Raw genomic sequence first — 57,671 nt, forward strand, 5'->3', positions numbered from 1 at the left:
TACGGTGCGGGGGGTTCCATCGGCGGCGCCGTGGCCCGGGCATTCGCGGCCGAGGGCGCCTATGTGCACCTCGCCGGACGCACTGCGTCGCGGCTGGAGAAGGTGGCCCGGGACATCCTGGAGGAGGGCGGCCGGGCGGAAACCGCCGTCGTCGACGCCCTGGACGAGGAACACGTCGACGCGTTTGTGGACCGGGTGGCCAAGAAGAACAAGCGGATCGACATCTCTTTCAACGCCATCTCCTTCGGCGACATCCAACAGCCACTCATGGACATTGACGTCAACGACTTCACCCAGCCCATCACTCTGGCCACCCGTACCCATTTCCTCACCACCCGGGCCGCGGCGACGCACATGATCAAGCAGCGCTCGGGGGTCGTGCTGATGTTCGGCGGCTCCGGACCTCAGACGCTGCCCGGGCTCGGCGGCTTCAAAGTGGCACTGGATGCGATGGAAGGACTGCGCCGGCAATGGGCCCTGGAACTGGGCAAACACGGAATCCGGGTGGTGACGATGGTGTCCGGCGGCATCATCGAGACGATCCCGTGGCAGACGGAAGGGCGCGAGGAGATCATCGTGGAGATCGCCAAGTCCGCCCACCTCAACCGCACCGCAACCCTGGCCGACGTCGGAAACGTCGCCTGCTTTGTGGCCTCGGACAAGGCCGGGGCCATCACCGACGCAACAGTCAACATCTCCGCCGGTGCGATCGTGGACTATTAGGGGCTACGCGACCAGATTCGCCGCGGCGCCGTCCATGTGTTCGAGGATGGTCTGCCGCGCGAGCGAGGCGTCGCCGGACTCGATCGCCGTAACGATGTCGTAGTGACGGTCCACACTCATGTTGCTGACGGCCCGCTCCACGCCGGCGTACATGATCGACATGCGGATGGAACCCTCGAGGGACTCCCAGGAGTGAAGCAGGGTCTCGTTGCCGGTAAGGCGGCACATTGTCCGGTGGAACTCGAGGTCGGATTCGATCCGCTCTTCCAGGCTGGCCTTGGCCGCGGCCGCCATGGCCTCGATCGCGGTGCGCAGCGAGGCGGTCACCTGCACCCGGTCCGGCAACTCGCAGAGGGTCCGGGCAGCGAGCGATTCGAGTGCGGCACGCACCGCGAAGATGTCGCGGATTTCCTTGGCGTCCAGGTGGCGCACCGACAGCCTGCCACGCGGCCCGGCAGAGAGCAGACCCTCCTGCTCGAGCTGGCGCAACGCCTCACGCAGGGTCCCACGGCTGATCTGCAGCATGTCCGACAACTCGGTCTCCACGAGGTGCCGCCCGGGCTCCAGTTCGCCGCTGGTAATGGCGATGCGCAGTGCGGACAATGCCTGTTCGCGGAGACTCTTCTTCTCGAGTCCCAGCAGCGGTGCTGTAGCTCCGGCCATTGCGTGTGTCCTCAATATCGCGGAAGACGGTTGACAAACTACTGTCAACCGTTGGTGTGTTAACTGTTGATCCTACGGCAGAAGCGCGGAACAGGTCAGTGCCTGCGCCGCGCTTCTCCGTTGCCGCAAGCTATCCCAGCTCTGAGAGGACTTTTGCGACGATTTTCTGGACGGTGAGTCCGTATCGGTCGTGGAGGGTGGGCAGGGCCCCGGCGTCGAGGAACTCGTCGGGGAGGGCGACGGGGACGACGCGTTTGCCGAGGCCTGCGGTGACGACGGCGGAGGCGACGGTTTCGAAGAGTCCGCCGATGACGCTGTGGTTTTCCAGGGTGAGGGCGAGTCGGTCGGTGTTGAGTTCCGCGAGGACGGTCGCGGTGTCGAAGGGTTTGATGGTGGGGGTGTGGACGACGGCGACGTCGACGTGGTGCGCGGTGAGAGCGTCTGCGGCCTGGAGGGCGCGCATGGTCATGAGCCCGCTGGAGATGAAGACGACGTCGGTGCCGCCGCGCAGGACTTTGGCTTTGCCGAGTTCGAAGGTGTAGTCGTATTCGTCCAGGACGGTGGGCACGTTGCCGCGCAGAAGCCGCAGGTACGTGGGTCCTTCGCTGGCTGCGAGCTGGGGGACGGCTTGTTCGATGTCGAGGGCGTCGCAGGGGTCCACGATGGTCAGGTTGGGCATGCCGCGGAAAATGGCCATGTCTTCGGTGGCCTGGTGGCTGGGGCCGTAGCCTGTGGTCAGGCCGGGGAGGCCCCCGACGATGTTGACGTTGAGGTTGGGTTCAGCGGCGTCGAGGCAGAGGAAGTCGTAGGCGCGCCGGGCGGCGAAGACGGAGTACGTGGAGGCGAAGGGGATCAGCCCGGTTTCGGCCAGGCCGGCGGCGGCGCCGAAGAGCAGCTGTTCGGCCATGCCCATCTGGAAGAACCGTTCCGGGTAGGCCTGGGCGAAGATGTGCATGTCGGTGTATTTGCCCAGGTCCGCGGTCAGGCCGACGATTTTGTCGTTCTCCTGTGCGGCGTTGACCAGGGCGTGCCCGAACGGGGCGGACCTGGTTTTCTGGCCGGGGTCCGCGAAGGACGCGATCATGGCTGAGGTTTTCAGCTTCGGTGCGGTGGTGGTGCTCATCGGGTGGCCTTTTCTTCGTGTCCGGCGGTCAGCTGCTCGCGGCAGGTCTGCCATTCGTGTTCCTCGATGCGCATGAAGTGCGCCTTTTCCCGGTCTTCCAGCAGCGGCACGCCGCGGCCGACTTTGGTGTCGCACAGGATCACGGAGGGCCTGCCCTCCGCCGCGGCCTGGGCGGCGGCGTTGTCGAACGCCGCGAGCAGCGCGGCGGTGTTGTTGCCGTCCACGCGCTGGGTGTACCAGCCGAAGGCTTCCCATTTTTCGGTGACGGGTTCGGTGCGGAGCACGGTGTCGGTTTTGCCGTCGGCCTGCAGGGCGTTGATGTCGACCATGGCGGTGAGGTTTCCGAGCTGGTGGTGGTGGGCGCCCATTGCGGCCTCCCAGGTGGAGCCTTCGTCGAGTTCGCCGTCGGAGAGGAAGTTGTAGACCCTCGCCGCCGAGCCCTGGTAGCGCAGGCCCAGAGCGATGCCGACCGCGATGGAGAGCCCGTGTCCCAGGGAACCGCCGGAGATTTCCATGCCCGGGGTGTAGGTGGACATCCCGGACATCGGGAGCCGGGAATCATCCGAGCCGTAGGTGTCGAGTTCCTCGACCGGGAGGATCCCGGCTTCGGCCAGCGCAGCGTAGTGCCCGATCGCGTAGTGGCCGGTGGAGAGCAGGAACCGGTCCCGGCCCTCCCATCCAGGGTCGCCGGCGCGGAACCGAAGCTGGTCCGCGTAGACGGCGGCGAGCATGTCCGCCGCGCCCAGGGCCTGGCCCACGTAGCCCTGGCCCTGGACCTCGCCCATGTTCAGGGCATGGTGCCGGATCCGGTACGCGGCGCCGCGGACGCGCTCCGTGCGCTCGGTTGCGGTCTGGCCGGGAATGCGCGCGTCCGTGTGCAGCGTCTGAGTCGCTGCCATCAGACGTTCACCGACTCGGGGGCGCTTTTGCTGGCCTCGTCCGCGAGCTGGCGCTCACGCTTGCCCCAGGTTTCCCGGGTGACGACGGCGGCCCAGAGGCCAATGGCGGCGTAGAGGCTGAAGAGCAGTGCCGGGCCCATCCAGCCGAAGCTGACGAACAGCAGGGTGGTGATGAACGGGGTGAAGCCGGAGACCATGGCCGAGATCTGGTAGGCCAGCGAGGCGCCGGAGGCGCGGGTCTTGGCCTGGAAGAGCTCCGGGAACCAGGCGCCCTGGGCGCCGGCGAGGGAGTTCTGGCACACGGCGTAGGAGATCACGAGGGTCGCGATGATCAGGATGAACAGGCCGGTGTTGACCAGCAGGAACATGGGGATGCCGAACAGCAGGGCGAAGGCGCAGGACCAGATGTAGAGGGGGCGGCGGCCGATCCTGTCCGTGAGGCGGGCCCAGGCCTGGGTGGCGAAGATGCCGATGGCCGAGGCGATGCAGAGGGTCACGAGGGTCTGGGTCTTGTCGGCCAGGTGCTGGCTGTTGAGGTAGGAAATCATGTAGGTGATGGAGACGGCGTAGCCGGCGGTCTCGGCGATGCGGAGGCCGATGCCCTTGACGATGTTGCGCCAGTCGGTCTTGAGGACCTCGACAATTGGAGATTTCACGATGTCGCCGCTGTCCTTGACTTCGTCAAAGACGGGGGACTCGGGGACCTTGGAACGGATGATCAGGCCGACGGCGACAAGCACGATGCTGGCCAGGAACGGGATGCGCCAGGCCAGTTCGCCGCCGAGCTGGACGCTGAAGAGGAACACCAGGTTGGCCAGCAGGAGTCCCACCGGGAAGCCGGCCTGGACGATGCCGGTGTACTTGCCCTTGGACTTCCACGGGGCGTGTTCGTAGCTCATCAGGATCGCGCCGCCCCACTCGGCACCGAAGGCCAGGCCCTGGACGATGCGGACGAAGACAAGCAGCGCGGGTGCCAGCAGGCCGACCTGGCTGTAGGTGGGGAGCAGGCCGATCATGAAGGTTGCGATGCCCATCAGGATCAGGGATGCCACGAGAACGGGCTTGCGGCCGAGTTTGTCACCGAGGTGGCCGCCGATGATGCCGCCGATGGGACGGGCGGCGAACCCGACGCCCAGAGTGGCGAAGGCGGCGAGGGTTCCCGTCACCGGGTCGCCGGTGGGGAAGAAGGCTGTGCCGAAATACAGGGCGGCTGCCGTGCCGAAACCGATGAAGTCATAGGTCTCGATCACCGCGCCGACACCGGAGCCGATGGCGACCCGCCTTGCGTCCTTGGTGCCGTGGATCGGGCCCCTCATGGTCAGAGCTTCTTTGCTCATTGTGAATCCCTTTCGAAGAGCGACTGACGCCTCCGCGCCATCACTGTCGACTGTTAACAAATGATACGCCAGTGTGACCCGCGCCATAGGCCACTGTCAACAGTCAACTTCTAGGGTTGACTGTTGACAGTCAACTTCCGTAGTGTGGTCTGCATCACCACCGCCCCCGGGCGCAACCAGAGGATCAACGACGATGTTCAACACCCGACTCGGCTGCTCGTCCATCAGCTTCCGGCACCAGGACCTGCGCACGGCGCTGCGCACCATGACGGACCTTGGCTTCGAGGAAATCGACCTCGGCGCGCTCCCCGGGGTCTGTGATCATGTCCCCTACGGCCTCGACGCCGGTGCTGTCGCCTCGGTGACGGCCGACGTCGTCGCCTCGGGGCTGCTGGTCCGCTCGGTCAACGGGGACGTCGGGGACCTGAACGCCGTGCTCGACGCCGGCGGGCAGGCGGCCCGCGAACGGCACCTGGACGCGTTGCTCACCCTCACGGCCGGCACCGGCGCCAAGGCACTGGTCCTTCCCTGCGGAGCCCTGAGCCACGAACCGGTACGGAGCCTCGAGAAGGACTTGGACACCATCGCCGCCGGGCTGATCCGGGCCGGGCAGCGCGCAGCCGATTTCGGCGTCGAGCTCTGGACCGAATCCCTGCACTTCCTCCGGTTCTGCCGGAACCTCGAGCGCGCCGAACTGCTGGCCCAGCGCCTGGCGGGATCCGGCGTCGGAGTTGTTATGGACTTCAGCCACATTGTGGCCGCGGGCGAGGATCCCCTCGAGTACCTCCGGCGCCATGAGGGCCGGATTTCCCACGTCCACCTGCGGGACGCAGTCCCCGGAAACATCAATCTCAGCATCGGCAACGGCCACGCGGACTTTGCGGCAGGGCTCCGGGCCCTCGCCGCGCAGGGTTACACCGGCCATTTCTCGCTCGAACTCGAAACCCGGGACGTCACCCACGAGGAACGCCCGGCCGCGGCTGCCAAGGCCGCCAGCTTCATCACCGACCTCATCTGATCACCGATTGCTCCGTAACTGCCGCTATGAGTCCTCAAAACGGCAGTTACGGAGCAATCGATCCCAGCAACACAACACACACCACGCAAGGAGCATCATGAGCAACACCATCCAGCGCACCGCCGTCCTGACCGGAGCCACCTCGGACCGGGGCATCGGCATCACCACCGCACGCCGCTACGCCAACGACGGCTGGGCCGTCGTGATCCTGGACCTCGACGGCGAGAAGTCCGCCAAGGTGGCCGCCGACATCGGCAACGAATTCAACGTTCCCGCGTTCGGCCACGAGATCGACGTCGCCAGCGAGGATTCCGTCAACGCCGCCTACCGGGCCGTGGCGGCCGAAGTCTGTTCCGGCCACCTTCCCCCGGTTGGAGCCCTGGCCAACATCGCCGGCATCACCTCGCCGGTGCCGTTCCTGGAGACCACGCTGGAGCTGTGGAACAAGGTCATGGCGGTGAACTCCACGGGCACGTACCTCGTCACCAAGGCTTTCCTGCCGGACATGATCGCCAGCGGCTGGGGCCGGATCGTCAACATGTCCTCCGTCTCGGCCCAGCGCGGCGGCGGCGTCTTCGGCAAGGTCCCGTACTCCGCGGCGAAGGCCGCCATCCTCGGCTTCACCAAGGCGCTTGCCCGTGAAATCGGCAGCACCGGCGTGACCGTCAACGCCATCACACCCGGCGCGGTGGACACCAACATCCGGGTGGGAAGCACGGATGAGCAGGAAGCCGCCATCAACGCTGGAATTCCCGTGGGCCGGAACGCCAGCACCGAGGAAATAGCGGCCGTCATCACCTTCCTGTCCTCCGAGGAATCCGCGTACCTCACCGGAACCACCATCGACATCAACGGCGGAAGCCACATCCACTAGCAGTCTTCGCAACCGCAGCCCAGAGAGCCCCACAATGACCAGAATATTCAACGACCCTTCCGACTTTGCCGAGGAAGCCCTCGCCGGCTTCTGCGACCTCCACTCGGATCTGGTCCGGCAAGTGCCGGGCGGTGCCGTCCGCCGCCGCCGCTCCGTCAACCCCAAAGTTGCTGTGCTGGCCGGCGGCGGCTCAGGCCACTATCCGGCCTTCGCCGGACTCATTGGCGCCGGGCTGGCCGACGGCGCCGTGGTGGGAAACATCTTCACCTCGCCTTCGGCGCAGCAGGCGTATTCCGTGGCGAAGACCGCGGAGAACGGCGCCGGCGTCGTCTTCGCCTACGGAAACTATGCCGGCGACGTGATGAATTTCGGGATGGCCAGCGAACGGCTGGCCGCTGAAGGGATCGCGGTGGAGAACGTTCTGGTGACGGATGACATCGCCAGCGCCCCGCCATCGGAGTCCGGCAAGCGCCGCGGCATCGCCGGGGACTTCACCGTCTTCAAGGTCATGGGGGCTGCTGCCGAGGCGGGGGCGGGCCTGGCCGACGTTGTCCGGATTGGCCGCAAGGCAAACGACCTCACCCGGAGCATCGGGAGCGCCTTCCACGGCTGCACTTTCCCGGGAGCAGAGGCGCCCCTGTTCACGCTTGCGGACAGGAAAATGGGCCTGGGCCTGGGAATCCACGGCGAGCCGGGACTCTTCGACACGGCGCTGCCACCCGCGAGGGAGCTCGGCCAGGAACTTGTTTCCCGGGTGCTCGCGGAAACGCCCCATGGCTCCGGCCGGCGGATCGCCGTGATCCTCAACGGGCTCGGAGCCACCAAGCACGAAGAGCTGTTTGTGCTGTGGCTGACCGTCGCCCCGCTGCTGCGGGCCGCAGGGTACACACTCGTGATGCCGGAGGTCGGCGAGCTGGTGACCAGCCTGGACATGGCCGGCGTCTCGCTGACCGTCACGTGGCTGGATGAGGAGCTCGAACCGCTGTGGACGGCCCCGGCGGAAACACCCGCCTACAGGCGCGGCGCGGTGCTCCTCCCGACGGGGGCCGCGTCCGACGACGAGACCGTCGACGATGCCGCCGGCGCTGACTCGTTCGAGGCCGGGGACGGTTCGCGTGCGTACGCCGGCAACTGCGTCGCTGCCCTCGGCGCCGCCCGGGAAGCGCTGCATGACGCCGAACTGCGGTTGGGTGACCTCGATGCTGTTGCCGGGGACGGAGACCACGGGCGGGGAATGGTCCGCGGAATCGACGCGGCAGCCGCCGCCGCTGCGGGGGCCCTGGTCCGGGGTGCGGGTGCCGGTGCTGTGCTCATCGCGGCGGGTGACGCCTGGGCGGACAAGGCCGGCGGCACCTCCGGTGTGTTGTGGGGCGCGGGCCTGCGGGCCTTCGGCGAGTCCCTGGGCAACCAGGGTGCCCCCGGGGTGGACGAGCTTTCCGACGCGGTTCAGTCCTTTGGATCCCGGATTGTTGAGCTGGGCAAGGCCGAGACCGGTGATAAGACCATGGTGGATGCCCTGATCCCGTTCACGGAAGAGTTCCGCCGGCTGGCGGAAGGAAAAGGCGCACCGGGGCTGATGTGGGCGGAAGCATCCGCGGCGGCCACAGCCGCGGCGGCGGCAACCGCAGCCCTGCGTCCGCGCAAGGGACGCGCCCGGCCGCTCGCGGAAAAGAGCGTGGGGACTCCCGATCCGGGGGCCACCTCCCTGGCGATGATCTTCAGCGTCATGGGACCGCACCTTACCGCGGTCCGGCAGCCGGCGGGGGCACGCTCATGACGGGCATCCGGCTCATCCTGGGCGCCGACGAGGCAGGCGTCGACTACAAGAACCGGATCCTCGAGGACCTCCGCTCCGACCCGCGGGTCAGCGAGATCATCGACATCGGCGTCAACCGCAGCGACGCGCCCGAGCAGTTCACCCGGGCCTACCCGTATGTGGGCATCGCGGCCGGCGAGCTGATCCGGGACGGTCACGCGGACCGGGCCATCCTGTTCTGCGGGACGGGAATAGGCGTGGCGATCGCCGCGAACAAGGTGGACGGCATCCGCGCGGCCACCGCCCATGACTCGTTCAGCGTGGAACGTTCGGTGCTGTCCAACGACTGCCAGATCCTGACGATGGGCCAGCGGGTGGTTGGGGTGGAACTCGCCCGCCGGCTCGCGCGGGAGTGGCTGGGCTATACCTTCGATCCCTCATCGGCCTCCGCTGACAAGGTCAAAGTGCTGACGGACTTCGAGGGCTGCTGAACCAGGGGCTGCCAGCTACTGGACCGTCACCTTGATCCGTTGCACCACGTTGTTGCCCATGCCCTGGTAGTTCCAGGCCTGCTCCAGCGGCTGGGTGGCCCCGGTGGCGTCCGTGGCGCGGCAGGCCAGCTCGTGGTCGCCGGGATCAGCCACCCACGGCATGGACCAGGCGCACCAGGCGAAGGGCGCGGCCGGGTGGCCCAGCTGCGCCGGCAACCACTTGCCGTCGATTCCCACCTCGACACGCTGCACCGTACCCTCGCCGGACCAGGCCCGGCCGGTCAGCATCACCGGACCGGCCGGCACCACCCGGCTCCGGGTGAAGAAGTCCGGCACACCCGGCGGGATCATCAGCGAGCGGACCTTGATCCAGCTGACCGGAGTGCCGGCGTCGTCCGCGTCCTTCTGGTAGCGGTAGGCGACCGCCTGCTGGAAACCATCGAACGGCTTGGTCAGCACCTTGATTGAGGACAGCCACTTCACGCTCGCCATGCCGTACCAGCCGGGGACCACCATCCGCAGCGGATAGCCGTGCTGCGGCGGCAGGTCATTGTCGTTCATCCGGTATGCCAGCACAATGTCGGGCCGAAGCGCCTCGGCGATCGGAAGACTCCGGGCGAACTGCTGCCCGACGCCACCCTGGATTCCCGTGTCCGCGCCGGTGAACACCGCCTCCACGGCATCGTCCTCCACCCCGGCCTGGGCCAGCAGGTAGGCAAGCGGGACCCCGGTCCAGACCGCGGTGCCAACGGCCTCGAGCTGCCAGGGCTGGCTCAGCGGGCGCGGCCGCAGCAATGAGCGGCCGTTGCCGGCGCATTCCAGGGTCACGGGGACACTGATTTGCGGCGCCCGGCGGAGCGCTTTGAGGTTCAGTTCCAGGGACCGCTGCACGGCGCCGCCGATCTGCAGGTGCCAGTGCTCGGCGTCGATGAACGGGATGTCGAAGTGGGTCAGCACATAGTGCAGCCCGGGCGGCGTGGTGTCGGACCGCAACGCCTCCAGCGGCATGGAATGGTTCCGGGCGGCGAGCTGGAGTTCCTCCGCCGTGAGGGGGCCATGGGTCGGTTCGCCGGGGTGCGGCGTGAGCTTCCGGCCGTGGCGCGGTGTCTTCAGGATGGATGAATGTCGCGACATTTGCTTTGGCATGGCACTGCGATTCTGTTCCGGACCAGCCCGGTTTTGGACCGGTGTCACCCGTATTCAGGTCTACGCCGCAGCCCGGTAGCCGTCAATACTGGGCCAGCCCCAGCTAAATCGTGTGCGACTCGGCCAGGAACTGCGCCAGGCCCAGCGGTTCACGGCCGGTGAGTTCGTGGACGGCCGACGTCGGCCCGGCCAGTTCGCCGGCCGCGATGGCCGTGTAAGTGCTGACCCAGGCGTCCACCTGCCACGGCGGCGCCCCGTAGGAGGCGCGCGAGGCGTAGGCCTCCTCGAGGGTCTCGTTGTGGAACGTGATGGTCCGGCCGGTCCGGGCGGTGAGGAGGTCCGCGGCCGTCGCCAGCGAGATGTCCTCCGGCCCGGTCAGGTCGTATGTTCTGCCGATGTGCAGGGCGGGATCCCGGAGTACGGTCACGGCGGAACGGGCGATGTCCGCGCGGGCAACGGCCGCCATGGCGCCGTCCCCGGCCGGTCCACGGATAACCCCGTCCTCGCCGGCCAGCAGAGGCAGGAAGTCCAGGTAGAAGTTGTCCCGCAGGAAGGTGAAATCCATCCCGGAGGCCCTGATGTGCTCCTCGGTGGCGAAGTGGTCCCGGCCGAGGGTGAACGTGCAGTTGGCCGCCGCGCCTAAGAACGAGGTATAGACGATGTGCTGCACGCCGGCCGTGGCCGCCGCATCCACGAAGGTGTAGTGCTGCTGCAGCCGGTCTTCGGCCTCGGCGGCTGAGACCATAAAGAGCGTCTTCACCCCCTCGAGGGCCGCTTTCGCGAGCACCTGATCGGCGTAGGTGACAACGACGGGGACGCCGCCTTCCAGTTCCGGCGCCCGGCCGGGGTCGCGGACGAGCAGGCGCTGCGGGCTGCCGGCGTCGGCCAGCAGGCGAGCCACCAGGCCGCCCAGATGTCCGGTTGAACCGGTGACGGCAAGCGTGGGCAGGCCGGTCACGGGACTAGGCTTCCCGGGAGGCGGGCGACTTGGTCTGTGCCGGGTCGCGTTCCGCGAGCGAGCCGATCGCGGCGTCGATCTTCTCCATGATCCCGGCGTCCAGCTTCACGCCGGCGGCCGCGACGTTCCCTTCAATCTGTTCCGGCCGGGATGCGCCCATGATGGCGGAGGCCACGTTCTTGTTCTGCAGCACCCAGGCGATACTCAGCTGGGCCATGGTCAGCCCGGCCTCGTCCGCGATCGGCTTCAGCTGCTGTACGCCGGTGAGGACCTCGTTTGACATCCAGCGCTCGATCATTTTCGAGCCGCCCTTGGAATCCGTGGCGCGGCTGCCCTCCGGGGCCGGTTTGCCGGGGTGATACTTCCCGCTAAGCACACCCTGCGCCATCGGCGACCAGACGATCTGCGAGAGGCCAAGCTCCTCGGACGTCGGAATCACCTCGGCCTCGATGACCCGCCACAGCATGGAGTACTGCGGCTGGTTGGAGATCAGCTGGAAGCCGAGTTCCTTGGCGAGGGCGTGGCCGTCGCGGATCTGGCTGGCCGTCCATTCGCTGACGCCGATGTAGAGCGCCTTGCCCTGCCGCACGATGTCCGCGAAGGCCTGCATGGTCTCTTCCAGCGGGGTCTCGTAGTCGTAGCGGTGGGCCTGGTAAAGGTCCACATAGTCCGTCTGCAGCCGCGTCAGGGAGCCGTTGATGGCCTCCAGGATGTGTTTGCGGGACAACCCGAGATCGTTGTGGCCCTTGGGGCCGGTGGGGCCGAAGACCTTAGTAAAGATTTCCAGCGACTCGCGCCGCTCATCCTGGAGGGCCTTGCCCAGCACGGTCTCCGCCGCTGTGTTGGCGTAGACATCCGCCGTATCGAAGGTACTGATACCGGCGTCGAGCGCGGCCCGGACGCACTGGGTGGCGATCTCGTTCTCCACCTGCGAACCGTGCGTGAGCCAGTTGCCGAAGGTGATTTCCGAAATCTTGAAGCCGCTGTTCCCGAGGTATCTGAATTCCATGGGTTCCAACGTATCCGACTTGACTGCCGGGGGTAAGGCCTCAGCCGGCTTTGCGCTCCTGGGCTGGCTGCTTCAACTTGCTGACCGGAAGGGCGCCGTGCAGGGAGACCAGCGAGCCCGTGTCCAGCAGGGACTTCGCGGCGGGCATCGGGGCTTTCTTGAAAGCTGGCGGGACGGTGCCGAGCTGGCCGTTCCGGTCTGTGGCTGACTCCACGAGCGGTGCCACGGCCGAGAGGTCGCGTGCGGGAACCGTGGGGTCCGGCAGTTCGCGGACAGAGACTTTGACGGCCGGGGCGGCCTCCGCCTTGGCGCGGGCGGCGGCGCGGGCATCGGCCCGCGCGACGGCCGCGGCCCAGTCCGGCGACAGGGCGGGTTCCTTCTTGGCCGGCCTGGCGGGCTTGACTGCCTTCGCCGGCTTGACTGCCTTCGCCGGGCGGTGCTGGCTGGTTCCGACGGACCGGACCGGGAGGTTCTGCTCGACGGTGTCGGGGGTTCTGCCGCCGGTCCTGAACAGGCCTCGTCCCAGAGCCATGACGGTCACCGCGGTCAGGCGGCCGAGGCCAGCGATCACCAGCGTGGCCACGAAGACCAGAAAGAGACCGAAGAACATGACGAGCGCCACTGCCAGGGTCCCGAAGAAGGTCAGGTTGAGGGCGATGGTTGTCGGATCTCCCATTTCACCTCTCCTAGCCGGCCTTGCCGCGACGCGTCCCGCCCAGGGCGTCGGGTAACGGCACCCCTTAACCATACGTACTTTTTTCCCCGGACACGCAGGCAGGCGGCCTCGGCGCGGAGACGTGTCAAAGCTGTTATGGGTTCCACCCTCCCGGTGCCGCCGGATCGTGCGTCTATAGTCGGAAGGAGCCCTGCCGGCACGGTCCGGCCCCCGGAAAGGACACCTTGTGACGCCCCCAGCCGCCGCCCGCCCCGGAGCCTCCAGCCCCGGTCCGGCCCCGTTCCGCGGCAACTGCCCGTGCCTTTCCGGCGAGAAGTATGGCGAATGCTGTGGCCGATTCCACACCGGCGAGGCGCAGGCTCCGACGGCCGAACAACTGATGCGTTCCCGGTACAGCGCCTTCGTCGTGCTGGACGCCGGCTACCTCCTGCGGACGTGGCATCCGGACACCCGGCCGGCCACATTGGAACGGGATCCGGAGATGCAGTGGCGGCGGCTGGACATCGTCTCCACCACGCGCGGCGGCCCGCTGGACACCGAAGGGACCGTTGAGTTCAAGGCCCATTTCCGGCACGACGGCGAACGCGGAGTCCACCACGAGACGAGCCGCTTCCTGCGGGTCGACCGCCGCTGGTACTACGTTGGCGAAGCGGCCTAGCGTTCCTGGACCGTTTCCACCGGCGTGAATCCGGCGCGGTCTACTTTGCGGTGGAAGTGCATGCCGGCGGATCCGCCGAGGACGGCTGCGAGCAGGGCCACTGCGGCCACCACGACTGCAGCGATGATGCTGGTGGTGGTCAGTTCACCCTCGTTGACCGGGATGCGCGGGAAGCTGTTGAGCTGGGCCAGGATGTTGTACTTCTGGCCTGCCACGAGGCCGAGAATGGCGACGACGACGGCGGCGATGAGCGCCCAGACCCACACCATAAAGCCCTGCCTGGCACCGTTGAAGCGTGCCATCCGGCCGGCGACGTAGCCGCCGGAATAGTAGGACACGAACAAGATGACCAGCAGAACAATGATGCCGACGAGTCCCACGGTTTCGTTGCCCGAAGTGACCGTCGCATTGACGTCCGTATTGGTGGCGAGGCCGACGGCGGTGCCGGCGGCGGCGACCAGCGCGGTCAGCAGTACGGCCATTCCGGTGGCGGCGAGCCAGCCGAAGAAGGCCGAACCGAGCTTGATGCCGCCGAACTGCTCCTTTTCACGGGCCACCACGGTTTCACGGGTGGGGACTTCCTCGACGACAGTGTCGCGGACGGGCTCGTCGTGGCGCACGGCCGTCACGGGCTGGGTGCGGGTCGGTTCGCTGCGGACCGGTTCAGCGCGGACCGCTTCCTGGGCCCTGGTGGGGGTTTCCGCCGCGGCGCCGGCCGGGATGGCGCGGGTGTCGTTGGTGCGGACAGTTTCATCGCGTGCAGCATCCTGCCGGGCGTCGTGGATCCGGGCATCCTGGCTGACGGCCGCTTCCTCGTCACGGGCGCGTCGGGGAGTGCGATCTTCGGGGCCTGCTGGGTTGCTCATGAGGACTGCTCACTTTCACTGAATGACCCGGGCCCATGATTTGGGCCGGGCACCGCAAGGCGGAGACCGGTGTGTAGGTCTCACGTCCAGCTAATCACGGGCATCACAAGGTAGCAAGGATGCTTACTATTGCTCGTTGGCGGCGCTCACGGCTGGCGCGCCGTGTCAGCGGTACTTCCGATGCAAGTTAACCTTCACGGACGCGCGCGGGCTGGCGTCGGCAATCCACGGTCCGGTGCCTTCGGACTGGTCCAGCACACCCGCCTCCAGCCACTCGTAATCGCCGGCCAGGACCTTGCGGGAGAGCACGTGGTCGCCGTCGTCGGTGTTCCTCCAGAGCTGGTCAAAATATTCGTCCACCCGCACGCGGGCCTGTTCGCAGAACGCCTCGGCGAGTTCGTAAGCGGAGGCTCCTTTTTCCGGGGAAATCCGCAGCAGCATTTCGGCCCGGGAGCAGGCCGCGGCCATGGCGAACAGTTCCGCCCCGATATCCACGATCCGGCCCAGGAACGCCTGTTTGTGCTCAAGCTTCGCCTGCCAGCGACCCATCCCGTAGAAGGTCTGCCGGGCCAGCCGCCGGGAGGACCGTTCGACGAAGCGCAGCTGCTTCGCGAGGCGGCCGAAGTCGCTGTAGGAACGCGGGTCCATGCCGGCCCCGGCGACGAGCCTGGGCAACCACTTCGCGTAAAAACCGGAAGCGCCGACGGCGGCCCGGGCCTTGTCGGACAGGCTCGCGTCCTCGGAGGCGAGGTCTCCGGCTGCCGCGAGGTGCGCGTCCACGGCCTCCCGCGCGATCAGCAATTTCATGATCTCCGAGGATCCCTCGAAAATCCGGTTGATCCTCAGGTCGCGGAGCTGCTGCTCGGCCGGCACGGCGCGCTCGCCACGGGCCTCGAGCGAGTCCGCCGTTTCGAAGCCACGCCCGCCGCGGATCTGCACCAGTTCGTCGGCGATCCGGCAGCTGATCTCGGTGGACCACAGCTTGGCCAGGGCGGCCTCGATCCGGACGTCCTTCTGCCCGGCGTCGGCCATTTCGGCGGACAACTCGAAGACGGCGTCCAGGGCGAAGGCGCTGGCCGCAATGAAGGCGATCTTTTTGCCCACGGCTTCATGCTTGCCCACCGGCCGTCCCCACTGGGTGCGGGCGTTGGACCACTCGCGGGCGATCTTCAGGCTCCACCGCCCGGAAGCGACGCACAACGCAGGGAGCGCGAGCCGGCCGGTATTGAGCGTGGTGAGGGCGATCTTCAGGCCCTGTCCCTCGCGGCCCAGCCGGTTGGCCGCGGGTACCCGGACCTGGTGGAAGCGGGTGACGCCGTTTTCGATGCCGCGCAGCCCCATGAAGGCGTTGCGGTTTTCCACCGTGATGCCGGGGGAGTCCATCTCGACGACGAAGGCGCTGATCCCTCCCTTGTGGACGGTGCCGTCCGCCCCGGTGCGGGAGGGGACCACCGCCATGACCACCACGAGCTCGGCAATCACGCCATTGGTGGTCCAGAGCTTCACGCCGTCCAGGATGTAGGACTCGCCGTCATCGGTGGGGACGGCGGTGCTGCCCATCCGTGCGGGGTCGCTGCCGACGTCGGGCTCCGTCAGCAGGAACGCGGTGATAGCCCCGGCGGCGCAGCGCGGCAGGTACTCCTGCTTCTGCTCCGGGGTGCCGAACACCTTGACAGGCTCGGGGACGCCGATGGACTGGTGCGCCGAGAGCAGGGCGCCGAGGCTGGGGTGGACGGAGCCCAGCAGCGCCAGCGCCCGTCCGTAGTAGACCAGCGAGAGGCCAAGGCCGCCGTAGTCGCGGGGGATCTTCATGCCGAAGACGCCCAGTTCGGCGAGGCCCTTGAGATAGGCATCCGGAATCAGCGAGTCGCGCTCTATGGTGCGCCCGGACATCGTCCGGCAGTAATCCGTGAGGCGGGCCATGAACTCTTCGCCGCGTTCGACGTCGTCAGCGGGGGCTTCCGGCCAGGGGTGGATGAGGCTGAGGTCAAAGCTGCCGAGGTACAGTCCCTTGGCGAAACTGGGCCGGTCCCAGCTGGCCTCGCGGGCAGCTTCGGTGATGGCCCGCGCATCGGCCGCGGTGGCGTCGGGACCGATCGCCTCAGTCGGGACCGGGACGTCCGCGGCGGGGCTGTCGGCGGGGTTCTCAGTGGCTGGATTTTCAACGGCGGAGCTCATCGGGCATCTCCTCTAACCGGGGTCACCGGCTCGAGCCCTGGGTCCGCCGTGGGTGGAGGACCCTTCAGCTGTCCCGCAAGACTACCCGCGGGTAGGTGCCCGTGCTAGGGGCCGATTGGCCCATAATTTCGGCCGCGATGTCCCCGACGAAGTCACCGGCACTGCCGCCCGGAAGCTCCACCCTGGCGGCGTGATGGACCAGCCGGTCCCAGGCGTGGTTGATGCCGTGGACAAGCCCCAGCAGGATGTTCGCGGCGATGAGCCAGGCGAGCCGGCCGACACCCACCAGCACCATGGCCGCGAAGGACGCCGTCATCACAAAGACTGTGAGTACCAGGGCAAACATGAGCGTTCCGATGAACACCAGTGTTGCCGTTTCCACTGCGCTTAGGTCGAACTGCATTCTTCCCCCTGCACCATTGCTTCGGTTGAATCAGTAGCCCGAGCGTAGGGTGCGGGAGGTTGGCTAGCCAGAGTCCACGGCGCGTGCCGGGATTCTTGATACGGGATCGAAATGCTACCGGGGCGTAGGTCACGGGGCGGTTGCGGCGGCCTCACGGCCTGCCCGTCACGCCCCGTAAAACCCCGCGCTGTGGTCCGTTGCTGCGGTCAGTCGTCGTCCCGCTCGGGGGAGCCCTGGCCCAGGACCTGGAAGTCGGCGCCGAGCTGCACTTCAACCTGGGTGCCGTCGTTGAGCCGCACCTCCACCTCGTAGGCGGTGCCGTGCTCGTTCTCCCGCTCGACTTCGCGCACAGTGCCCTGGCCGACCCGGGCGAGGGCCGCGTTTCCCGCCTTGTCCCGGTCCTCCGCGGTCAGCGCGGGCAGGTTGGAATCGTCGTCGTGTCCGGGGGCGTCGGCGGTGGCTACCCGGAGCGACCGCTGGAGTTCGGCCGCGGCGTTGCTGGCATCCGGGAGCCGGAAAGCGGCGGTCGGGGTGCTCGCCGCGACTGCAATTGTGGCGCCGCCGAGAATCGCCGCCGCGGCCGCCACTCCCGTGATCAGTAGTGCTTTTTTGCCCATGACAAACTCCTCTCAGGTGATGTTCCCAGTCTGCTCCCGCAGGCAACGGCACACAACGATGAATCCAAACCGGGGCCTGCGTTAACCTTGTAGCTGGCAGTTTTTCCTTATCCGCTGCCCCATCCCGATCCCTCGGCAGCTGAAGGAGAGTGCGTGTCCCGTTCCGCCCTGTCCTCCGCCGACGCCATCAGCGCCCGGCTGCGCGACCTCGAACTCCTCACCAAGGGGCCGGCCTGGGCGCTGACCCGCTCGGCGCCATGGGTGATCGCGGTGCTGCAGGCGTCCTTCACCCGCACCCGGCCGCAGCTTCCGCTGGAACAGTTCCACGCCGACGTCGACGCCTTCCTTGAGCAGCTCCGCCGCCAGGACCCCGGGCTGGGTGGCTCCGCCAACGGGAAGACCTTTGGCGATGAGTGGACCCGCAAGAACTTCCTCACCCGACGGAACCAGTCCGGGCAGATCGTGTACGAGGTCACAGAACCCGCCGCCCGGGTCCTCGCCTTCCTGGACAGTCTCTCCAGCGAACGCTCCACGCTCAACGGTTCCCGGCTCGGCACGCTGCTGGGCGACGTCGAGAAGCTCGCCAACGAGACGAACCCGGACCAGAGCGCCCGGTTGGAGTCACTCGAGGAGGAGATCGGCGAACGGCGCCAGCTGATCGAGGACATCAGCTCGGGCGACTTTGACGGGCTGCTCGACGACGAGGAAGCCGTGGAGGCCGCAGGGAACATCCTGGATCTCGCGGCGAGCCTGCCCGCGGACTACAAAAAAATGCGTGACCGGATCGAGGAGCTGGTGGGCGAGCTCCGCAACCAGATCATCGAGGAGTCCCTGAGCAAGGGCGCGACGATGGCCCAGGTGCTCGAAGCGGACAAGCGTCTCCGGCAGAGCCCCGAAGGCAGGACCTTCCGTTCCTTCACGGCGTTCCTGGAGGACCCGCAGCAGCAGCTGCGTTTCCGTTCGGCGATCGGCGAGGTCCTCAGCCGTCAGTTCGCCGATGACCTCAGCCATGACGAACGCGAGACGCTAAAGAACCTCGTGGCGGAACTGCGGACCCAGCACAGCCAGATCCAGCGGATCTACGGCAAGCTCAGCGAAAGCCTGAACACCTACGTCCAGAGCGACGACTTCCGCCAGTCCGTCCGGCTCCGCAAGGTCCTCCGGGAGGCCGAGCAGGCCATCCGGTCCCTGCCGTACGAGCGCGAACGCCCCGGGCTGGTCCGCGGCCCGGTGCTGTTCAATGCCGGCTTCGAGTCCCTCGCCATGGTCAAGCTGTTCGACCCGGACGAGTTCGCGGCTCCCCCCAAGCTGGCCGACCCGATCGCCTTCAGCGACTCGGACCGGGTGCGCTCGCCGCGGACCGGGAAAGCGAGCTCCGAAGCGGTCCGCGCCGCGGTCGCCGGCGCTTCCACCCTGGCCGGGGCCTGGGATCAGCTCCCGGCCGGGGAACGCCACATCAACTCGATCCGTGCCCTGCTCTCCCACGCCCTGCACGAGGGCGCCGGCTTTGACCGCGGGGCCTGGGAAACTCTCGACTTCGAACAGATCGACGGCTCCACGCGCACCGCGTACCTGCCGGTCGTCACGCTTAAGAAGGACTGAAGATGACTGAAGACATCACGACGGTGGACGTGCAGCCCGCGCCTGCGGCGGCGGAGCCGGCCCAGCACGTCCACACCGACCCCTTCACCGTCACCCCGCGGGACACCTTCGTGGACGGCGCCGCACTGTTCCCGGGGGACACCGGTGTCCTCCCGATGAAGGTCCGCCAGGCCCTCGTGAAACTCCTCAAGGGCCCGTACATCGACGGCGGGAGGGACGAGAAGCTCTGGACCACCCTCTTGGACAACCAGCTGATCCTGCGCAGCCGCCTGTCCGAACTCTTCCTGACCCTGCAGCTCGACCACGAACGCAAGGTGGCGGTGCTGCGCCCGGTGGACCCCGAGGCCATCGGCGGCAGCACCCGCTCCAGCATCCTGCGCCAGCAGCGGGCCCTGAGCCGCGTCGAAACCATCGTGCTGCTCCGCCTGCGCCTGCTCCTGGACCGCCACGTGACCGCCCAGACCGACCCCACGATCACACGCGAGGAAATCGCCGAACTCGTGGCCCACTACCAGCCCGCCGGCCAGCAGGACGCGCTGCGCGATTCCGACGTCGTCAACCGCGCCATCACCAAGCTCCTGGCCCGCCAGCTCCTCCTCACCACCGGCCTGGACGAGGTCTACACCATCTCCAATGCCTTGCCACTGGCGCTCCCCTTCGAAAACATCGGCGACATCCCCGCCCAAATTGACGCCCTCATTGCGGCCTCCACCGACCCTTCAGGCACCGAACCCCTGCTGGAGTTCGATAGAGACGCCGCGGCAGCTCCGGGGGATGACGACGAAGACGACGACAGCGAAGAAGCAGCCGCTACGGTCGCCCAAGGCGACCTGACAAACGAAGACGACGACGGCGATGCCGCCCCGGGAGTGGCATCGGGCCTGTCGGAGCCGCGCGCTGAGCTGATCGAAGATCAGCTGCGCGGCGCAGGGGCGGGGGCGGCATCGCCGTCGGCGTCACCCGACCGCACTGAAGGCGGGGCAGCCAAGTGAGCATCGCGACCATGCTGCCCATGGGCGAGCTCACCAACCCTGGCCAGATGCGCCTCGCCCTCGTCCAGGTGGTCAACTGGGGCACCTTCCATGGCGCCCACACGATGCACGTGGACCGCAACGGCACCCTGCTGACCGGCAATTCCGGCGTCGGCAAGTCCACGCTGTTCGACGCGATGCTCCGGGTCTTTGATGCGAGGCCGCGCTCCAACGAGGCCGCCGCCCAGCGAGCCGGCGGCGCGGTGGAGGACAAGCGCACCACGTTCACGTATATGCGCGGCAAGGTGGGGGACAAGGCCGTCGGGGAGGGCTCGGCCAGCGCGTTCCAGCGCCCCGGCGCCACGTGGTCCGCCGTCGCCTTGACGTTCGACAATGCTGCGGGCACCCGGGTGACGGTGTCGGCGCTGTTCGACCTGCCCAAAAACGGCACGGAGTCCAGCGTCGGCCGGTACTACCTGATTGATAACAAGCCGCTGGACCTCACGGCCATCGAGGGCATCGCGGAGAAGCGGTTCACCAAGTCGGCGCTGGACGCGATCTTCCCGGATGCCCAGGTCTTCGACGTCCACAAGGCCTTCGCCGAGCGCTTCCGGCGCCTGCTGGGGATCAACTCCGACCAGGCCCTGCCCCTGCTGCGCGTCATCCAGGCCGGCAAGGGCCTCGGCGGCAGCGTCAACAACTTCTTCCGCGACCAGGTCCTGGACGCGCCCGCCACGTTGGCCGCAGCCGATGACGTCGTCGAGGAATTCAGCAACCTGATGTCCATCCGGCAGCGGCTCGAGGACGTCCGGCAGCAGCGCGACCAGCTGGCACCGGTCCCCGGGCTGAACAAGGAGTATGCCCAGTCGCTGCTCGACGCGAACCGCCTGCGGGACCTCGCCGGCGGGGAATTCGAGGCGTACAGGCAGCAACTGGCCGTCACGGTCCACGAGAAGACGCTCGCCCGGTTCAAGGACCTCGCCCAGGCGAAAGCCAAGGAACTCGGCGCCGAACGCGGCATCCGCGACGGGTTGGCCAAGGAGCTGCGCCAGCTCGAAGCGGACTACAACAACCAGGGCGGCAACGCGATCTCCGCGATAGAGCAGTCGCTCGAAAACGCCCGGGTGGGGCTCAAGCTCCGCCAGCAGGTGGAGGAATCAGCCCGGAAGGCCCTCGCCGACGCCGGCCTGGAACTTCAGTGGTCCCCGGCCGGCTGGGAGCAGGCGCACGAGCACGCGGCCGCCCGCTCGGCCGAGCTCAAGGACGACGCGGAAGCGCTCAAGGAACTGCGCTTCGAGGCGTTCGACGGCCACGCGACCCGGAAGCGGGAGCTCGCCGCAGCCCAGCAGGAACTGGTGTCGCTCCAGACGCGCAAGTCGCTGCTGCCGCCGTCGAGCATTGAAAACCGCAGCGCGATCGCGGCGGCCACCGGCGTCCCCGAGGAGCAGATGCCGTTCGGCGGCGAACTGATCGACCTCGCGGAGGGCCACGAACAGTGGCGGCCGGCCGCCGAGCGTGCCCTGCGCAGCCTCGCCACCACGCTGCTGGTCCCCGGCGAGCACTTCGCCGCCGTCACCCGCTACCTCAACGACCATTCCGTCCGCGGTGCGCTGCGCGCGGTGGACGTCTCGAAGCCCCTTGCCGGCGGCGCACTGGCCGTGGAGGACGCGGCCGACGGCGACCTGCTCACCAAGCTGGACATCCTCGCCCTGGGTCCGGCAGCGGACGCCGGCGAGTGGATCCGGGAACGGATCGCCCTCGATTTCGCCTACCCGTGCGTTGAGGACCCGGACGAACTTGCCCGCCTGGACAAGGGCCTCAGCCTGGGCGGCGTGGTCAAGCGAAACCGCCACACCGTGGAAAAGGACGACCGCAACACGTCCCGCCAGGACTATGTCCTCGGCTTCGACAACGCCGCCAAGCTGGAACTCGTGGCCGCGCAGGTCGAGGACCTGCAGCAGGAACTGGCCAAGGCCGCCGAGCTCGCGCAGAGCAGGGAAGAGTCGCACCAGGGGATGAGCCGGCAGCTCGAGGCCCTGCGCCGCGTGGCCGAGGACCACCGCCCCTGGGAACAGGTCTCGGCCGTTGTCGCAGCGGACGAACTCGCCCGGATCGAGCAGCGACTCAAGGACGCCCTCGCCGCGCAGGCGGACCTGGAACCGCTGCGCGCCAACATCGAGGCGGCCCGGAACAAGCACCAGTCCAGCACCGAGGCCGCTGCCGTGCTGCAAAGTGAATACAAGGCCGTCGATTCTCAGCTCACAACGGCGGATTCTCTGCTGGACGCCGCGCGGGCGCGCCTGGAGCAGTCGCCGCCGTCGGACGCCACCGTCACGGCACTGGAACCGTACTTTGCGGACTTCGGCGACGTGCTCGAGATGCACGAGCTGGACAACCTCGCCAACCAGGTCCGGACCCGGCTCCTCGCCGAGCTCCACGCGGCCGAATCCCGCGGGCAGGCCACCTCGGAGCGGCTCACCCGGATCTTCGAGGGCTTCGTCCGCGAGTGGGGCACGGCGATTTCCGCGGACCACGGCACCTCGATCGGGGCCGCGGGCGAATTCGAAGCCCGCTACCACGCCATTGTCAGCGACGGGCTGCCCGCACAGGAGGCCGAATTCCGGCAGTTCTTCAACCAGCGAACGCACGAGTCCTTCAGCACCCTGCTGCACCTCCTGGACGAGGAACGCCGCTCCATCACCAGCCGCATCCTGCCGCTCAACGGGATCCTTTCCGAGGTGAACTTCCACGAGGGCAGCTTCCTGGAACTGGACATCAAGCAGACCCTGCCGGCCACCGCGAAGCAGTTCAAGGACGCCATCCAGAACGCGCTGAAGGTCCGCCACACGCGGCCCGGGAAGGCCGCCGCGCCGGCTTCAGGTGTCGCCGGGGCGGAAACTGACGACGACGCCGAGCTCACGAACCGCTACAAGTCGCTCGAAACGCTCGTGAAGCGGCTGGGCTCGCAGACCCCGGAGGACCGGCGCTGGCGAGCCGACGTGCTGGACGTCCGGGGGCACCTCTTCATCCAGTGCAAGGAGCACCGCGAGGTCCAGGGCTCCGGTTCCAAGCCGGCGGCCACGGGCGGACGGAAGAAGACCGAAGTCTTTATGCATGCGGACACCGGCTCGATGTCCGGCGGCGAGCGGCAGCGTTTCACCGCGTTCATCATGGCCGCGGCGCTGAGCTACCAGCTGGGCATCGCCGAGCAGGGCTTCACCACCTACGGCACGGTGATGATGGACGAGGCGTTTGTGCTGGCTTCGGAGGAATTCGCCGGCGCCGGCATCAAGGCGCTGCACGAGTTCGGCTTCCAGCTGCTCCTGGCCGCACCCGAAAACGTGATCGACCTGTCCCGGCATCTCGGCTCGATCACCGAGATCCTGCGGGACAAACGCACCAACCGCTCCGGTGTGCTGACGGCCCCCGTGATTGGTCCGCGTCCCGGCTCCGAGGGAACCTGGCGCTCCGAGGCGAACCCGGTGGACATCGTCCTCCGCTGACCGGCGTCCGTCCAACCCCAACGCGGGGTCACCTGCCGCCCACAATCCCCACCGGGATGGGCCGTGAGTGACCCCGCGTTGCTGTTCACGGGGGGGGCGGAAGCAGCCGTCTGGCAATTACGTTACGAAAGGTTTGCTTAATTGTGGCAAGGATAGGCTAGCCTTACTTAGGTTTGCATCATTGACCTAAGGAACCCCATGCCTCTCCCTACCCCGAGCCCTGCCGTGCCCACGCGCCGCTTCCTCCACGCCGCCGGCCAGGCAACTGCCGTCCTGGCCGCCGTCGCACTCTCCCTGACCGCCTGCTCCACCGGCCCGGCCAGCTCGACGGCGGCGGACGCCCCCAGCCAGCCGGCCAGCTCCGCCTTCCCGGTGACCATCAAGCACGTGTTTGGCGAGACCACCATCAAGGAACAGCCGACGCGGGTCGTCACCGTGTCCTGGGTCAATGACGACGTGGCGATTGCCCTCGGCGTGGTGCCGGTCGGCGTCCCGAAGAACGAATGGGGCGGCAACGGCCAAGGTTCCACCCCGTGGAAGGACGCCGCACTCGAGGCGCTCGGCGCCGGCTTCGGTTCGGCGAAGGCCCCGGCCCAGTTCTCCGAGACCGACGGCGTCAACTTCACCGAGATCGCCAAGCTCAACCCGGACGTCATCCTCGGCGCCTACTCCGGCCTCACGGAGGAGGACTACAAAAAGCTCAGCGAAATCGCCCCCGTCGTGGCCCACCCCGAGATCGCCTACGGAACCTCCTGGCAGGATTCCACCGCCATCATCGGCAAGGCCCTCGGCAAGGACGCCGAAGCCACCAAGCTGGTCGCCGACACTGAGGCCACCATCAAGGACAAGGTCTCCAAGTACCCGCAGATCGCCGGCAAGAGCTTCATCTACGGCAACCTGGAGCCCGCTTCGGCTGACGGGGTCAACGTCTACACCGCCAACGACAACCGCCCCCGATTCCTCACCGAGATCGGCATGAAGCTGGCCCCCGTGGTGGAAGATAATTCCAAGGGCTCCACGGAGTTCTTCATCCCGTGGTCCGCCGAGAAGGCCAACGAACTCGAATCCGACATCTTCGTGACCTGGGTTCCTGACGCAGCCACCACCGATTCCATCAAGACAGACCCGCTGCTGGGCCAGATCCCGGCCATCAAGAAGGGCACCCTGGTTGCCGACCCGGACAACACCCTGACGTTGTCCATCTCGGCGTCGTCGCCGCTGAGCCTGCCGTGGTCGCTGGACACGTTCCTGCCGCAGCTGGCGATTGCAGCGGATAAAGTCCCTGCCGCGGTGAAGTAGGCACCGTTTTCATGAGCCCCCTTACGACGACGACGGCGGTTTCCGCAGCCGCCCGGCCCGCCCCGGAGACGCGCACGACTGTGACTATCCGTGCCCGGGGACCGCGGGCGCTCTGGCTGCTGGCCGCCGTCGTCGTACTGGCGCTCGTGACCGCTGCGTCCCTCGCCATCGGCGCCCGGGGCCTCGACCTCGGGACCGTCTGGCAGGCGCTGACCCGGTTCGATCCGGCCAGCGGCGACCACGCCGTGGTCCACGCCCGGATTCCCCGGACAGTCCTCGGGCTGCTCGCCGGCGGCGCCCTCGGGCTCGCCGGGGCAGCAATGCAGGGCGTGGCCCGCAACCCCCTCGCGGACCCGGGCATCATCGGAATCAACGCCGGCGCCGCGCTGGCCGTCGTCACGGGAATCTACGTCTTCGGCGTGTCCTCGCTGACCGGGTACATCTGGTTCGCGTTCGTCGGGGCCGCGGCCGCCGCCGTCGTGGTCTACCTGATCGCTTCACTCGGCAGGGACGGCGCGACGCCGGTGAAGCTCGCCCTCGCCGGAGCGGCCCTGAGCGCCGGTCTCTTTTCACTCATGAACGTCATCCTGGTGTCCAGCCGGGACACCCTGGACCGCTTCAGGTTCTGGCAGGTCGGCGGGATCGCCGGGCGCGACTGGTCCGTGATCCTCCCGGCCCTGCCGTTCCTGCTCCTGGGTGCCGCGATAGTGCTCGCCACCGGCCGGATCCTCAACAACCTCGCCCTCGGCGACGACCTCGCCCGCGGCCTGGGCCAAGGTGTCGGGCTGACCCGCGGCGTCACCGCCCTCGGCATCGTCCTGCTCTGCGGCTCGGCCACGGCGCTGGCCGGCCCGATCGGCTTCGTGGGCCTCGTCATTCCGCACGCCGTCCGCTTCCTCACGGGCCCCGACTACCGCTGGATCCTGCCCTTCGCGCTGGTCCTGGCCCCGGCCCTGCTGTTGACCGCCGATGTGATCGGCCGCGTCATCCTGCTTCCGGGCGAAGTCCCCGCCGGGATCATGACCGCGCTCGTCGGTGCGCCGGTATTCGTCTGGCTGGTCCGGCGCAGCAAGGGGACAGGCCTGTGAAGGAATCCTCCGCCGAGGTGGTACTTGGCGCCCATGTCCCGCCCAAACATCGGCGTCTTCTCGCACCTCGCGGGACCGTGCTCGACCGCACGGGCATCCTGGCGCTTGCCGTCGTGGCGCTCTTCGCCGCCAGTGTGCTCCTGGGCAGCTACACCGTCACCATCCCCGACTTCTTCCGGATCCTGGCCGCGCACCTAACCGGCGGGGAGAAGATCCCCGGCGCAAGTTTCATCGTGATGGAGCACAAGCTGCCGCGCGCCGTCGTGGGGACGCTGATCGGAGCCGCCTTCGGGCTGTCCGGTGCGCTGTTCCAGACCATGCTCCGCAACCCCCTTGCCAGCCCGGACGTGATCGGCATCAGCTACGGGGCCAGCGCCGCGGCCGTGACGGCGATTGTCGTCTTCGGCGCATCCGGTGCCACCGTCTCGGGCGCTGCCTTCGCCGGGGCGCTGGGCGTGGCCGCCCTGATCTATGGCATCTCCCGCAGCGGATCCCTGGGCTCCGGCGGACAGCGGGGCGACGCCGCCGGCGGCCGGCTGATCCTGGCCGGCGTGGGCATCGCCGCGGCCCTTCATGCCGTGGTCAGTTTCCTGATGACCCGGGCGGACATCCGCACCGCTGCCGAGGTCCTGATCTGGCTGAACGGCTCGCTCAACTCCGCGAACTGGGACCGGGCCGGAGTCCTCGGCCTCGCACTGATCGTCCTGATTCCTGCTGTCGCCGTCCTCGCCGGCCCGCTGCGCATCCTCGAACTTGGCGACGACACCGCCGCGGGGCTCGGCGTGCGGGTCGGTGCGGCCCGGCTGGGTATCGTGGTCACCGCCGTCGGGCTTGCCGCCGCGGCGACGGCCGCAGCAGGGCCGGTGGCGTTCGTCGCGTTCCTCGCCGGGCCCATCGCCCGTCGGTTTGTCCGCAGGGCGAGCCTGCCGGTGTCTGCCCTGGCCGGTGTGGTGATCGTCCTGGCCGCCGACTACTTCGCCGCCAATATCGCACCGCTGCTGCTGGACGGAACTGTCCTGCCGGTCGGAGTGGTCACGGGCGCCCTCGGTGCCCCGTTCCTGATCTGGCTGCTCGTCACCTCCAACCGAAAGGACGCCTGAGATGGCAACACTCCAGACCTCCGGCCTGACGCTGAAATACGACCAGCGGACCGTGATCGAGGGACTCAGCACGGAAATCCCCGAGGGCAAGGTGACCATGATTGTCGGCGCCAACGCCTGCGGCAAATCCACCCTGCTCCGCGGCCTTGCCCGGCTGCTCAAGCCTGCGGCGGGCACCGTCACCATGGACGGGCGGGACATCCACCGCCGTCCCGCCCGAGAGGTTGCGCGCACGCTGGGACTGCTGCCGCAGCATCCGACGGCACCGGACGGCATCACCGTCCGGGACCTCGTGGGCCGCGGCCGCTACCCGCACCAGGGTGTCTTCCGGTCCCGGCATGCAGGCGGCCCGGCGGACGACGAGCGTGCCGTGCAGGAAGCGATGGCCGCCACCGAAACGCTGGAACTCGCCGGGCGCAACGTGGATGAACTCTCCGGCGGGCAGCGGCAGCGGGCGTGGATCGCGATGGCCCTGGCGCAGGAAACCGCCGTCCTGCTGCTGGACGAGCCCACCACCTACCTGGACCTCACCCACCAGGTGGAGGTCCTGGACCTCATCACCGACCTCAACAGCCGGCGCGGAACCACCGTGGCGATCGTGCTGCACGACCTCAACCTCGCTGCGCGGTATGCGGACCACATCATCGCTATGAAGGACGGACGAATCGTGGCCGAAGGCTCCGCCCGGGCGGTGGTCACCGAGGAAATGGTCCGCGAGGTGTTCGCCCTGAAGTCCAGGGTGTTCCCGGACCCGGTGTCCGGCGCACCGCTGATCATCCCGCTGGGCCGCCACCATGCCGATTCCCCGCACACCGCAACCCTGGAGCTGGTCCCTTGACTGCATCGAACGCCACCCCGTCCCGCGCCCGGGCCGGCCTTAAGACCTCACGCGGCACCGAACCCATGACCCTCGCCTTCGAGGTCCAGGTCACGGCGGTCCAGCAACTCGGACCAAACTTCCGGCGGATCACGCTGGGCGGGCATTCGCTGCGGAACTTCGGGGTCCATGGCAGCACCCTGGACCTGCGCATCAAGCTCATGATCCCGTCGCTGGCCGCGGACGGTACCGCGTTGCCGCTGCCGGAGTTCCGGATGGAGCAGGCCGGCTGGTACCGCGAGTGGCTGGCCATGGATCCTGCGACCCGCGGCTCCATGCGCACGTACACCGTGCGGCGGGAACGCCTCGACGCCGTCTACCCGGAACTCGACGTCGACTTCGTGCTGCACTTCGACGATGCCGGCCACGGCGGACCGGCCGCCAACTGGGCCCGCAGCGCCACACCGGGGGACACCCTGACCCTGATCGGACCCAACAACCGGGCCGCGCACTGGGTCACTGCGGAAACGTACTCCGGGATCGAATGGCGGCCGGGCCTGGCCCAGCGGGTCCTGCTGGCCGGCGATGAGACGGCCGTGCCTGCCATCAGCGCCATTCTTGAGAGCCTGCCGTCGTACGTGAGCGGGCACGCCATCCTCGAGGTTCCGGAAGCCGGCGACTTCCAGGGCATCACGACAGCCGCCGACGTCGGGATCACCTGGCTCGCGCGCGGTGCGGCCATCGGCCGGTCGCGTCCGCACGGGGAATTGCTGCAGGAGGCGGTCCGCGCCGCCGTCACCCTGCCCGGCTGGGTCGGGCTCCGGTCATCCCGCGAGCCTGCGGCCGGCCCCGAGCCCGAGGACGTCAACGTGGACCACGACATCCTGTGGGAGACCCCCGCAAGGATGGATGCCGCGGCGATCAGCGCCAGCAGGAACCCGGACAAGCCCGCAGGGGCCATGCCGTTCTACGCCTGGATCGCCGGTGAAGCGGGGGTAGTCAAGGAGCTGCGCCGGTACTTGGTCCGGGACGTGGGTATCGACCGGAAGCAGGTGTCGTTCATGGGGTACTGGCGGCAAGGGAAGGCGGAGCTCTAAGCGACGCTCCCGCAGTTGTTGCTCCTACTTTTCTGGCGCTCCCGCAGTTCCTGCCGGGCTTCCGGCCGCCACCGCTGCTTTGCCGTCGCTTAGACACCTCCATCGGCCGCGGGCGGCCTTAGTCGGCGATGCGCTCCTTCGCAAAGCACCGGTGACGGCCTTGTGATCGGGTCACCTGACGTGATCCCGCAGCGGCATTATGGACGGGGAACCTGCTGTGCCCCGCCTGTTAACCCCGCCGTCGTCCGGCGGGTTTAGCGTGGGGCCATGGTCGAAAACCTTCTATCCCCGGGCGCTGATGGGCGGCGGGTCTATGTTGCCCTGGGGGATTCCTTCACCGAGGGGGTGGGGGACTACAATCCCCGGCTGCCCAACGGGGTGCGCGGGTGGGCGGACCGGGTGGCGGAGCAACTGGCCAGGGCGGAGCCGGGGTGGGAGTATGCCAACCTTGCCATCCGCAGCAAAAGGCTGCGGCACATCATCGCGGAACAGCTGGACGCCGCGCTCGCCATGGAACCGACCCTGGTCACCCTGTACGCAGGCGGGAACGACATCCTGGACATCGGGACCGACATCCACGCCCTCATGATGGACTACGAGTTCCTCGTCGCCAGACTCGCCGCGAGCGGGGCCACGGTAGTGCTGTTCACCGGCTTCGATGTCAGGGTCTCGGCGCTGCTGGAACCCCTCAAGAGGCGGAACGCCATCTACAACCAGCGGGTCCGCGAGGTGGCGGCCAGGTACGAGGCCGTGCTGGTGGACTACTGGTGCTTCGACGCGTTCTATGATCCCCGGATGTGGGATTCGGACCGCCTGCACATGTCCAAGGCGGGCCACAAGTATCTCGCCGGCCAGGTCCTGGACCAGCTAGGGGTCCCGCACAAGGTCAAGCCCAAGGAATGGGCGCCGCCGGCGAAACTCGGCCTCCGGGACTGGGAACGACGGCAGCGCCGTTGGGTACATGACTGGGTCCTGCCGCTCTTCGGGCGCAAGCTCAGGGGTGTCACGCTCGGCGACGAGCTCAGGCCGCGCTGGCCGGCGCCGGTCAGGGTCCCGCCGAAGGCTGGGCTGAAGAAACTGGCCGCCAGGATCCCCGCGGGCTGAACAGTGCTGCTCCGGACGGGACGCGCGGGGCGAGCCGGCGTCAGCTGTCCAGCAGGTTCTCGTAGCCCGGAGCCACCCGGCTCGCGTGGAACTCCTCGACGTCGAATTCGGCCACTCCGTTGACATAGAACGGATCCCTGGCCAGCGAGGCGTCGAGGGCATCGCGGTCCGCGTTGGAAAGCAGCAGGGCGCCCGTGCGCGGGATTTTCCGCCCTGCGACCATAAAGATGCCCTGGTCGAACGCATCCTGCAGCCACGTGACGTGGGCCGGAAGATGGAAGTCAACGATCTCTTCGGGGACCTTGTAGGTCAGCGAGACTACATACATAAGGGTCAGCCTACCGTCTGTCCCCCGCGCCGGGACGTGATTCTTCCGTCACGGAAATCCGGCGAAGTTGAACCGTCAAGCTTCGATGCTCCTACACTGTATCCATGACTGAACCGCGCTGGCTGAACGCCGACGAACGACGGGCCTGGCTGGCCCAAGTAAGCATCAATACCCTGCTTCCGGCAGCCTTGGACACGCAGCTTCACCACGCGCGCAAGCTCTCCCTCTTCGACTACAACGTCCTCGCGATGCTCTCCGAGGCCGACGGCCGTTTTCTGCCCATGAGCGAACTCGCCGCACGCACCAGCGCCTCCCTGTCCCGGCTCTCCCACGTGGTCACCAAACTGCAGACCCGCGGGTGGGTGGAGCGCCGCCCGCACCCGGGGGACGCCCGGGTAACGACGGCGCACCTCACCGACGCGGGAATGGAGACCATCGAGGAGCTCGCCCCGGGCCACGTCGAGGCCGTCCGTTCGCTGTTCCTCGACGCCCTGAGCGAGGAGGACGTCGCCGACCTCGCCCGGATCGGCGAGAAGATCGTGGGCCGCCTGGACAAGGACCACTGGATCCTGCGGGAGAGCAAGCGCGCCTAAGGGCCCTGCCGGGCCGCCCGCAACATGCTGTCCCCTAGTGTTGGCACTATGGAATCGCCGATCGACAGCTACCTGCGCCAGATCCACGCCGAGATCGCCCAGCTCAAGGACGGCAAGCCCTACAGCACCATCCCGGCCATGGCCAACGTGGACCCGGACAACTTCGGCATCGCCCTCGCCACCGTGGACGGCAAGGTATACGAAATCGGTGACACCCGCGAGGAATTCACGATCCAGTCCATCTCCAAGCCCTTCACCTACGGGCTGGCCCTCGAGGACCTCGGCAACGAGGCCGTGGACGCCAAAGTGGACGTGGAACCGTCGGGGGACTCCTTCAACGAGATCTCCCTGGCCGAAGGGACGGGCCGGCCGGCCAATGCGATGATTAACGCCGGAGCCCTCACCGCGACCTCGCTGATCAGGGGGTCCGGCGGGCAGTCCGGCTTCAAAAGGATCCTCAGCACGTATTCCGCTTTCGCCGGCCGCCAGCTCTCGGTCAGCGAGCAGGTCTTCGAATCCGAACTCAAGCATGGCCACCGCAACACGGCGCTCGCGTACCTGCTGCGCTCCTTCAACATCATTGAGGATGACCCGACGCCGGTCCTGGCGGACTATTTCCGCCAGTGCTCCGTCCTGGTGAACTGCTTCGACCTCTCGATCATGGCCGCCACCCTTGCCAACGGCGGCCGAAACCCGCTCAGCGGCAAACAGGTGCTGGAGATCGGCCCGGTGGAACGCGTGCTGTCCGTCATGATGACTTCCGGCATGTACGACGACGCCGGCGCCTGGATCAGCAGCGTGGGCATGCCGGGAAAGAGCGGGGTGGCCGGCGGCATCATCGCCGTGCTGCCCGGCCAGGTGGGCCTGGCCGTCTATTCGCCGCCGCTTGATGAACACGGCAGCAGCGTCCGCGGCCTGGCCACTGCGCAGCGCCTCTCCCGGGACATGGAACTGCACTTCGTCCGCGCGGCCCGGACCGGCCGGTCCGCTATCCTCGCCGCCTACGACGTGACCGAGACGCCGTCGGGCATCCGCCGGAACGACGAGGCCGCCGACGTCCTCCGGGCGCACGGCCACCGGGCCCGCGTGATCGAAGTCAACGGCGACCTCCTCTTCGCCGGAACCGAGTCCATGGTCCGCGAGCTGAGCAGCCTGGCGGACGACGTCGACCTCGTGGTCCTGGATGTGCGCCGCACCGACCAGATCAGCGACGTCGCCGTGCGCATGCTGGCCACAGCGAGGCAGGGGATGGCCGACGCCGGCCGGGAACTGGTCCTGATTGAGGCGGACGGTTCCGTCGCGGACGCTCTGGGATCGCTGGAACAGCGGCTGGTGCCGTCCTTCGCGACCCGGAGCGCCGCCGTCGAATACTCCGAAAACCGCCTGCTGGAACGCCACGGGGACCATCTGCTGCTGCCGGACCACGTCCCGGTCACAGCATCGCCTGCTTTGGCACCGCTGGACGAGGCGGACGCCGCGGCGCTCGAAGCCCTCATGACCCCGAAATCGTACGACGACGGCGACGTCATCCGGCGGGTCGGCCTGCGGTTCGGCGGGGTCTACTTCATCACCTCCGGGAGGGTCAGCAGCACGTCCCCGGGGCCCACCGCGGAGCGGGTGAAGCTGAACACCCTCAGCGCCGGCATGACGTTCGGCGAACTGGCGCTGGGAAGCGGCAACCGGCAGGAAACCACGGTCCGGGCCATCGGTCCGGTGGAGGTCATGGTGCTCAGTGCCGAGGCCATCACCGAGCTGGAAGCCGCCGACCCGCGCCTGGCGATCGCCCTTTGGAAGGCCCTGACCCGGGACGCCTACACCCGCGTGGAGCAGTACCTGCGGGAGTCCGCGGTCCGGATCCGCGAATAGGCCTTCCCCGGCCGGCCAGGGTGCCTGCTTTGTTTGCTTGGGGCAACTGCTGGCAGACTGGAGCCATGGATTTCACGTCCCGCTATGTAGCCCTTGGCGACTCCTTCACGGAAGGCGTCGGCGATGATGACCCCACCCGCCCCAACGGCGTGCGGGGCTGGGCGGACCGGGTGGCCGAGCAGCTCGGCGCCGCCGATCCGGGCTTCGGGTACGCGAACCTCGCCATCCGCGGCCGGAAACTCCGCCAGATCATGGCCGAACAGGTCGATGCCGCCGTCGCACTCAATCCCACCCTCGTGAGCATCTACGCCGGCGCCAACGACATCCTCCGGCCCAAGGTCGACATCGATAATCTGCTGGTGGATTACGACGCCGGCATCCGCAAGCTCAAGGCCACCGGCGCAACCGTGGTGATGTTCACCGGGTTCGATTCCCGCGGCTCGAAGATCTTCGGCACCACCCGCGGCCGCACCGCGATCTACAACGAACTGGTCCGCGGAATCGCCGGGGACCACGGCGCCCTCCTGGTGGATTACTGGCGTTTCAGCGAGTACTACGACTGGGGAATGTGGGCAACCGACCGGATGCACATGTCCGCCGCGGGCCACGCGAACATGGCCCAGCGCGTCCTCACCGTCCTGGAGCACGACCACTCGATCGACATTCCGCCCATGACTCCGGTTCCCGAGCTCAGCCGGGCCGAGGCCGTCCGCGCCAACGCCCGCTGGGTCCGCGAATTCGCCGGACCGTGGGTGGTCCGCCGGGTCACGGGGAAGTCGTCAGGCGACGGACTGGCCCCGCGCTACCCGAGCCTCACGCACCTCTAGGCGCGGAAGCCCGGCGTCGCGAGCAGTTCCCCGCCGCCAAGTACGGCCAGCACCTCGACGTCCCAGCTGTCCGTGGCCCAATCCAGCATCCGCCTCCCTCCGGCGACGATCGCCGTCGCCAGCACGTCCGCGGTGAGAATGTCCGGGGCTGCCACGGAGACCTGGCGGAATTCGAGGGGGTGCCGTCCCCTGCGGCCTGCCCCAGCCCGCCAGATGTGGTTACCTCGCTCAGCGGTGCCGGACGTCGCCAATGCCGCGAAGCGCCCTGTGCCGCCCAGCGCAAAGCCCGAGAGCAGCGTTCCGCGGTCCTGCGGATCGACGATGCCGGCCAGCCACGGAGTCCCGGTTCCCGGTGCGGGCGAGCCGCTCACCAGCACGTCACCGCCCGCGTTCAGGCACCAGTCCGTAATGCCGGCGGACTCCAGGGCGGAGGCCGCCTGGTCGATGGCGTAGCCCTTGATGATTCCGGAGAGGTCCAGTATGCCGTCGGGCCGCTCGGGGGTGAAGAAACCGTCGGTCAGCAGCCGCCAGCCCGTGGCGTCCGCAAAACGGGCGCGGAATGCCGCCGAGGTATCCCGCAGCGTCACTTCGCCGCGGGCCAGCCGGCTCGCTTCCGAATCCGGTCGGTAGAGGCTGAACGTCGCGTCCAGGCCGGCGAACACGCGTTCGACGGCGGCAGTGGCACCTTCCAGCACTGGTTCGCCGCCGGGCGTCCAGCAGCCCTCCACTGGCAGGGCGAGGCTGATGACCGTCCCCATGCACCGGAAGGTCCTGCTTTTCAGGGCCGGGCCGGCCAGGGTGGCGGCGCTCAGTGCCGGACTCTCGGCGGGCGAGGGCCTAAAGGTTGGCTGCATCGAGGGCTGCCTGAAGAGAACTCAAATAGGCGTCGCTGGTGACGGTGGCGCCGCTGATGGTCTGCACCTGGGCCGACTGGGCCTTGATGACCGCGGTACGCAGCAGCGGAGCGGCCCGGTTGCTGATTTGCACGGATTTTCGGTCGTCGTCGGTCAGCTGGAGGGCGGTGACATCCGTGATCGCGCCGGCTTTTACGGTGATCTGCACCTGGACGGTGCCGAAGCGGGTCTGGACCGCCGCCCCGGTGAAGGTCCCGGCGGCCTGTGCCGCGCTGGCGGAGCTTCCCGCGGAACCCGTCGAACCGCTGGAGCCGGTGCTTCCGCTGGACCCGCTTGCGGAACTGGATCCGGAAGATCCGTTGGTGGTTCCGCTGCCCCCGGCCGTCCCGGACGAGGCGGGGGCCGAAGTGGCCGCCGCAGTGCTCCCGGTGTCTGCGACGTGGGCTCCGGACTGCCAGCCGACCAGGAGTATTCCGGCGGAGGCCAGTGCTGCTGAAACTGCTGCGCGTGTTCTCACCAGTCGAACTTTTCGTAGTGGAGTTGCTCTTCGCGGACGCCGGCAGCGCGGGCTCCACTGATCGCACTGCGGGCCCAAGCGGACGGACCGCAGATGTACACGTCGGCGTCGGCGACGTCAGGGGCATAACTGCCTAGCCGGTGTCCTGAACGGACGGCCGATTCGGGCAGCCAACTCTGTTCGCCGGTGGTCCGGGCGCCGGTGAGATGGAACAGAGTCGCGCCGCGGCGCCGGCAAAGTTCCAGGATTTCGTCGCCCAGATAGAGTTCCGCCTCACTGTGGCCGCGGAGAATCACTGTGGCGTTGCCCGGTTCAAAGGGGGTGCGCTCCAGCAGTGCGCGGATGGGGGTGATTCCGATGCCGGCCCCGATCATCACGATGCGGTTCCGGCTGCGGGCCGCTGTGCTGAAGAGCCCGTAGGGTCCCTCGATCGCTACCCTGGTCCCGGATTTCAGCCGCGCCAACTGGGCCGATCCCCGGCCGAGGTTGCGAACGGTAATCCGCAGTCGGCCCCGGCCCGCGGAATCGAACAGCACGGGTTCCGCGGACAGGCTGAACGGGTGCGGATGCCACCACGCGCTCGGGGCGAGGAACCTCCAGATGAAGAACCGGCCGCCGCTGCCGGCCAGTTCGTCGAGGTGGCGGCCCGCCAGTTCAATACTGACGACGCCGGGACCCTCCGTCGCGACGCGGCTCACCGTCAGTTGGTGGCGGACGGTGGCCACGAGTGGCTCCAGTACGCGGTAGTGGACCAGGGCAGCGCCGGCGCCAATGCAGATGGCCAGCCAGTACCAGCGCTGCCAGGTGCCCTCGGCGAAGAGGGCCCCGGTGCTGAACTGATGCGGGATCGCGGTCAGCACCGCTGCGTAGGTCAGCAGGTGGACGGCATACCAGAATTCGTAAGGGAACCGGCGTCGGACGGCGACCAGCGAAGTGACCACAACGGCGATGAACAGTCCCATGGACACGATGGCGAGCCACATGTCTGGCACCAGCACCCAGAGGGACACGAGCTCACTCACCGGATCGAGCCCTTCGGCCATTCCATATCCGATTGCGATCAGGATTCCGTGCGCGAGCAGCAGGTACAACGACGGTTTGCCGAGTTTGCGGTGGAATTCCAGGGCCCGGTCGTGCCCTACGGCGCCATCGATCAGGGGAATACGCGCGGCCAGCAGCAGCATCAGCAGCACAAGGTCCATGCCGGCCAGCCCGGCGACGATTCCCAGGGCTGTGAAGGAACCGGCCAGGGTCGAGAACCCCCTGGCGCCGCCGTCGGCGAGCCAGAGCGCGATTGACAAGGCCACCGAAGCCCACGCGAGCACCGTCAGGAGGTCTGCCCGGAGCAGACGGCGCCGGGACTGGCCGCGGAACCGCTCCACCGGAGTGCGGCGGGCCGTGGCCGGCAGGGCCGTCTGGAGTGAAGAGTTCATGGTTCCACCGTCTGCCCGGCGCCTATCATTTTGCTGTGAAAGCGCTAGGGTGCCGATGTGACTTCGCGCCGAACCGGCCGGCGCCCCTTATACACCGCCGGATACCGGATTGGTCTTTAATTCGTCAAGCTCGTAGACTTGGTAGGCGCTAGGTGGCGCGGAGCGTGTGCAATTGCTCCGGTTGGCGGGATTTGTCTGCAACATTGACAGTCCTGAGGGCCGGTAGTTAGGGGCTCAAGTTGCGTGCACTCCTGTATTCGCCCAGCATCCCGGCACTTCGCGGTGGCTTCCCACAAGGTTTCCGCCGCCCGGTGCCCGTGGCCCACAATCTTCGCCGCAGTGAGGAAAGCAGTCGGTTTACGCCGTCTGCTTGAACGCTGCGGATACCGAATCCCTGTGGGGGTTGGATGCGGACGCCGCCTGTCGCACGGTTACGCGGGAACTCCGCAACCGTTTCATTTATTTTTTTGAGGAGAGTCGTCATGGCAGCACACTGCCAGGTGACCGGAGCCGAGCCGGGCTTTGGACACAGCATTTCGCACTCGCACCGACGCAACAAGCGTCGGTTCGACCCGAACATCCAGAAGAAGCGCTACTGGGTTCCGTCCCTGCGCCGTAATGTCACCCTGCAGGTCTCTGCACGTGGCATCAAGACCATCGACGTGCGTGGCATCGACGTAGTCGTAGCCGCCATCCTGGCACGAGGAGTGAAGCTCTAATGGCTAAGGACAAGGACGTACGTCCGATCATCAAGCTCAAGTCGACCGCGGGCACGGGTTACACCTACGTGACGCGCAAGAACCGTCGTAACGACCCGGACCGCATGGTTCTGAAGAAGTACGACCCCCGCATCCGCAAGCACGTCGAATTCCGAGAGGAGCGCTAAACACATGGCTAAGAAGTCAATGATCGCTAAGAACGAACAGCGTAAAGTCATCGTCGAGCGTTATGCTGCAAAGCGCCTCGAACTGAAGAAGGCTCTGGTTGACCCCGCGTCGACCGACGAAGCCCGCGAAGCTGCACGCCTCGGCCTGCAGAAGCTGCCCCGCAACGCCTCGCCGGTACGTCTGCGTAACCGCGACATCATCGATGGCCGCCCGCGCGGTACCTTCCAGAAGTTCGGCATCTCCCGTGTTCGCTTCCGCGACATGGCTCACCGCGGTGAGCTCCCGGGCATCACGAAGTCTTCCTGGTAATTCAGGACCCCTGAAACCAGCGGCTTGAAGAAGGGCCGGCGCCTCTTGGCGCCGGCCCTTCTTGCGTTTAAGGCTCGACGGGCGGGTGCCTGGTGTCCGCGGCGGCCGGTGGTGCGGCGCGGATGTGAGCCAGTACACAGGTACCAGATTTTCGTGTATTGGGGTGCGGGGGCCTTGTGGGGTGTCTGTTTTTCGCGTGGTGGCGGGGTTTTTGGGGGTGTGGGGGTGGTGGTGGGGGTGGATTTGTGTGGGGGTCTGGTGGCGTGTAAGGTAATTCGAGTCGCCGCCGCTGTTGCGGAGAGATTGCGACCGACCCCCTGATTGAATGGCCTTGAATATGGCGCGCTTTGTGGCGTGCCGGTGTTTCGGGTGGGGATCCCCTCGTGGAGTTGTGAGTCGCGGAAACGCTGATTTGCAAAGGCTTCCGGGTTCGGGTAACTTTGATAAGTTGCTCCGGAGCGATCCACGGCCTTGGTTGTGGTGGTGCCGGGTGTGTCTGTTGTTTGAGAACTCAATAGTGTGCCAAGTTTGTTGATACCAATTTATTGTATTGAATTGGTTGAATTGATCAGGTCCGCCACCCCGTGGTGTGGTCTGGTTTTTACAGCTGGTTTCAAATTTTGTGCAGCGCGTGCATCCCGTTTTCCCGGGGGCGCGTGTTGTGTCTGTTTTACTTCAACGGAGAGTTTGATCCTGGCTCAGGATGAACGCTGGCGGCGTGCTTAACACATGCAAGTCGAACGATGAACCTCACTTGTGGGGGGATTAGTGGCGAACGGGTGAGTAACACGTGAGTAACCTGCCCTTAACTCTGGGATAAGCCTGGGAAACTGGGTCTAATACCGGATATGACTCCTCATCGCATGGTGGGGGGTGGAAAGCTTTATTGTGGTTTTGGATGGACTCGCGGCCTATCAGCTTGTTGGTGAGGTAATGGCTCACCAAGGCGACGACGGGTAGCCGGCCTGAGAGGGTGACCGGCCACACTGGGACTGAGACACGGCCCAGACTCCTACGGGAGGCAGCAGTGGGGAATATTGCACAATGGGCGAAAGCCTGATGCAGCGACGCCGCGTGAGGGATGACGGCCTTCGGGTTGTAAACCTCTTTCAGTAGGGAAGAAGCGAAAGTGACGGTACCTGCAGAAGAAGCGCCGGCTAACTACGTGCCAGCAGCCGCGGTAATACGTAGGGCGCAAGCGTTATCCGGAATTATTGGGCGTAAAGAGCTCGTAGGCGGTTTGTCGCGTCTGCCGTGAAAGTCCGGGGCTCAACTCCGGATCTGCGGTGGGTACGGGCAGACTAGAGTGATGTAGGGGAGACTGGAATTCCTGGTGTAGCGGTGAAATGCGCAGATATCAGGAGGAACACCGATGGCGAAGGCAGGTCTCTGGGCATTAACTGACGCTGAGGAGCGAAAGCATGGGGAGCGAACAGGATTAGATACCCTGGTAGTCCATGCCGTAAACGTTGGGCACTAGGTGTGGGGGACATTCCACGTTTTCCGCGCCGTAGCTAACGCATTAAGTGCCCCGCCTGGGGAGTACGGCCGCAAGGCTAAAACTCAAAGGAATTGACGGGGGCCCGCACAAGCGGCGGAGCATGCGGATTAATTCGATGCAACGCGAAGAACCTTACCAAGGCTTGACATGAACCGGAAATACCTGGAAACAGGTGCCCCGCTTGCGGTCGGTTTACAGGTGGTGCATGGTTGTCGTCAGCTCGTGTCGTGAGATGTTGGGTTAAGTCCCGCAACGAGCGCAACCCTCGTTCTATGTTGCCAGCGCGTTATGGCGGGGACTCATAGGAGACTGCCGGGGTCAACTCGGAGGAAGGTGGGGACGACGTCAAATCATCATGCCCCTTATGTCTTGGGCTTCACGCATGCTACAATGGCCGGTACAAAGGGTTGCGATACTGTGAGGTGGAGCTAATCCCAAAAAGCCGGTCTCAGTTCGGATTGGGGTCTGCAACTCGACCCCATGAAGTCGGAGTCGCTAGTAATCGCAGATCAGCAACGCTGCGGTGAATACGTTCCCGGGCCTTGTACACACCGCCCGTCAAGTCACGAAAGTTGGTAACACCCGAAGCCGGTGGCCTAACCCCTTGTGGGAGGGAGCTGTCGAAGGTGGGACTGGCGATTGGGACTAAGTCGTAACAAGGTAGCCGTACCGGAAGGTGCGGCTGGATCACCTCCTTTCTAAGGAGCACCTACAACAACCTCGCCAGGCGTTATGTCTGTGTGGTGGTGTTGTCAGGAGTACGCCCGTTGCGCAGACGCTAGTTCTGCGGCGGGTGCTCACGGGTGGAATATCAACAAATAGCGGCCGCTGGTTTTTCCTGCGGCACCCAGTACGGATCCTTTTGTGCTTCTTTGGAAGTGCGGGGTTCCTGGAACGGTGTCCGGGGGTACGGGCGGTTTAGTGTTTGGCACACTGTTGGGTCCTGAGGCAACAGGACCGGGGTCCGCGGCTTTGGCTGTGGTGTCCGGGACTTGTGTTTCTGGTTTCCTGGCTGCACCGAGCGCACACGTGTGTGTGGGGTGTGTGGTATGGGGTTGTTGTTTGAGAACTACATAGTGGACGCGAGCATCTTTTATAAGAAGCAATTTCCAAGAATATGAACCTGGATCTGTGCCGTTGCGTTGGTTGTGCCCTTTGGGGTGTGGCTTGGGTGGCGGTGTGGTTTTCATGGTTCTCTCGAAAATTAGCGTTTTTGATCTTTTGTGGTCAAGTTTTTAAGAGCACACGGTGGATGCCTTGGCATTAGGAGCCGAAGAAGGACGTAGGAATCTGCGATAAGCCTGGGGGAGTCGATAACCGGACTGTGATCCCAGGGTGTCCGAATGGGGAAACCCCGCCAGGGGCGCGAGCTGCCTGGTGACCCGCATCTGAACACATAGGGTGCGTGGAGGGAACGCGGGGAAGTGAAACATCTCAGTACCCGCAGGAAGAGAAAACAATAGTGATTCCGTCAGTAGTGGCGAGCGAACGCGGATCAGGCTAAACCGTTCCATGTGTGATAGCCGGCGGGCGTTGCATGGTCGGGGTTGTGGGACTTCCCATTCTGTCTCTGCCGGGACAGTGGGGTGTGTAGTGCAGGCATAGGTGAACGGTCTTGAAAGGCCGGCCAGAGAGGGTGTGAGCCCCGTAACCGAAATGTTGTGTACCGCCCGGGGAGTATCCCAAGTAGCACGGGGCCCGAGAAATCCCGTGCGAATCTGTCAGGACCACCTGATAAGCCTAAATACTCCCTAATGACCGATAGCGGACCAGTACCGTGAGGGAAAGGTGAAAAGTACCCCGGGAGGGGAGTGAAACAGTACCTGAAACCGTGTGCTTACAATCCGTCGGAGCAACCTTGTAGTTGTGACGGCGTGCCTTTTGAAGAATGAGCCTGCGAGTTAGTGTTACGTCGCGAGGTTAACCCGTGTGGGGAAGCCGTAGCGAAAGCGAGTCTGAATAGGGCGTTGCAGTGGCGTGATCTAGACCCGAAGCGAAGTGATCTACCCATGGCCAGGTTGAAGCGACGGTAAGACGTCGTGGAGGACCGAACCCACTTCAGTTGAAAATGGAGGGGATGAGCTGTGGGTAGGGGTGAAAGGCCAATCAAACTTCGTGATAGCTGGTTCTCCCCGAAATGCATTTAGGTGCAGCGTTGCGTGTTTCTTACCGGAGGTAGAGCTACTGGATGGCTAATGGGCCCTACAAGGTTACTGACGTCAGCCAAACTCCGAATGCCGGTAAGTGAGAGCGCAGCAGTGAGACTGTGGGGGATAAGCTTCATAGTCGAGAGGGAAACAGCCCAGACCACCAACTAAGGCCCCTAAGCGTGTGCTAAGTGGGAAAGGATGTGGAGTTGCGAAGACAACCAGGAGGTTGGCTTAGAAGCAGCCATCCTTAAAAGAGTGCGTAATAGCTCACTGGTCAAGTGATTCCGCGCCGACAATGTAGCGGGGCTCAAGTACACCGCCGAAGTTGTGGATTTCAGATATTAGCTAAGCCGCCCCTTGTGGGTTGGTTCAGGCGTCTGGAGTGGTAGGGGAGCGTCGTGTGGGCAGTGAAGTCGCGGTGTAAACCAGCGGTGGAGCCTACACGAGTGAGAATGCAGGCATGAGTAGCGAAAGACGGGTGAGAAACCCGTCCGCCGAATGATCAAGGGTTCCAGGGTCAAGCTAATCTGCCCTGGGTAAGTCGGGACCTAAGGCGAGGCCGACAGGCGTAGTCGATGGACAACGGGTTGATATTCCCGTACCGGCGAAAAACCGCCCATGCTGAACAGGGGATACTAACCGCCCGAAGCCTGCCTGACACCCCTTGTGGGTGAAGGGTTTTGGTGGAGCGCGGGACCTGATCCTGGGAGGCAAGCGTATTAACAGGTGTGACGCAGGAAGGTAGCCGAGCCGGGCGATGGTTGTCCCGGTCTAAGGATGTAGGGCGAACGGTAGGCAAATCCGCCGTTCATGATGCCTGAGACCCGATGGGACTCCCGTGAGGGGGGATTCGGTGATCCTATGCTGCCTAGAAAAGCATCGACGCGAGGTTTTAGCCGCCCGTACCCCAAACCGACACAGGTGATCAGGTAGAGAATACTAAGGCGATCGAGAGAATTATGGTTAAGGAACTCGGCAAAATGCCCCCGTAACTTCGGGAGAAGGGGGGCCCCCATCGTGATGGACACAAGCTGTCCGGAGCGTGCAGGGGCCGCAGAGACCAGGGGGAAGCGACTGTTTACTAAAAACACAGGTCCGTGCGAAGTCGCAAGACGATGTATACGGACTGACTCCTGCCCGGTGCTGGAAGGTTAAGAGGACCGGTTAGCCGCAAGGCGAAGCTGAGAATTCAAGCCCCAGTAAACGGCGGTGGTAACTATAACCATCCTAAGGTAGCGAAATTCCTTGTCGGGTAAGTTCCGACCTGCACGAATGGAGTAACGACTTCCCCGCTGTCTCAACCATAAACTCGGCGAAATTGCAGTACGAGTAAAGATGCTCGTTACGCGCAGCAGGACGGAAAGACCCCGAGACCTTTACTATAGTTTGGTATTGGTGTTCGGAGTGGCTTGTGTAGGATAGGTGGGAGACGTTGAAGCCCGGACGCCAGTTCGGGTGGAGTCATCGTTGAAATACCACTCTGGTCACTTTGGACATCTAACTTCGGCCCGTAATCCGGGTCAGGGACAGTGCCTGATGGGTAGTTTAACTGGGGCGGTTGCCTCCTAAAAAGTAACGGAGGCGCCCAAAGGTTCCCTCAGCCTGGTTGGCAATCAGGTGTCGAGTGTAAGTGCACAAGGGAGCTTGACTGTGAGAGAGACATCTCGAGCAGGGACGAAAGTCGGGACTAGTGATCCGGCGGTACATTGTGGAATGGCCGTCGCTCAACGGATAAAAGGTACCTCGGGGATAACAGGCTGATCTTGCCCAAGAGTCCATATCGACGGCATGGTTTGGCACCTCGATGTCGGCTCGTCGCATCCTGGGGCTGGAGTAGGTCCCAAGGGTTGGGCTGTTCGCCCATTAAAGCGGTACGCGAGCTGGGTTTAGAACGTCGTGAGACAGTTCGGTCCCTATCCGCTGCGCGCGCAGGAAATTTGAGAAGGGCTGTCCTTAGTACGAGAGGACCGGGACGGACGAACCTCTGGTGTGTCAGTTGTACTGCCAAGTGCACCGCTGATTAGCTACGTTCGGATGGGATAACCGCTGAAAGCATCTAAGCGGGAAGCTCGCTTCGAGATGAGATTTCCATACACCTTGTGTGTGAGAGGCCCCCAGCCAGACCACTGGGTTGATAGGCCGGATGTGGAAGCGAGGACTAACGACTCGTGAAGCTGACCGGTACTAATAGGCCGATAACTTACACCACACACTCTCTTCGTGAACGGATTCAAAAGACGTTCACACCATGAAGAGAGTACAAAGAAACAAGACTGCTTGCGTCCACTATGTGGTTCCCAAACAACAAACCCGTTGTTCGAGGAACCAAACCAACTGAATAACACCACAGTTGTAACACCAGACTTCCCACCCCCCAGGGGGAACGGGACAAAAGGTTACGGCGGTCATAGCGTGGGGGAAACGCCCGGTCCCATTCCGAACCCGGAAGCTAAGACCCACAGCGCCGATGGTACTGCACCCGGGAGGGTGTGGGAGAGTAGGTCACCGCCGGAACATCATTAAACGGTCGAGAGCCCCAACCACCACGGTTGGGGCTCTCCCGCGTTTAACGGCTTGTATCCCTTAAGTGGCCCTTCGCAGATGAGCGTGGTTAGGCGGTCTGAGACTGGCGCCGCGGCGTAAGCCGTTTCCGGTGCGGCGTGGTGCGGCGGGAAAGAGGTCAGGGCCTCTTTGAATTGGTAGCGACCAAGCAACCAATATCCAAAAGAGACCCTGACATGAATAACTCTATGTCTTGTTCCCATGGCCGATGGTGCACGCGTGCGGACGCGCTGCTCGGTGTCGAAGGCGTCCACGTCAGCTCCGTCACGGCCACCGCGGCCGGCCTGGTTCTGGGCGTCGAAACCGGGGAGGACGTCACGGGCTGCCCCGACTGCGGCGTCGTCGCCGTAGGCCATGGCGGCTCTTCCACTTTTGGCGTGGCGGCAGGTGTTCAGCATGCTTGTTGGGCTGCCGTGTACAACAATAGCCGGAGCCCGTAATGCTCATGATTCCGGTATCCGCGGGCCGCTCGTTTGAGGTTCTTGGCGCTGAGGTTCGCCGCTTCGCTGCGCGCGTTCGTGACCCTGGCCCGGCAGAACGTGAGCAGTTCTTTGCGCCACATTTTCAGGGTCAGGAACAGTGATTTCGCCTCGCGCATTCTGGTCGCTTTCACGGCGTTTTCGAGCTCGGCCCAGGCTCGGTGGAAGCCGTCGATGTGATTGGTCTTCAGCAGCTGGCGGACGTGTTCCTTGATGCCCCAGACGACACCGAGTTCAAGGTCAGAGCCAATGATTTCCTGCATCCGTCCGCGCTGGGCGGAGGACATGTTTTCCTGGTTGCAGGTCAGCAATTTCCGGTACTTCCAGGCCGGATCCGTGGCCCTGCCGCGCCTGCCGTGGAGGTCGTGAGCGCGGCGCCGCCGGACATCGGTGACCATCTGGTTCGCCCGGGCCACCACATGCCAGTGGTCCACGGTGATGGCTGCCTTGGGCAGGACCTTGCGGATGGCCCGGCGGAACTCGGTGGACATGTCCATGGCCACCATTTCCACCTTGTTACGCCACCAGCGCGGTCGTGCGCCGATCCAGTTACGCACCGCCTGGCCGCGGCGGCCGTCCACAATGTCCAGGATCGCGCCGGTGTCCAGGTCCGTGAAAACGATCGACCAGGGCTCTACCCGGGTGACTTTTCCGGCATCGTTTTTCAGGTAGCGGACCCGCCGGAAGCGGTGCTCGTCCACGCCCAGACGGCGGACCAGCCGGAAGCGGTGCTCGTCCACGCCCAGACGGCGGACCAGGCGACGGTCCACACCGCCGTCCAGGACGGCAGTGTCCTCCATGACACGCATGGCGGTCGTCCACGACACACCCGAGGCCGCGGCAACCCGGGAGACGGCCCGAAGCTCCGCGGACAGGTCTGCGACAATGCCGGCCACGAGCCTGCTGGTCAGCCGGGAACGCAGCGGAATCTCATCGGTGGTCTGCACGAAGGACCGCCGCGGACACTGCGGTTCCAGACACGCCAGCCGCCGCTTCCGGACCCTGACGTCCAAGGGCTCTCCGCCGCACTGGACATCCCGGACACGGTGAACCGGACGGGCCTGGATCCGGGACGACAACACCCCGCAGTCAGGACAAGCCCCTTCCCGCTCGACCGGCTCGACAAGAACCGTCCGGACCCCGCCGGCGCGCTCGGCGGAGAGCACAACATGGCCCTCCAAATTGAACAGAATCGACGCGGCATCGCACGTCTGCGTAATCTGTAACAAGGCTCGTAGTCCTCAGCAATAGATGTCTCGACAACACCTATGCTCGCAGGGCTACGAGCCCCTTCATTTGAAGGACACCACGCTAAAAGTCGATGAGCCCATTTAACCCCCAAACCACCAGGGAAACCCCCGGACACCCGGGAGCTGGCTCAGCGGGGGAACTTCCGGCCGTGGAACAGGGCCAGGAGTTCGATGGCGAGCCCTCCGCCAACCGCGGCTATGCCGGCTGCCCACAACATGTCCGCCGGCGGAAAGGCCAAGTGGAAGAAGTCCTGGGCCAGCGGCAGGTTTCGCAGAATCACGAGGCTGGCACACATCGCCAGCAGCACCGCCAGCTTCTTGGCATCGAGCGGGCGCGAGACCACCGAGAGAATCCACAACCCGATCACAGACAGGGTAAGGACCGACGCGGACTGCAGCGACTCCGGCACGGCGCCGGGAGCGCCGCGAGAACCCGCGTACAGGTTCAAACCAAGCAGCGAGGCGGCAACAATCAGCCCGGCGGGGATGGAGAACGACAACGACCTGCGGAGGAACCCCGGCCGGTAGCGGCGACCATTGGCCATCAGCGCCAGGAAGAAGGAGGGGATCCCAATCGTGAGGCCGTCGGTGAAGGACAGTTGGCGCGGCAGGAAGGGAAACTGCAGATTGAGGAGGCCGAAGCTGACTGCGATCGCGATCGAGTAGGCCGTCTTGCTGAGGAACAGCTTGGACACGCGCTCAACGTTGGCGATCACGCGGCGGCCCTCGGCCACCACGCCGGGCAGCCGGTCGAAGCGACCGTCCAGCAGCACCAGCCGGGCCACAGCCTTCGTGGCAGGTGCGGCGGAGTTCATCGCTATCCCAAGGTCTGCTTCTTTCAATGCCAGCACATCATTGACGCCGTCGCCGGTCATCGCGACCGTATGCCCGCGGCGCTGAAGCGCTGCCACCATGTCCTTCTTCTGCTCCGGGCTGACCCGGCCGAAGACAGTGTGGCCGTCCATCACCTCTTCAAGCAGCACGGGGTTGGCCGGGAGCTGCCGGGCATCGTAGCCTTCCCCGACCTCCAGACCCACGGAGCGCGCTATAGCCGCGACCGTCCGGGGATCGTCCCCCGAGATGATCTTTAGCTCAACACCCTCGTTGCGGAAGTAGTCCAGTGTCTGTCGGGCATCGGCACGGATCTGTTCCCGAAACGTGAGCACCACGACGGGTTTCACCCGTGCCGGCAGTGTTGGGTCATCGGCAGTGATGGTGGTGCCGTCCACGTAGGCCAGCACGACGGTCCGCAGCCCCGAGGCGGCGAGCCGTCCGGCCTTGCCCAGGGCGTCACCGGTCGCGGGTCCTGCGTTGCCGCCCCCGGTCCTGTCCGCCAGCACGATTTCCGGGGCGCCCAAGACCCATGAGCCGTGGCGTGCCCCTCCGCCGTCGAAAGTCACAGAACTCCACTTCCGCGCGGAAGAGAACGCAACAGACGAGACCGCCGTCGTGCCGCCGTCGTGCTCGAAATCCGTCTCAAGGCAGCGCGACGTCGCGTTTGCCTCCGGATCCGCAGCAAACCAGCCCAAGGCGTGCTCCCACCCGGGTTCCGCGGGGCCGGCCAGCTCATGCACGCCGTCGAAGATGATTCTGCCTTCGGTGAGCGTCCCGGTCTTGTCCAGGCAGAGGACGTCGACGCGGGCGAGGCCTTCGACCGCAGCCAGCTCCTGGATAAGAACCTTGTTGCCCGCCATCCGGACGCCGCCGACAGCGAAAGCAACGCTTGAGAGCAGAACCAGCCCCAGCGGAACCATGGCGATGACGCTCGCAATCACCCCCACCAGCGCGGAGGTCCAGGCCCCGCTGGCGAGGGCGGCCTCCCAGCCGCCCCTGGACTGCATTTCACCGTTGGCAACGATGAGGGCCACCGGCAGCAGCGCCCAGGTCAGCCAGCCCAGAATCCTGTTGAGGCTGTTGCGGATCTCAGAGTTGACCAGGGAGAACCGTTTCGCGTCGGCGGCAAGCCTGCTGGAGAAGGACTCAGCTCCCACCCGGACTACCCGCGCCGTGCCCCGGCCGGCGACAATGATCGAGCCGGAGAGCACTTCGGTCCCCGCATCCTTGTCCACGGGATCGGACTCCCCGGTGAGGAGGGATTCATCGGACTCCAGTCCCCCGCTCTCGAGGACGGAGGCATCGGCCGTGACCTGATCGCCGGCCCGCAGGACCAGGACATCGTCAAGTACGACGTCGGCGGTCGGGATCTCCTGCACCGTCCCGTCGCGCAGTACGCGGGCCAGCGGGGCCTCGAGGACGGCAAGGCGGTCCAGGGACCGTTTGGCGCGGTACTCCTGGACGACGCCGATGACGGCGTTGCCGGCAGCTGCCAGCCCAAAGAGTGCATCCTGCCAGCTGCCCAGCAGGAGCAAGAGGATGAAACTTGTGCCCACGATCGCGTTGAAAAGAGTCAGCACGTTTGCGCGGACGATTTCCCACAGGCTGCGGCTGGTTGCGTCCTGCACCCGGTTGTCGAGGCCGCTGCTCATCCGGGAGGCCACGTCGCCGCGGGAGAGGCCGTTGGCCGCCGGTCCGGACACGCGCCGGTGGAGCATGCCTGGTCCTTGGCGCCGGTGTTCTGCCATCACCTCCTGATCGTAACGGGAGGTGCGTCGGATTGCAGGTGACGGAGCACACAGGTGCGGCTATTGGGGGTTATCGGTGCTGGGGGCCTTGTGGGGTGTCTGTTTTTCGTGTGGTGGCGGGGTTTTTGGGGGTGTGGGGGTGGTGGTGGGGGTGGATTTGTGTGGGGGTCTGGTGGCGTGTAAAGTAATTCGAGTCGCCGCCGCTGTTGCGGAGAGATTGCGACCGACCCCCTGATTGAATGGCCTGGAATATGGCGCGCTTTGTGGCGTGCCGGTGTTTCGGGTGGGGATCCCCTCGTGGAGTTGTGAGTCGCGGAAACGCTGATTTGCAAAGGCTTCCGGGTTCGGGTAAGTTTGATAAGTTGCTCCGGAGCGATCCACGGCCTTGGTTGTGGTGGTGCCGGGTGTGTCTGTTGTTTGAGAACTCAATAGTGTGCCAAGTTTGTTGATACCAATTTATTGTATTGAATTGGTTGAATTGATCAGGTCCGCCACCCCGTGGTGTGGTCTGGTTTTTACAGCTGGTTTCAAATTTTGTGCAGCGCGTGCATCCCGTTTTCCCGGGGGCGCGTGTTGTGTCTGTTTTACTTCAACGGAGAGTTTGATCCTGGCTCAGGATGAACGCTGGCGGCGTGCTTAACACATGCAAGTCGAACGATGAACCTCACTTGTGGGGGGATTAGTGGCGAACGGGTGAGTAACACGTGAGTAACCTGCCCTTAACTCTGGGATAAGCCTGGGAAACTGGGTCTAATACCGGATATGACTCCTCATCGCATGGTGGGGGGTGGAAAGCTTTATTGTGGTTTTGGATGGACTCGCGGCCTATCAGCTTGTTGGTGAGGTAATGGCTCACCAAGGCGACGACGGGTAGCCGGCCTGAGAGGGTGACCGGCCACACTGGGACTGAGACACGGCCCAGACTCCTACGGGAGGCAGCAGTGGGGAATATTGCACAATGGGCGAAAGCCTGATGCAGCGACGCCGCGTGAGGGATGACGGCCTTCGGGTTGTAAACCTCTTTCAGTAGGGAAGAAGCGAAAGTGACGGTACCTGCAGAAGAAGCGCCGGCTAACTACGTGCCAGCAGCCGCGGTAATACGTAGGGCGCAAGCGTTATCCGGAATTATTGGGCGTAAAGAGCTCGTAGGCGGTTTGTCGCGTCTGCCGTGAAAGTCCGGGGCTCAACTCCGGATCTGCGGTGGGTACGGGCAGACTAGAGTGATGTAGGGGAGACTGGAATTCCTGGTGTAGCGGTGAAATGCGCAGATATCAGGAGGAACACCGATGGCGAAGGCAGGTCTCTGGGCATTAACTGACGCTGAGGAGCGAAAGCATGGGGAGCGAACAGGATTAGATACCCTGGTAGTCCATGCCGTAAACGTTGGGCACTAGGTGTGGGGGACATTCCACGTTTTCCGCGCCGTAGCTAACGCATTAAGTGCCCCGCCTGGGGAGTACGGCCGCAAGGCTAAAACTCAAAGGAATTGACGGGGGCCCGCACAAGCGGCGGAGCATGCGGATTAATTCGATGCAACGCGAAGAACCTTACCAAGGCTTGACATGAACCGGAAATACCTGGAAACAGGTGCCCCGCTTGCGGTCGGTTTACAGGTGGTGCATGGTTGTCGTCAGCTCGTGTCGTGAGATGTTGGGTTAAGTCCCGCAACGAGCGCAACCCTCGTTCTATGTTGCCAGCGCGTTATGGCGGGGACTCATAGGAGACTGCCGGGGTCAACTCGGAGGAAGGTGGGGACGACGTCAAATCATCATGCCCCTTATGTCTTGGGCTTCACGCATGCTACAATGGCCGGTACAAAGGGTTGCGATACTGTGAGGTGGAGCTAATCCCAAAAAGCCGGTCTCAGTTCGGATTGGGGTCTGCAACTCGACCCCATGAAGTCGGAGTCGCTAGTAATCGCAGATCAGCAACGCTGCGGTGAATACGTTCCCGGGCCTTGTACACACCGCCCGTCAAGTCACGAAAGTTGGTAACACCCGAAGCCGGTGGCCTAACCCCTTGTGGGAGGGAGCTGTCGAAGGTGGGACTGGCGATTGGGACTAAGTCGTAACAAGGTAGCCGTACCGGAAGGTGCGGCTGGATCACCTCCTTTCTAAGGAGCACCTACAACAACCTCGCCAGGCGTTATGTCTGTGTGGTGGTGTTGTCAGGAGTACGCCCGTTGCGCAGACGCTAGTTCTGCGGCGGGTGCTCACGGGTGGAATATCAACAAATAGCGGCCGCTGGTTTTTCCTGCGGCACCCAGTACGGATCCTTTTGTGCTTCTTTGGAAGTGCGGGGTTCCTGGAACGGTGTCCGGGGGGTACGGGCGGTTTAGTGTTTGGCACACTGTTGGGTCCTGAGGCAACAGGACCGGGGTCCGCGGCTTTGGCTGTGGTGTCCGGGACTTGTGTTTCTGGTTTCCTGGCTGCACCGAGCGCACACGTGTGTGTGGGGTGTGTGGTATGGGGTTGTTGTTTGAGAACTACATAGTGGACGCGAGCATCTTTTATAAGAAGCAATTTCCAAGAATATGAACCTGGATCTGTGCCGTTGCGTTGGTTGTGCCCTTTGGGGTGTGGCTTGGGTGGCGGTGTGGTTTTCATGGTTCTCTCGAAAATTAGCGTTTTTGATCTTTTGTGGTCAAGTTTTTAAGAGCACACGGTGGATGCCTTGGCATTAGGAGCCGAAGAAGGACGTAGGAATCTGCGATAAGCCTGGGGGAGTCGATAACCGGACTGTGATCCCAGGGTGTCCGAATGGGGAAACCCCGCCAGGGGCGCGAGCTGCCTGGTGACCCGCATCTGAACACATAGGGTGCGTGGAGGGAACGCGGGGAAGTGAAACATCTCAGTACCCGCAGGAAGAGAAAACAATAGTGATTCCGTCAGTAGTGGCGAGCGAACGCGGATCAGGCTAAACCGTTCCATGTGTGATAGCCGGCGGGCGTTGCATGGTCGGGGTTGTGGGACTTCCCATTCTGTCTCTGCCGGGACAGTGGGGTGTGTAGTGCAGGCATAGGTGAACGGTCTTGAAAGGCCGGCCAGAGAGGGTGTGAGCCCCGTAACCGAAATGTTGTGTACCGCCCGGGGAGTATCCCAAGTAGCACGGGGCCCGAGAAATCCCGTGCGAATCTGTCAGGACCACCTGATAAGCCTAAATACTCCCTAATGACCGATAGCGGACCAGTACCGTGAGGGAAAGGTGAAAAGTACCCCGGGAGGGGAGTGAAACAGTACCTGAAACCGTGTGCTTACAATCCGTCGGAGCAACCTTGTAGTTGTGACGGCGTGCCTTTTGAAGAATGAGCCTGCGAGTTAGTGTTACGTCGCGAGGTTAACCCGTGTGGGGAAGCCGTAGCGAAAGCGAGTCTGAATAGGGCGTTGCAGTGGCGTGATCTAGACCCGAAGCGAAGTGATCTACCCATGGCCAGGTTGAAGCGACGGTAAGACGTCGTGGAGGACCGAACCCACTTCAGTTGAAAATGGAGGGGATGAGCTGTGGGTAGGGGTGAAAGGCCAATCAAACTTCGTGATAGCTGGTTCTCCCCGAAATGCATTTAGGTGCAGCGTTGCGTGTTTCTTACCGGAGGTAGAGCTACTGGATGGCTAATGGGCCCTACAAGGTTACTGACGTCAGCCAAACTCCGAATGCCGGTAAGTGAGAGCGCAGCAGTGAGACTGTGGGGGATAAGCTTCATAGTCGAGAGGGAAACAGCCCAGACCACCAACTAAGGCCCCTAAGCGTGTGCTAAGTGGGAAAGGATGTGGAGTTGCGAAGACAACCAGGAGGTTGGCTTAGAAGCAGCCATCCTTAAAAGAGTGCGTAATAGCTCACTGGTCAAGTGATTCCGCGCCGACAATGTAGCGGGGCTCAAGTACACCGCCGAAGTTGTGGATTTCAGATATTAGCTAAGCCGCCCCTTGTGGGTTGGTTCAGGCGTCTGGAGTGGTAGGGGAGCGTCGTGTGGGCAGTGAAGTCGCGGTGTAAACCAGCGGTGGAGCCTACACGAGTGAGAATGCAGGCATGAGTAGCGAAAGACGGGTGAGAAACCCGTCCGCCGAATGATCAAGGGTTCCAGGGTCAAGCTAATCTGCCCTGGGTAAGTCGGGACCTAAGGCGAGGCCGACAGGCGTAGTCGATGGACAACGGGTTGATATTCCCGTACCGGCGAAAAACCGCCCATGCTGAACAGGGGATACTAACCGCCCGAAGCCTGCCTGACACCCCTTGTGGGTGAAGGGTTTTGGTGGAGCGCGGGACCTGATCCTGGGAGGCAAGCGTATTAACAGGTGTGACGCAGGAAGGTAGCCGAGCCGGGCGATGGTTGTCCCGGTCTAAGGATGTAGGGCGAACGGTAGGCAAATCCGCCGTTCATGATGCCTGAGACCCGATGGGACTCCCGTGAGGGGGGATTCGGTGATCCTATGCTGCCTAGAAAAGCATCGACGCGAGGTTTTAGCCGCCCGTACCCCAAACCGACACAGGTGATCAGGTAGAGAATACTAAGGCGATCGAGAGAATTATGGTTAAGGAACTCGGCAAAATGCCCCCGTAACTTCGGGAGAAGGGGGGCCCCCATCGTGATGGACACAAGCTGTCCGGAGCGTGCAGGGGCCGCAGAGACCAGGGGGAAGCGACTGTTTACTAAAAACACAGGTCCGTGCGAAGTCGCAAGACGATGTATACGGACTGACTCCTGCCCGGTGCTGGAAGGTTAAGAGGACCGGTTAGCCGCAAGGCGAAGCTGAGAATTCAAGCCCCAGTAAACGGCGGTGGTAACTATAACCATCCTAAGGTAGCGAAATTCCTTGTCGGGTAAGTTCCGACCTGCACGAATGGAGTAACGACTTCCCCGCTGTCTCAACCATAAACTCGGCGAAATTGCAGTACGAGTAAAGATGCTCGTTACGCGCAGCAGGACGGAAAGACCCCGAGACCTTTACTATAGTTTGGTATTGGTGTTCGGAGTGGCTTGTGTAGGATAGGTGGGAGACGTGGAAGCCCGGACGCCAGTTCGGGTGGAGTCATCGTTGAAATACCACTCTGGTCACTTTGGACATCTAACTTCGGCCCGTAATCCGGGTCAGGGACAGTGCCTGATGGGTAGTTTAACTGGGGCGGTTGCCTCCTAAAAAGTAACGGAGGCGCCCAAAGGTTCCCTCAGCCTGGTTGGCAATCAGGTGTCGAGTGTAAGTGCACAAGGGAGCTTGACTGTGAGAGAGACATCTCGAGCAGGGACGAAAGTCGGGACTAGTGATCCGGCGGTACATTGTGGAATGGCCGTCGCTCAACGGATAAAAGGTACCTCGGGGATAACAGGCTGATCTTGCCCAAGAGTCCATATCGACGGCATGGTTTGGCACCTCGATGTCGGCTCGTCGCATCCTGGGGCTGGAGTAGGTCCCAAGGGTTGGGCTGTTCGCCCATTAAAGCGGTACGCGAGCTGGGTTTAGAACGTCGTGAGACAGTTCGGTCCCTATCCGCTGCGCGCGCAGGAAATTTGAGAAGGGCTGTCCTTAGTACGAGAGGACCGGGACGGACGAACCTCTGGTGTGTCAGTTGTACTGCCAAGTGCACCGCTGATTAGCTACGTTCGGATGGGATAACCGCTGAAAGCATCTAAGCGGGAAGCTCGCTTCGAGATGAGATTTCCATACACCTTGTGTGTGAGAGGCCCCCAGCCAGACCACTGGGTTGATAGGCCGGATGTGGAAGCGAGGACTAACGACTCGTGAAGCTGACCGGTACTAATAGGCCGATAACTTACACCACACACTCTCTTCGTGAACGGATTCAAAAGACGTTCACACCATGAAGAGAGTACAAAGAAACAAGACTGCTTGCGTCCACTATGTGGTTCCCAAACAACAAACCCGTTGTTCGAGGAACCAAACCAACTGAATAACACCACAGTTGTAACACCAGACTTCCCACCCCCCAGGGGGAACGGGACAAAAGGTTACGGCGGTCATAGCGTGGGGGAAACGCCCGGTCCCATTCCGAACCCGGAAGCTAAGACCCACAGCGCCGATGGTACTGCACCCGGGAGGGTGTGGGAGAGTAGGTCACCGCCGGAACATCATTAAACGGTCGAGAGCCCCAACCACCACGGTTGGGGCTCTCCCGCACTTAACCCCCAAATCACCACCCACCACACCGGACCCTCCCTCAGCTCCGGCCGGAAGATCCCGGACCCTCCCTCAAATCCCGCTGGAACTTCCAGGCCTGCCGGAACCACCGCGGAAGCCGCAGGCCGACCAGGACGCCCAGCGCACCCACCGCTGCGTGCGGGCACGCAGCGGCGAGGCGCCGCCGTCGTTCCTCTCCGGGGAGCGCACAACAGCGTTGCCCCGGATAGCGCAGGATCTGAGGGAGCATCGGGGTGGACGCCGCCACAGCTGAGGGAGCGTCCGCTGATGGCGAAATATTGGTCCGAAAGGCGCCGTTTCCCGGGTTTTTCCCCAAAAAAGGCCGAAAACACGCGGAATTTGCCACCTCGACGGCGGCAAGCTGGTAAGTTTTCGGACAGTGGCTTGTGCGCATGCCGTGTGCAGGCTCCAGAAATTATGACCGTCCAGGAGGACATAAATGGCTAAGAACCGTAGTGAACTTGTTGCAGAGGTAGCAGGCAAGGCCGGCACCAGCCAGGCAGCCGTCAACTCCGTGCTGGATGCACTGTTCGAGGTCTTCGAGACCTCTGTCGCCGCGGGCGAAAAGATCACCATCCCGGGCTGGCTTGCAGTTGAGCGCACCGACCGTGCAGCTCGCACCGGCCGCAACCCGCAGACGGGCGAGACCATCCAGATCGCCGCAGGCCACAGCGTGAAGCTGACCGCCGGCTCCAAGCTGAAGGCTGCGGTCTCCAAGAAGAAGTAGTCTTCTTTGAACGCTTGAAAGGAGCGGCGACCCTGTGGGTCGCCGCTCCTTTTTCGTTGATTGACATGTCCGGCAGCAGTTCCCCGGCAGGCTGCGGGGAGCGCTCGATTCGCTGAGCAGGCGGAGCGTAGCGGACAATGGAACTGTGCCTTCTGCAGCAAATCCCCGTGCCACCACCGCCGCTCCTACCCCGACCGGGGGAGCGCGGGGCGCTGTTGCAGCCAACGCAGGGATCTCCCGGCCTTGGCTGTACGCGGGCCTTGCCGCACTGTTCCTCGGACTGGTAGCAGCGCTGCTGTTCTCCGGCGCCGCAGCCGCCCGCGAGGTTTCGGACCCGGGCGCCCTGGTGCGCTGGGGCCTGCCGGTCAGCAAGGCCGTGCACAACGTTTCGCTGGCCACCGTGATCGGCGGCCTGATTTTCGCAGTCGGAATCCTGCCCCGTTCCCTCGCCGGCTCCCGGTCCAAAGCCAAGGATCTCCCGGAACACCCAGCCTTCACCCGCGCGCTGGCTGTCGCCGCCGCTGCGGGCGCCGTCTGGACGCTTTCAGCTGTTGCCGTGCTGGTGCTGAGCTACTCGGACATTGCCGGCCAGCAGATCTCCGGGGACCCGGAATTCACCCGGTCGCTGGTGTACTTCATGACCGACATCGAGACTGGCCGCGCCTGGCTGGCCGTTGTCATCATCGCCGCCGTGGTCACGACCGCCCTCTTTGGAGTCCGCTCCCTGGGCGGCCTGGTGGCAACCCTGGTGCTGTCCGTGATCGGCCTGGTCCCGTCAGCGCTGATCGGCCACTCCGCCAGCTCGGCTGACCACGAAGGTGCCATCAACTCGCTCGGCCTGCACCTGGTCGGTGTGTCAGCCTGGGTGGGCGGCATCATCACGTTGGCACTGCTCTCCGGGGTGCTGGGTGGGGCTGCTTCGGGCTCGAAGGGCGGCAGCCGCCCGGACATCACCGAGCCGGCCCTCCGGCGCTTCTCCGCCCTGGCCGGCTTCGCCTTCGTGCTCGTCTTCGCCTCCGGGGTGATCAACTCCAGCATCCGCCTCACGTCCTGGGACGACCTCTTCGGCTCGTCCTACGGTCAGCTGGTCCTGGCCAAAGCGGCGGCCACCCTCGTCCTCGGCGGCATCGGCCTGATGCACCGGCGCTGGGTCATCCCGCAGCTGGGCAGCCACGGCGGCGGGCTGTCCGCCCGCCGCGTGCTCTGGCAGCTTGTTGTCGCGGAGCTACTGCTCATGGGGGCGACGTCGGGCATCGCCGTCGCCCTCGGCCGCTCGGCGCCGCCCCAGGGCGAGGCTCTTGTGCCGGACGCCTCCCCGGCCTTCATCATCTCCGGCTACGATCTGCCGCCGGAACTCACCCCGGAGCGCTGGCTGACCGAATGGCGTCTGGACTGGCTCTGGGTCACTGTCGCGGTCTTCGGCCTTGTGGCCTACATCCTCGGTATGCGAAAGGTGATCCGGCGCGGGGACCACTGGTCCTGGTTCCGGGCCGTCAACTGGGTGATCGGGCTGGGTGTCCTGACCTATGTGACTTCCGGACCGCCGTCGGTCTACGGCCGGGTGCTGTTCTCGGCGCACATGGTGGACCACATGGCGCTGACGATGGTGGCGCCCATCTTCCTTGTCCTCGGAGCCCCCATAACGCTGGCGCTGCGTGCCCTGACGCCGAGGCGGGACAGCTCCCGCGGCCCCCGCGAGTGGTTGCTGATCTTCATCCACTCAAAGTTCTCCCAGCTCGTCACGCACCCGCTGTTCGCCGCGGCCAACTTCGCCGGCTCGATCGTGCTCTTCTACTACTCGGACGCGTTTGGCTACGCGATGCGGGACCACGTGGGCCACGAGCTGATGAACCTGCACTTCGCCCTCACCGGCTACATCTTCGTGCTGACCATGATCGGCACCGACCCGCTGCCCCGGCGCGCGCCATACCCCATGCGGCTCCTGCTCCTGCTCGCCACGATGGGCTTTCATGCCTTCTTCGGTGTCGCGATCATGGGCGGCACCGGGCTTCTGGCAGCGGACTACTTCGGCAACCTCGGCCGGACCTGGGGCCCCTCGGCGCTGCTGGACCAGCAGATGGGCGGCGCCGTGGCCTGGGGCATCGGTGAGGTGCCGACTTTGCTGGTGGCGATCGGCGTCGCCGTTATGTGGTCGCGCTCCGATGCGCGCGAGTCCAAGCGCACCGACCGGGCGGCGGACAGGAATAACGACGCCGATCTCACTGCTTACAACGATATGTTTGCCAAGCTGGCCGAGCGTGACGCCAGGCTTGCCGAACGCAACTCAAAGCTGGAAGGACGCTCATGACCGAAACCGTTCGCACCCACCTCCGGGTCCGGGCCTCCGAACTGGTGGGCCGCAACTGGCTCAACACCGGCGGCAAGTCCCTGGACCTGGAATCCCTGCGCGGCAAGATCGTGCTCCTGGATTTCTGGACCTTCTGCTGCATCAACTGCCTGCACGTGCTGGACGAACTCCGCCCGCTCGAACAGCAGTATTCCGACGTCCTGGTCACGGTCGGCGTGCACTCTCCCAAATTCGAACACGAGGCTGATCCGGTGGCCCTGGCCGCCGCCGTCGAACGTTACGAGATCCGCCACCCGGTCCTGGACGATCCCGAGCTGGACACCTGGAAGGCCTACACGGCGCGGGCCTGGCCCACGCTGGTGGTCATCGA

General features: G+C 65.0%; 41 protein-coding genes, 6 rRNA genes and 1 pseudogene (2 of these 48 cut by a window edge). 30 read left to right on the forward strand and 18 right to left on the reverse strand.

Annotated elements, in window-relative coordinates; translation table 11 throughout:
• Positions 1-723 carry the 3' portion of an SDR family NAD(P)-dependent oxidoreductase gene (locus GXK59_RS18460; RefSeq protein WP_160668805.1) on the forward strand. It extends 57 nt beyond the left edge of the window, so only the last 723 of its 780 coding nucleotides appear in the window; its start codon lies off the left edge, out of view; its stop codon occupies positions 721-723.
• 3 nt (positions 724-726) lie between these two features.
• Here GXK59_RS18460 and GXK59_RS18465 read toward each other — a convergent pair whose 3' ends face one another.
• The 4 genes from GXK59_RS18465 to GXK59_RS18480 all read right to left on the reverse strand — a co-directional run bounded on the left by GXK59_RS18465 (position 727) and on the right by GXK59_RS18480 (position 4,745).
• Positions 727-1,386, reverse strand: a complete 660-nt coding sequence (locus tag GXK59_RS18465; protein WP_160668806.1) for a GntR family transcriptional regulator — start codon at positions 1,384-1,386, stop codon at positions 727-729.
• Between the two features lie 130 nt (positions 1,387-1,516).
• Positions 1,517-2,509 (reverse strand): transketolase family protein, encoded by a 993-nt coding sequence (locus tag GXK59_RS18470; protein WP_160668807.1) that lies wholly within the window; start codon positions 2,507-2,509, stop codon positions 1,517-1,519.
• Entirely contained in the window at positions 2,506-3,408 is a 903-nt protein-coding gene (locus GXK59_RS18475; protein ID WP_160668808.1) for a transketolase, read from the reverse strand. The genes GXK59_RS18470 and GXK59_RS18475 overlap by 4 nt, the downstream gene beginning before the upstream one ends.
• Positions 3,408-4,745, reverse strand: coding sequence for an MFS transporter (locus tag GXK59_RS18480; protein WP_160668809.1), 1,338 nt, complete (start codon positions 4,743-4,745; stop codon positions 3,408-3,410). Before GXK59_RS18480 ends, GXK59_RS18475 begins: the two co-directional genes overlap by 1 nt.
• A 193-nt stretch (positions 4,746-4,938) precedes the next feature.
• Here GXK59_RS18480 and GXK59_RS18485 point away from each other — a divergent pair, with 193 nt between their 5' ends.
• From GXK59_RS18485 to GXK59_RS18500, 4 genes are all read left to right on the forward strand, one after another.
• The gene (locus GXK59_RS18485) at positions 4,939-5,763 is read left to right on the forward strand and encodes a sugar phosphate isomerase/epimerase family protein (protein ID WP_160668810.1); all 825 of its coding nucleotides are present in this window, start codon (positions 4,939-4,941) and stop codon (positions 5,761-5,763) included.
• Between the two features lie 97 nt (positions 5,764-5,860).
• Positions 5,861-6,637 carry an SDR family NAD(P)-dependent oxidoreductase gene (locus GXK59_RS18490; RefSeq protein ID WP_160668811.1) on the forward strand — a complete coding sequence of 259 codons (777 nt, stop codon included), beginning with the start codon at positions 5,861-5,863 and terminating at the stop codon, positions 6,635-6,637.
• A 34-nt stretch (positions 6,638-6,671) separates the two neighbouring features.
• On the forward strand, positions 6,672-8,414 hold the full coding sequence (locus GXK59_RS18495) for a dihydroxyacetone kinase family protein (protein ID WP_160668812.1): 1,743 nt from the start codon (positions 6,672-6,674) through the stop codon (positions 8,412-8,414).
• Positions 8,411-8,884, forward strand: a complete 474-nt coding sequence (locus GXK59_RS18500) for a ribose-5-phosphate isomerase (protein ID WP_160668813.1) — start codon at positions 8,411-8,413, stop codon at positions 8,882-8,884. The genes GXK59_RS18495 and GXK59_RS18500 overlap by 4 nt, the downstream gene beginning before the upstream one ends.
• Positions 8,885-8,899: 15 nt before the next feature.
• Here the strand turns inward: GXK59_RS18500 and GXK59_RS18505 are convergent, their stop codons facing one another.
• The 4 genes from GXK59_RS18505 to GXK59_RS18520 form a co-directional block, all read right to left on the reverse strand.
• The gene (locus GXK59_RS18505; RefSeq protein ID WP_160668814.1) at positions 8,900-10,018 is read right to left on the reverse strand and encodes a sulfite oxidase; all 1,119 of its coding nucleotides are present in this window, start codon (positions 10,016-10,018) and stop codon (positions 8,900-8,902) included.
• Positions 10,019-10,133: 115 nt separating this feature from the next.
• Positions 10,134-10,988, reverse strand: a complete 855-nt coding sequence (locus GXK59_RS18510; protein ID WP_160668815.1) for an SDR family oxidoreductase — start codon at positions 10,986-10,988, stop codon at positions 10,134-10,136.
• A 4-nt stretch (positions 10,989-10,992) separates the two neighbouring features.
• Positions 10,993-11,997 (reverse strand): aldo/keto reductase family protein, encoded by a 1,005-nt coding sequence (locus GXK59_RS18515; RefSeq protein WP_160668816.1) that lies wholly within the window; start codon positions 11,995-11,997, stop codon positions 10,993-10,995.
• Positions 11,998-12,037: 40 nt separating this feature from the next.
• Positions 12,038-12,673: a hypothetical protein gene (locus tag GXK59_RS18520; RefSeq protein ID WP_160668817.1), complete on the reverse strand. Its 636-nt coding sequence runs from the start codon at positions 12,671-12,673 to the stop codon at positions 12,038-12,040.
• Positions 12,674-12,899: 226 nt separating this feature from the next.
• Here GXK59_RS18520 and GXK59_RS18525 point away from each other — a divergent pair, with 226 nt between their 5' ends.
• The gene (locus GXK59_RS18525; RefSeq protein WP_160668818.1) at positions 12,900-13,331 is read left to right on the forward strand and encodes a YchJ family protein; all 432 of its coding nucleotides are present in this window, start codon (positions 12,900-12,902) and stop codon (positions 13,329-13,331) included.
• Here GXK59_RS18525 and GXK59_RS18530 read toward each other — a convergent pair.
• The 4 genes from GXK59_RS18530 to GXK59_RS18545 all read right to left on the reverse strand — a co-directional run bounded on the left by GXK59_RS18530 (position 13,328) and on the right by GXK59_RS18545 (position 17,395).
• Positions 13,328-14,197 (reverse strand): TIGR04086 family membrane protein, encoded by an 870-nt coding sequence (locus GXK59_RS18530; protein WP_160668819.1) that lies wholly within the window; start codon positions 14,195-14,197, stop codon positions 13,328-13,330. The two genes, GXK59_RS18525 and GXK59_RS18530, sit on opposite strands and share 4 nt — an antisense overlap.
• 165 nt (positions 14,198-14,362) lie before the next feature.
• Positions 14,363-16,375: an acyl-CoA dehydrogenase family protein gene (locus GXK59_RS18535; protein ID WP_160668820.1), complete on the reverse strand. Its 2,013-nt coding sequence runs from the start codon at positions 16,373-16,375 to the stop codon at positions 14,363-14,365.
• Positions 16,376-16,439: 64 nt separating this feature from the next.
• Positions 16,440-16,778 carry a hypothetical protein gene (locus tag GXK59_RS18540; protein ID WP_160668821.1) on the reverse strand — a complete coding sequence of 113 codons (339 nt, stop codon included), beginning with the start codon at positions 16,776-16,778 and terminating at the stop codon, positions 16,440-16,442.
• 206 nt (positions 16,779-16,984) lie between these two features.
• Positions 16,985-17,395 (reverse strand): PepSY domain-containing protein, encoded by a 411-nt coding sequence (locus GXK59_RS18545; protein ID WP_160668822.1) that lies wholly within the window; start codon positions 17,393-17,395, stop codon positions 16,985-16,987.
• 153 nt (positions 17,396-17,548) lie between these two features.
• On the opposite strand from GXK59_RS18545, the gene GXK59_RS18550 reads away from it, so the two are divergent.
• From GXK59_RS18550 to GXK59_RS18590, 9 genes and pseudogenes are all read left to right on the forward strand, one after another.
• Positions 17,549-18,997 (forward strand): DUF3375 family protein, encoded by a 1,449-nt coding sequence (locus GXK59_RS18550; RefSeq protein WP_160668823.1) that lies wholly within the window; start codon positions 17,549-17,551, stop codon positions 18,995-18,997.
• Positions 18,998-18,999: 2 nt separating this feature from the next.
• Positions 19,000-19,812: pseudogene (locus tag GXK59_RS18555) on the forward strand (DUF4194 domain-containing protein); the annotation flags it as partial.
• Positions 19,813-19,985: 173 nt separating this feature from the next.
• A complete protein-coding gene (locus GXK59_RS18560; protein WP_160668824.1) occupies positions 19,986-23,471 on the forward strand; it encodes an ATP-binding protein in 3,486 nt (1,161 codons plus the stop codon).
• 198 nt (positions 23,472-23,669) lie between these two features.
• Entirely contained in the window at positions 23,670-24,770 is a 1,101-nt protein-coding gene (locus GXK59_RS18565) for an iron-siderophore ABC transporter substrate-binding protein (protein WP_160668825.1), read from the forward strand.
• An 11-nt stretch (positions 24,771-24,781) separates the two neighbouring features.
• Positions 24,782-25,858 carry a FecCD family ABC transporter permease gene (locus tag GXK59_RS18570; RefSeq protein WP_160668826.1) on the forward strand — a complete coding sequence of 359 codons (1,077 nt, stop codon included), beginning with the start codon at positions 24,782-24,784 and terminating at the stop codon, positions 25,856-25,858.
• 77 nt (positions 25,859-25,935) lie between these two features.
• Entirely contained in the window at positions 25,936-26,958 is a 1,023-nt protein-coding gene (locus tag GXK59_RS18575) for a FecCD family ABC transporter permease (RefSeq protein ID WP_237394027.1), read from the forward strand.
• Position 26,959: 1 nt separating this feature from the next.
• Positions 26,960-27,796, forward strand: coding sequence for an ABC transporter ATP-binding protein (locus GXK59_RS18580; RefSeq protein ID WP_160668828.1), 837 nt, complete (start codon positions 26,960-26,962; stop codon positions 27,794-27,796).
• Positions 27,797-27,861: 65 nt separating this feature from the next.
• On the forward strand, positions 27,862-28,872 hold the full coding sequence (locus GXK59_RS18585; RefSeq protein ID WP_160669263.1) for a siderophore-interacting protein: 1,011 nt from the start codon (positions 27,862-27,864) through the stop codon (positions 28,870-28,872).
• Between the two features lie 267 nt (positions 28,873-29,139).
• Positions 29,140-29,976, forward strand: coding sequence for an SGNH/GDSL hydrolase family protein (locus GXK59_RS18590; RefSeq protein WP_160668829.1), 837 nt, complete (start codon positions 29,140-29,142; stop codon positions 29,974-29,976).
• A 40-nt stretch (positions 29,977-30,016) separates the two neighbouring features.
• Here the strand turns inward: GXK59_RS18590 and GXK59_RS18595 are convergent, their stop codons facing one another.
• Positions 30,017-30,304, reverse strand: coding sequence for a YciI family protein (locus tag GXK59_RS18595; RefSeq protein WP_024365378.1), 288 nt, complete (start codon positions 30,302-30,304; stop codon positions 30,017-30,019).
• Positions 30,305-30,408: 104 nt separating this feature from the next.
• Between GXK59_RS18595 and GXK59_RS18600 the strand changes: the two genes are divergently transcribed.
• The 3 genes from GXK59_RS18600 (at position 30,409) to GXK59_RS18610 (ending at position 33,590) form a co-directional block, all read left to right on the forward strand.
• A complete protein-coding gene (locus GXK59_RS18600; protein WP_160668830.1) occupies positions 30,409-30,897 on the forward strand; it encodes a MarR family winged helix-turn-helix transcriptional regulator in 489 nt (162 codons plus the stop codon).
• A 48-nt stretch (positions 30,898-30,945) separates the two neighbouring features.
• Positions 30,946-32,763 (forward strand): glutaminase A, encoded by a 1,818-nt coding sequence (gene glsA / locus GXK59_RS18605; RefSeq protein WP_160668831.1) that lies wholly within the window; start codon positions 30,946-30,948, stop codon positions 32,761-32,763.
• A 65-nt stretch (positions 32,764-32,828) separates the two neighbouring features.
• Entirely contained in the window at positions 32,829-33,590 is a 762-nt protein-coding gene (locus GXK59_RS18610; RefSeq protein ID WP_160668832.1) for an SGNH/GDSL hydrolase family protein, read from the forward strand.
• Here the strand turns inward: GXK59_RS18610 and GXK59_RS18615 are convergent.
• The 3 genes from GXK59_RS18615 to GXK59_RS18625 all read right to left on the reverse strand — a co-directional run bounded on the left by GXK59_RS18615 (position 33,587) and on the right by GXK59_RS18625 (position 36,394).
• On the reverse strand, positions 33,587-34,348 hold the full coding sequence (locus GXK59_RS18615; protein ID WP_160669264.1) for an FAD:protein FMN transferase: 762 nt from the start codon (positions 34,346-34,348) through the stop codon (positions 33,587-33,589). The genes GXK59_RS18610 and GXK59_RS18615 overlap by 4 nt on opposite strands.
• Positions 34,349-34,427: 79 nt before the next feature.
• Positions 34,428-34,961, reverse strand: a complete 534-nt coding sequence (locus GXK59_RS18620) for an FMN-binding protein (protein WP_160668833.1) — start codon at positions 34,959-34,961, stop codon at positions 34,428-34,430.
• On the reverse strand, positions 34,958-36,394 hold the full coding sequence (locus tag GXK59_RS18625) for a ferredoxin reductase family protein (RefSeq protein WP_160668834.1): 1,437 nt from the start codon (positions 36,392-36,394) through the stop codon (positions 34,958-34,960). The genes GXK59_RS18620 and GXK59_RS18625 overlap by 4 nt, the downstream gene beginning before the upstream one ends.
• A gap of 482 nt (positions 36,395-36,876) precedes the next feature.
• Between GXK59_RS18625 and rpmB the strand changes: the two genes are divergently transcribed.
• From rpmB to rrf (GXK59_RS18655), 6 genes are all read left to right on the forward strand, one after another.
• Complete coding sequence (rpmB, locus tag GXK59_RS18630; protein ID WP_011693744.1) at positions 36,877-37,113, forward strand: 50S ribosomal protein L28; 237 nt, start codon at positions 36,877-36,879, stop codon at positions 37,111-37,113.
• Complete coding sequence (rpmG, locus tag GXK59_RS18635; RefSeq protein WP_011693743.1) at positions 37,113-37,280, forward strand: 50S ribosomal protein L33; 168 nt, start codon at positions 37,113-37,115, stop codon at positions 37,278-37,280. Before rpmB ends, rpmG begins: the two co-directional genes overlap by 1 nt.
• A 4-nt stretch (positions 37,281-37,284) precedes the next feature.
• The gene (gene rpsN / locus GXK59_RS18640) at positions 37,285-37,590 is read left to right on the forward strand and encodes a 30S ribosomal protein S14 (RefSeq protein ID WP_011693742.1); all 306 of its coding nucleotides are present in this window, start codon (positions 37,285-37,287) and stop codon (positions 37,588-37,590) included.
• 675 nt (positions 37,591-38,265) lie between these two features.
• Positions 38,266-39,789: ribosomal RNA gene (locus GXK59_RS18645) — 16S ribosomal RNA — on the forward strand.
• Positions 39,790-40,316: 527 nt separating this feature from the next.
• A 23S ribosomal RNA gene (locus tag GXK59_RS18650) occupies positions 40,317-43,450 on the forward strand.
• Positions 43,451-43,638: 188 nt separating this feature from the next.
• Positions 43,639-43,755 (forward strand): 5S ribosomal RNA (gene rrf / locus GXK59_RS18655).
• Together the 16S, 23S and 5S rRNA genes form the textbook arrangement of a ribosomal RNA operon.
• A gap of 439 nt (positions 43,756-44,194) precedes the next feature.
• On the opposite strand, the gene GXK59_RS18660 is transcribed toward rrf (GXK59_RS18655), so the two are convergent.
• Both GXK59_RS18660 and GXK59_RS18665 read right to left on the reverse strand, forming a co-directional pair.
• Entirely contained in the window at positions 44,195-45,511 is a 1,317-nt protein-coding gene (locus GXK59_RS18660; protein ID WP_160668835.1) for an ISL3 family transposase, read from the reverse strand.
• A 149-nt stretch (positions 45,512-45,660) separates the two neighbouring features.
• Complete coding sequence (locus GXK59_RS18665) at positions 45,661-48,084, reverse strand: HAD-IC family P-type ATPase (protein ID WP_160668836.1); 2,424 nt, start codon at positions 48,082-48,084, stop codon at positions 45,661-45,663.
• Positions 48,085-48,703: 619 nt separating this feature from the next.
• Between GXK59_RS18665 and GXK59_RS18670 the strand changes: the two genes are divergently transcribed.
• From GXK59_RS18670 to GXK59_RS18695, 6 genes are all read left to right on the forward strand, one after another.
• A 16S ribosomal RNA gene (locus GXK59_RS18670) occupies positions 48,704-50,227 on the forward strand.
• Positions 50,228-50,755: 528 nt separating this feature from the next.
• A 23S ribosomal RNA gene (locus GXK59_RS18675) occupies positions 50,756-53,889 on the forward strand.
• A 188-nt stretch (positions 53,890-54,077) separates the two neighbouring features.
• A 5S ribosomal RNA gene (rrf, locus tag GXK59_RS18680) occupies positions 54,078-54,194 on the forward strand.
• A 511-nt stretch (positions 54,195-54,705) separates the two neighbouring features.
• Entirely contained in the window at positions 54,706-54,993 is a 288-nt protein-coding gene (locus GXK59_RS18685) for an HU family DNA-binding protein (protein ID WP_024367639.1), read from the forward strand.
• 145 nt (positions 54,994-55,138) lie between these two features.
• Positions 55,139-57,301 (forward strand): cytochrome c oxidase assembly protein, encoded by a 2,163-nt coding sequence (locus GXK59_RS18690; protein ID WP_160668837.1) that lies wholly within the window; start codon positions 55,139-55,141, stop codon positions 57,299-57,301.
• A protein-coding gene (locus GXK59_RS18695) for an NHL domain-containing thioredoxin family protein (RefSeq protein ID WP_160668838.1) crosses the window boundary here: on the forward strand, positions 57,298-57,671 show its 5' end (the start). Its footprint extends 1,588 nt past the window's final position; only the first 374 of its 1,962 coding nucleotides appear in the window; its start codon is at positions 57,298-57,300; the stop codon falls past the right edge of the window. The genes GXK59_RS18690 and GXK59_RS18695 overlap by 4 nt, the downstream gene beginning before the upstream one ends.

Origin of the sequence: Pseudarthrobacter sp. ATCC 49987 (assembly GCF_009928425.1) — a bacterium.
GTDB lineage: Bacteria > Actinomycetota > Actinomycetes > Actinomycetales > Micrococcaceae > Arthrobacter.

Bases quoted from the DNA above. Each gene is read 5' to 3' on its own strand.
- rpsN (WP_011693742.1), top strand. From the start codon at position 37,285: ATGGCTAAGAAGTCAATGATCGCTAAGAACGAACAGCGTAAAGTCATC.
- GXK59_RS18540 (WP_160668821.1), bottom strand. From the start codon at position 16,778: ATGCAGTTCGACCTAAGCGCAGTGGAAACGGCAACACTGGTGTTCATC.
- GXK59_RS18585 (WP_160669263.1), top strand. From the start codon at position 27,862: ATGACCCTCGCCTTCGAGGTCCAGGTCACGGCGGTCCAGCAACTCGGA.
- glsA (WP_160668831.1), top strand. From the start codon at position 30,946: ATGGAATCGCCGATCGACAGCTACCTGCGCCAGATCCACGCCGAGATC.
- GXK59_RS18685 (WP_024367639.1), top strand. From the start codon at position 54,706: ATGGCTAAGAACCGTAGTGAACTTGTTGCAGAGGTAGCAGGCAAGGCC.
- GXK59_RS18515 (WP_160668816.1), bottom strand. From the start codon at position 11,997: ATGGAATTCAGATACCTCGGGAACAGCGGCTTCAAGATTTCGGAAATC.
- rpmG (WP_011693743.1), top strand. From the start codon at position 37,113: ATGGCTAAGGACAAGGACGTACGTCCGATCATCAAGCTCAAGTCGACC.
- GXK59_RS18500 (WP_160668813.1), top strand. From the start codon at position 8,411: ATGACGGGCATCCGGCTCATCCTGGGCGCCGACGAGGCAGGCGTCGAC.
- GXK59_RS18570 (WP_160668826.1), top strand. From the start codon at position 24,782: ATGAGCCCCCTTACGACGACGACGGCGGTTTCCGCAGCCGCCCGGCCC.
- GXK59_RS18535 (WP_160668820.1), bottom strand. From the start codon at position 16,375: ATGAGCTCCGCCGTTGAAAATCCAGCCACTGAGAACCCCGCCGACAGC.
- GXK59_RS18590 (WP_160668829.1), top strand. From the start codon at position 29,140: ATGGTCGAAAACCTTCTATCCCCGGGCGCTGATGGGCGGCGGGTCTAT.
- GXK59_RS18480 (WP_160668809.1), bottom strand. From the start codon at position 4,745: ATGAGCAAAGAAGCTCTGACCATGAGGGGCCCGATCCACGGCACCAAG.
- GXK59_RS18565 (WP_160668825.1), top strand. From the start codon at position 23,670: ATGCCTCTCCCTACCCCGAGCCCTGCCGTGCCCACGCGCCGCTTCCTC.
- GXK59_RS18505 (WP_160668814.1), bottom strand. From the start codon at position 10,018: ATGTCGCGACATTCATCCATCCTGAAGACACCGCGCCACGGCCGGAAG.
- GXK59_RS18595 (WP_024365378.1), bottom strand. From the start codon at position 30,304: ATGTATGTAGTCTCGCTGACCTACAAGGTCCCCGAAGAGATCGTTGAC.
- GXK59_RS18610 (WP_160668832.1), top strand. From the start codon at position 32,829: ATGGATTTCACGTCCCGCTATGTAGCCCTTGGCGACTCCTTCACGGAA.
- GXK59_RS18495 (WP_160668812.1), top strand. From the start codon at position 6,672: ATGACCAGAATATTCAACGACCCTTCCGACTTTGCCGAGGAAGCCCTC.
- rpmB (WP_011693744.1), top strand. From the start codon at position 36,877: ATGGCAGCACACTGCCAGGTGACCGGAGCCGAGCCGGGCTTTGGACAC.
- GXK59_RS18615 (WP_160669264.1), bottom strand. From the start codon at position 34,348: ATGGGGACGGTCATCAGCCTCGCCCTGCCAGTGGAGGGCTGCTGGACG.
- GXK59_RS18490 (WP_160668811.1), top strand. From the start codon at position 5,861: ATGAGCAACACCATCCAGCGCACCGCCGTCCTGACCGGAGCCACCTCG.
- GXK59_RS18625 (WP_160668834.1), bottom strand. From the start codon at position 36,394: ATGAACTCTTCACTCCAGACGGCCCTGCCGGCCACGGCCCGCCGCACT.
- GXK59_RS18580 (WP_160668828.1), top strand. From the start codon at position 26,960: ATGGCAACACTCCAGACCTCCGGCCTGACGCTGAAATACGACCAGCGG.
- GXK59_RS18545 (WP_160668822.1), bottom strand. From the start codon at position 17,395: ATGGGCAAAAAAGCACTACTGATCACGGGAGTGGCGGCCGCGGCGGCG.
- GXK59_RS18600 (WP_160668830.1), top strand. From the start codon at position 30,409: ATGACTGAACCGCGCTGGCTGAACGCCGACGAACGACGGGCCTGGCTG.
- GXK59_RS18475 (WP_160668808.1), bottom strand. From the start codon at position 3,408: ATGGCAGCGACTCAGACGCTGCACACGGACGCGCGCATTCCCGGCCAG.
- GXK59_RS18665 (WP_160668836.1), bottom strand. From the start codon at position 48,084: ATGCTCCACCGGCGCGTGTCCGGACCGGCGGCCAACGGCCTCTCCCGC.
- GXK59_RS18465 (WP_160668806.1), bottom strand. From the start codon at position 1,386: ATGGCCGGAGCTACAGCACCGCTGCTGGGACTCGAGAAGAAGAGTCTC.
- GXK59_RS18520 (WP_160668817.1), bottom strand. From the start codon at position 12,673: ATGGGAGATCCGACAACCATCGCCCTCAACCTGACCTTCTTCGGGACC.
- GXK59_RS18530 (WP_160668819.1), bottom strand. From the start codon at position 14,197: ATGAGCAACCCAGCAGGCCCCGAAGATCGCACTCCCCGACGCGCCCGT.
- GXK59_RS18485 (WP_160668810.1), top strand. From the start codon at position 4,939: ATGTTCAACACCCGACTCGGCTGCTCGTCCATCAGCTTCCGGCACCAG.
- GXK59_RS18470 (WP_160668807.1), bottom strand. From the start codon at position 2,509: ATGAGCACCACCACCGCACCGAAGCTGAAAACCTCAGCCATGATCGCG.